Here is a 56083-nt window from a genome sequence, read left to right as displayed (position 1 = left end):
CCCAGAAGGATCAGAACGACGATGACCGCTGCCGCCTCGAAATAGACGGTGCGCAGCGTGTCAGGCAGGACCGACGGTACGAATGTCGCAACCACGGAATAAAGGTAAGCCGCCCCGGTGCCGACCGCGACGAGGCTGTTCATGTCGGGGGCACCCCGGAACAAGGCCGGGAAACCCTTGGTGTAAAACGTCCGGCCCGGGCCGAAGAGAACGATTGTCGTCAGCACGAACTGAAGAAGCCAACTCGTCTGCTGGCCAATCGTGGTCTCGATCAGCATATGAACGGCCGGAATGACGTGGCCACCCATTTCGATCAGGAAGACCGGCAAGGCGAGGATGGCCGCAAAGGTGACCCGTTTGGCAAGCGCCTGAGCCTCTTCCTCCTTGCGCGCAACTCTGTCGTCACCGGCCTGGGCCGTTGCCACGGTTGCTGGATACCCTGCCGCGCCGCTTGATTCGATCAGATCGGATGTCGTGACAAGACCTTCGACGTAAATGACCGTCGCCGTCTCTGAGGCGAGGTTGACGTTCACCTCGACCACCCCGGGCACCGCGGCAAGCGCCTTATCGACCCGCCCGACGCAAGAGGCACAGGACATCGCTGCAATCGTGAGTTCGGCCCTGGCCTTCCGCGCGGGGTAGCCCAGCTCGCGAAGGGATTCGATGATGTCGGGAATGCGCTTGAGCGCGTCCACGCTCATGCGAGCAGTTTCCGAGGCAAGGTTCACCGACACATCCTCTACGCCGTCGATTGCATTCAATGCGCGATCGACCCTGCCAACGCAGGACGCGCATGACATGCCTTCGATCGGCAGGCTGATCTGTTTGGGTTCGGGCATATGTGTCACCTGTTTTTCCATTCGAAGTGGAATATGAGGCTTCCAGTTACTGGAGGGTCAATGGGAGGGCGCCAAATAAATTTCTTCACTTGACCTTCCAGCGGGGGGAAGCCCCATGTCACCGATAGAAATCAGATCAAGGAGTGGTTCCGATGAAGTTCAGCGTTCCGGACATGAGCTGTGGGCATTGCACCGCAGCAATCGAAAGCGCGGTGAAGAGCGCAGATCCGAATGCAGGCGTAGAATGTGACCTTTCTGCCCGACAGGTGCATGTCGACAGCGTGTTACCAGCCGATCAGGTCCAAGCGATCATTCGGGATGCGGGCTACAACGTGGAACCTGCGGCCGCTTGATGCAGTGCCTGGACCACCCAAGGGTGGTCCGGGCACAGAATTTCAGTCTTCGACTTTGCGGGCTTCCTCGACCAAGTCGGCAAGCTGCGCCTTTTCGACGAAGCCCGGGACCAGCGCATCCCCGATCACGAAAGACGGCGTGCCGTTAAAGCCCAGAGCTTGGGTCAGTTGCATGGAGGTCGCAATGTGCTCTTCGACCTCGGGGGCCTCCATGTCCTTGCGCAACTGCGCGATATCCAGGCCGATCTCCTCGGCCACGCGCAGCACGGAGGCCTCTTCCGCGCGGCCTTCCAGCCCCATCATTGCCCAGTGAAACTCTTCGTATTTGTCCTGCTTGCGCGCTGCCAAGGCCGCTTTCGCGGCAAACACCGATCCGTCTCCGAGAATGGGCCATTCACGATAGACGAGGCGAATGTTGGGATCGTCTTCGATCAAAGCCCGCACCTCGGGTTTGACCCGCCGACAATAGGGACAGTTGTAGTCGAAAAATTCCACAACAGTGACGTCCCCTTCCAGGTTGCCGAGAACCGGCGCATTCGGATCGTTCTCGATCAGATCGCGCTGGTCATTCAGAACTTGGGCCTGACTGAGCTCCTGCGCTTGCGCCTGCCTTTGTTCGAGGATCGCCACGGCCTCCATGACAATCTCCGGGTTCTCGCGGATTGCCTCGAGCACAAGTTCCTTGACCCGGGACTCTGACAGTTCGTCCGCGAGTGCCGGTATCGGAAGCAAGGCAGCTATCGCGACCGTCGTGAAGGCTTGTCTGAAACGCATTTTAGTTCTCTCCCCGTTGTTCGTCGGCTTCTGTCCGCGCGGCCTGGACTTCGCGGATGCGGTCTGGCCAGGTGGACCGGATGAAGGCCAGGATGTTGTGAATTTGCTGGTCGGTCAGCACGTCTGCGAAACCGGGCATGCCACTGTCGAATTCGACGCCCTGACGCGCCAGAAGCGCCGCACCCCCCAGTTTTGTGTAATCGAAGAGCAGGCTGTCAGGATGATGCCAGGTGTGACCCGTCTCATCATGTGGTGGTGCTGGCAGGCGCCCATCCGCGCCGGGCGTTCGCCATTCCGGCTGGCCTTCCAGACCCGCGCCATGACAAGACGCACAGTTTTCTGCGTAGAGCAACGCGCCTTCTTCGATGTCGTAGCTCTCCGCCCTGGACGCGCTGCCGACATCCGAGGATGCACTGGTCGAGAGCCAATACGTGAAGGCGGCTGCTGCGACAGTGATCGGAAGGGACCAAACGAGATATCTCATGTGACCCGTATCCAGGTTGTCATGCCAGATGCGGCGTGGCTGAGCATGTGGCAATGGAACAGCCACTTGCCGGGATTGTCTGCCGTAAAGGCGATCTCCCGGGACTCGTTGCCGGCCAACAGGATCGTGTCCCGCATCGGCCCGAACGCGCCGTCGGGGCGCAGCTCGCGGAAATGCATCCCGTGCAGGTGCATCGCATGTGGGAAAACGGTCTGGTTCTCGATCTTCAGGCGCACCGGCTCGTTCAGGGATAGATCGGCCAGTGGCGTGTAGGTCATTTCGGCGACATCATTCAGGGCCCAGAATTTGCCCGCTTGGGCAAGCTGACGGAATCCAAGACGTTCCCCGCCAAGCAATGCGGACTGCATTCGCCCCATTGCCCCGCCGGACATGACCAGTCGCAAATCACGCGCATCGGCAAGGTCCGGGGCGTGTGCCGCGGGGTTCGGCGGCAACGGCAGTGGCTTGCCTCTTGGTACTGAACTGGCTGTGCCGTTGACCAGAAAACTCACCAACGGGGTCAGTTGATCATCATCGCCGATGCGAAGCAATTGGGCGGTGCCGCCTTCGTCTTCGGTCACATCCACAATTAAGTCGACGCGCTGTGCCGGGCCGAGGATCAACTCGCCGTCAACCGACTGGGGTTGGCCGGTTGGCATTCCATCCACGGCCACCGTCCAGCCACTGAATCCAGAGAGCCTCAGCGGGAAAATTCGAGCGCTTGCTGCGTTGATGATCCGCAAGCGAATGCGCTCGTTGCGCTGCGCGGGCAAGGTCAGGTCATAGCGCCCGTTGGTCGTGATAAAGTTGCCGGTACGTCCACCGTGGCTCATCATCATGGGCTGTTCGAAATTGTCGAACAGCTGCCCGCTCTCAGGGTCGAGCAACCAGTCCTCCAGAACGATGACTTCCTCGCGGTCGATGTCCGGTCCATCGACCTCTTCGACGATCAAGGCACCGCGCAGACCACGCGCGACTTGCTCGTATGAGCGATTATGCGCGTGATACCAATAGGTGCCCGCGTCCGGTACGACGAAGTCGTAGTCAAAGGTTCCACCCGGCGCTACGGCCTCTTGGGTCAGCCCTGAAACGCCATCCATCGCGTTGTCGATCCGGATTCCGTGCCAGTGAACCGAACTGGGATCGGGTACCTCGTTGCGAAACCTGCGACGCACCCGATCGCCTTGTGTGACCCTGATTTCCGGGGCCGGAACGAGGCCGTCATAGCCCCAGATCTCTGTTTCCGGGTAGGTGTCCGGAAGAAGCTGTCGACGTGCAACCTTGGCAATCAGGTCCTCGAACGGGGTCGCGGCAAAAGCCGACTGCGGGATGGCCGCCGCGCAGGCCGCCAGTGTTGCATGGCGCAAGAAATCCCGACGTGTTTGTCTCATTTCGATCCTCGAGAAAGCGGGGGCGTGTTGCCCCCGCGTGGTGTTAGTTCGACGCGGGGTTCTCCGCCTCGACCGTGTCCTTGTTCAGCAGGAAAAGCGCCATCGCTTCGCGATCGGCAGGTGTCAGAAACCGAGTTCCCTCGCGAACCACTTCCGCCATGCTGCCGCCGAAAGCATCGCCCGAAGGGGTGATGCCGGTCTGGAGCGCATAAGCGAGGTTTGAAACCGTCCAGTCATTTTTGACCAGGTCTTTTGGCCGTATCGCGGGGGCCTTGCTGCCACCGGGAAGCTGGGCGTTGCCTGCAAAGGAAGCACCGATATCGCGGCCTCCCGCAAGATTGCGCGGCGTATGGCAGGCTCCGCAATGTGCCGCACCGCGCACCAATTCCCGTCCTCGATTCCATGCGTCGCTTCGCCCTTCAATCGGTTCGGTATCCGGATCGTAGAAGAACGCCGCTCGCCAGAGCTTCAGCCCCCATCGTTGGTCGAATGGGAAGCTGACATCATTTTCTGGTGCAGGCTCGTCCACGGGCGGCACGGTTTGAAACGCCGCCCAGAGGTCAGCGATATCCTGATCAGAAAAATCCGCATAGAAGGTGTACGGGAAAGACGGATAGTACGGCGTTCCATCGGGGCCGATGCCTTGCCGCACGGCTTTTGCGAACTGTTCTGCCGTCCATTCGCCCATGCCATGTTCCGGGTCTGTCGTCAGGTTGGGCGGGTAGAACGTTCCGAACGGGGTTTCGAGCGGCGCCCCTCCGGCAAGTGGTGCGCCGCCCGCTTCAAAATTGGTATGACAGGCAATGCACCCACTGGCGCGCGCCAGATATGCGCCCCGGTCGACATTGCCCTCTATTGCAATCGGAGTCACTGCACTGCCGACAGGCCATGCAATCACGACGCCGAGGCTGGCCGCGCCCAGCACGGCGGCCCCGCTGACGAGTGTCAAGAACCGGCGCATGGTCAGTCTTCTTCCGCCCGGAAGCGTTCATGGCATGCGGAACAGACCTGGGTCGTCATCGCGAATGCTGCGTCGGCGGGCATTTCGGCAATGGCGGCCGCATCCATCATGTCGCCTCGGCCCATCATCGTGCTCCCGCCCATCATGGTTGTATCGCCTCCCATCATTGACCCGCCGCCCATCATCGAGGCGCCATCCATGGAGGTATTGCCGCTCATGCCGCCCAATCCATTGTCGGCTGCGCGTTCCAGGCCCTCAGAGTATTCTTCCAGCTGACTTGCCAATGCCGCGAAGCGCTCCCAGTCGGTCCACACCTCGTCCTTGGCTTCCGAGGGCATGCCCCCTGTGCCCTCTGGGAACAGCTTTGTCATGCTCTCACCGGCGTGCTGCTGGAACAGGCGCGCGGCATCGCGCACTGTTTCTGCGTCATAGGCCGTTTCGCCCCGCATCATCGGGGCCACGGTCTTGACCGCCTTCCCCATTGCAAGCATGGCATCCATGCGCTCTTTCACGATGCCGGTGGCACCGCTATGCGCGAATGCCGTGACCGCAGTACCTGCAATCAACACTGCCGCTACGATAGTCGTCTTTTTCATGTCTTCGATCCTTCTTTGGGTCTGCTTTTCGAGCGACGTGAAATCAGACCCACCGTCGGGGCGGTGGAGGATCGCTGATCGGGCGCAATTCGGTTCGTTGGATCGCGCCGTCTTGCATGACGGCTTTCAGAAAAGAAGGCTCGTACGCCATGTTCGGCTGAAGCAATAACGCTGCCGGGACAGAACAATCGAGGCCTGGATGGCAGTGGCCAGAGGCCTCGGTCGATGGCCCTGCGTCTTCGTGACCATGGTATTCCTGCCCCAACGACGTTTCACCATGATATACCGGCGCCTCTGGCACCCCGAGTACTACAAGGAAAAGGCCGAAAACGGCCGACAGAATCCATCGGTTCGTCTTCGACCAACGCATCAGTTGATCCCGTTGGCCCGCTGCAATTCGCGGACATAGGCGGCCACCATCTTGACGTCTCCTTGGGTCAATCCCTCGATCTTAGGCATATTACCGAAATTCCAGTGATGTGCACGGACGCCGTTTTGAGCTGCCAGAACAAAAGCCATGTCCGAATGGTGGCTCGGTTCGTAGATCTTGTGCACGAGAGGCGGCGCAACACCGTTGCGACCGGCGGCATTTTCGCCGTGACACTCGGAACATTTTGCCTCGAATATGTTCTTCCCAAGCGCCGCCTGCTGCGAGAGTGCGTCAGGCAGCTGGACCTGGACGATCGGATCGCCTTCGGCAATCTCGCTTGTGTCAGGTGGCGTCATGGAGTGGCCAACCGCTAAATCTTCGGCTCCAACGAACTGCCAAACGGCAAAACCCCCGCCGATAACAAAAACGGCACCAATCAGCGCAGTTAATTTGTCCATGCCTGTATCTTCCGCCTTGCCCGTTGGGTCAGATGAGTTTGACTTGAGTGCCGACAGGCGCTCGCTCGTAGACTTCCTCGATCTGTTCGTTGAACAAACCGATGCAGCCGTTTGACGACCGGCGGCCGATCTTGCGCGTGTCCTGTGTCCCGTGAATACGGTAGTACTGCCACGACAGGTACAGTGCGCGAGTACCCAAGGGGTTGTCCGGATCACCCCCCTCGATACGTGCCGGCCATTCCGGATTGCGTTCCCGCATGGAGGGCGTCGGCGCCCAACTGGGGTTTTTGCGTTTTTCCACCACTTCAGTGTAACCGCGTTTGGTGAGTTCGTCGGTCAGCGGAACGGATGTCGGGTAAATCCGCATCTCGCCGTCCGCTGTCCAGTGCTGTAGCGCCATCGTCACGGTGTCTGAGATGATGATCCCTTTGCCGAGCGTGTCGAAATGGTCTTGCCAGTCATGAACTCGGAAAGAAGAAATGTTGCGGCGAATGGTTTCGGCTCGAACCACGCTTGGTGCAACCAAAGCGACAGCCGCATACCCCAACAGGCTTCGTCGATTGATCTTGTTGTTTCGCGATGTCGTCATGACACACTCCTAGCCTACGGTTTGTACATGTCTTTTACGGGAGACCCGGCATCAGGCAACCTGACAAGGCCGCGAGAAGTGTATCCATTTGTATCCTTGACCTTACCCTGCTGGAGGGTCGCAAATGACGCCAGGAACGAGACAAAGAGGGTGTCATGGACGACGAAAATCCCAAGAATAAGCCGATTACAGACAAGCTCATGCATTACGGAATGATGGCGTGTTGCATTGTGATGCTGTTGCCCGTGATCGGTTTTTTTCTCGCTGGCGGAACGCTTGCGGGTATGTGGGGCAATGCATCGGCTTTCGCCCCGCTCCTGTTGTGCGTTGGAGCGCATCTTGTGATGCATAGATTCATGGGGAAATCGTGCCATTCCGACAAGGCAAACGATACTATCGAGGAAGCGCCCGAGCCCATAAGTTCCGTGATTCCTAGCGTCGCCCGCAACAGGCAGTGATGTGCGAGGGAAAGCAAAGGTATTCGTATTGCTGTTGATGGTTACATTACTTGGAGGTTGCGCGGGAAGCCTTGCAGACTGCCTAGATCTGAAGGCTATCGTGTCCACGAAGCAAGCGTCAGACCTTCTGCCGGATGGGTGTCGAACCCTTTCATCTTCTGCGACTGGCGTTGCGCGAATTGTCTGTGCGGACGGTCGTCAGGGTTTTGCCACAGGTGGACTTTGACGCAATTTCCGCCGTCCTGGCGAAATCTGCGGAAAATATGGGAAGGAAGCAGGTATCTTGATCGATTGCCTTTTGATCCTGCGACGGGTTTTGCTTATTCCCTTCGTGCTCCTGGCCGTTGTCTCTGGAAGTGTCGCGGCAGCAACCTCTGCTGAATACCAGAGCGCGCCACTCACCGCGCATCTCATTAGTGTACAGGACGGCGTTCCCGAGAACACACAGACTCTGTCAGCCGGGCTTCACCTTCAACTGAACGAAAACTGGAAGACCTATTGGCGGTCGGCGGGCGAGGTGGGAATACCGCCTTCGGTCGAATGGAGCGGTTCCGAAAACGTCGCAGATGTCGAATTCATGTGGCCCGCCCCGACGCGCTTCACCGCCTTCGGCATCGAAAATTTTGGTTATGCGGGTGAAGTCGTCTTTCCGCTGCGCATAACGCTCAAAGATCCCGGCGCACCTGTGACTCTTTCCGCGCAGGTCAAACTGCTGGTGTGCTCCAATGTCTGTGTCCCGGAAGAGTTTGACCTGTCACTTCGCCTCGGACGGGGCAACGTCATCGACAGCACTTCGGCTGGGCTGATCGGTACGTTTTCCGAGCGCGTCCCCGAAGGGGCCAAGACGAGCGGCGTCAGCGAGGCAAATGCCTTCATCGACGAAGACCTCACGGAGTTGATCGTCAGCCTTCGCGTCGATGAACCACTCCAGTCGCCGGATGTGTTTCCCGAACTGGGTATGGGTGTTGCGCTTGGCAAACCCGATATCCGTTTGGGAGAAGAGGATCGTTTGCTTTGGGCGCGCTTGCCGATCCTCTCGTCGAATACGGATGTGACAGTGGCTCCGTCGATTACCGTCACCGACGGCGAGAACCGGGCCTTCACGATCATCGCGGATCGCGTGGCGCAAGGAATAGCACCACCCTTTGAACTGGCCGCCACGACACCGGACATGATGGAACTGATCTGGATTGCCGCGATCGCGCTGCTGGGCGGATTGATCCTGAATGTGATGCCCTGCGTGCTGCCGGTGCTGTCCATCAAGGTGTCGTCTGTGCTCAAACACACCGATCACGACACAACCCGTGTCCGGTTCGGTTTCGTCGCTGCCAGCGCCGGCATCATGACGTTCATGTGGGGTCTGGCGCTCGTCCTCTGGGCGCTCCAGACGGCAGGCCTCAGCGTCGGGTGGGGTTTGCAGTTTCAAAGCCCGCTGTTTCTTGCGGCGATGATCGCTGTCCTGCTCGTCTTTTCGGCAAATCTGTTCGGAGCGTTCGAGTTCGCCCTTCCACACGGCATGCAGACGCGGCTTGCAGGGGCCGGAGGACGCAACGGGTATTCCGCCGACTTTTTCACTGGCATGTTCGGTGCCGTCATGGCGACGCCTTGTTCGGCACCGTTCCTCGGCACCGCGGTGGCCTTTGCTTTGGCCGGGCGTGGCGTGGACATCCTCATCGTCTTTACGAGCCTCGGGCTCGGCCTCGCCCTGCCCTATCTCGTCATCGCCGCGTTCCCGCGTCTGGTCGCATTCATGCCCAAGCCTGGTCGATGGATGCTGATCATCAAAAGCGTCATGGGGGTTTTGTTGCTTGCAACCGCCGTGTGGCTGTTCTGGGTGCTCGACGGTGTCGCCGGGCTTGCGTCTGTCATCGCGGTCGCGGCGTTGTCCGGTCTCGCCGTTCTGATACTATCTCTCCCGAATGTGCAGTCCCAATTCAGGTGGTCTATTGCCATAGCCAGCCTTGTCCTGGCCATTGCCGCAGGTCCTCTCTTGCAGCAATCAGCACCTGCGCGTTCGACGCCGCAGTTGGCAATGGCTTGGATCGCATTTGATCGTTCGGAAATAGCGAAACGCGTGTCCGCAGGAGAGGTCGTTTTTGTCGATGTGACCGCTGACTGGTGTCTGACTTGCAAAGCGAACAAGACACTTATCATCGATCGGGAGCCAGTCCGGAGCGCGCTTGAAGCGCCTGGAGTCACGGCGATGCAGGCAGATTGGACACGCCCGGACACGCGCATTTCCCGCTACCTTGAGAGTTTCGGCAGATACGGCATCCCCTTCAATGCCGTCTACGGACCATCGGCACCGAACGGCATTGTGCTGTCCGAATTGCTAAAAACCGAGGACGTGATGAACGCCTTGGCGCAAGCCAGTGGTCGGGATGTTTCCGCAAAGGTTGCCGGACAGGAGTGACCTGCTCGACCGGGACACCGAGCAGTAGTCAGCCGCCGAGCCGCTCAAGCGCGGCACGGACCGCCGCACGCCGAGGATCACTGGCGGGCTGCTGCTCCAACAGCGCTTCAGCCTTGCGGTAGGCCTCAACGGCGCGATCGGGCTCCTGAAGGACGGTATAGGCATTTGCCAGCCGCATCCAACCATCCAGATCGTCCGGTTCATCCTCAAGACGCTCGGCCAGCCGCGAGACCATCGATCGGATGAACTCCGCGCGATCCGCGTCATTCATCTCCGACGCCGCCGCGACATCTGCGGCACTCGGGCCTGGTTGCGACGTCGGCCCGCTGGGTAGATTGACGACCGGAAGGTCAGCTGCCGCTGCAATCCGGTTGATCTGCGCTGCATAGGTCTCCATCCAGGGAACGTAAGCCTCTTCCTGATTCAGTCGTGAAACAAGCAGATCGTAGGCCTTACGCGTCTCTTCTTGCTGAAAGTAATACAGAGACTCGAAGTAGGTTGCCGCAGGATTGGATGGGTCAAGGTCCAAAGCGCGATCAATGGCCAATTTCGCCCGTGGAATAACAACGCCGTCATTGGCAACCGCGACAGCCTCTGCCAGCATGGAGAATGTCGCGGAGGTGGCATCCTCCCGTTCGGCAACGACTTCGAAGGCTTCGACGGCATCGGCTGCTCTGCCCATGCGCTGATAGGTCTGGCCCAACAGCATCCACCCTTCGCTAGGGCCGCCGGTCGGATCGGATACAAGCCTTTCGCGAAGTTGTATTGCCAGCGCCGTCACTTCATCAGTCTGTGCCCGCTCCTCTGCACGGGCAGCGAAGGCCATTGAAGGAACCTCCGGCGATCCCATCGTCAGATAGTAGCCCGCGGCAATAACCGGCGCGAGGACCGCCGCGACAACGAGAGTGACTCTGCCACCATTACGGGATGATCCGGCTTTTTCTTCCGAATTGCGGGTCGTCGCGAGGATCCGTTTCTTGATCTCGAGTCTGGCCGCTTGAGCTTCCTGTTCAGAAATCAAACCGCGGTCCATGTCTCGTTGGATTTCCCGCATCTGATCGGCGAGGATCGCCGGTACCGCATCCCCTCTGGTGAGAGTGTTCGATTTGGACAGCAGCAGCGGGTAGAGGACAATTCCGATTGCGACCAGCGTCAAAAGAACGAAAATACCCCAGATCATGACGCATCCCCCGCTTCGTTTTGCCTGAGAATTTCGGACACGGTGTTCTCATCCTCCGAGCCCAAGTCTTCAAATGCCTCTTGCTTTCGCCGACTCATCAGTAGCCCGCCACCAACGAAAACCCCGATCAGAACGAAAGCGATCGGAGCGAACCAAAGCGCGTAGGTCGCAGGCTCCAGAGGCGGTTTCAGCAGCACGTAATCCCCGTACCGCGCCCGTATGTATTCGATCACCTCCGCGTCGCTGTCTCCAACGACCAGGCGCTCGCGTACGAGCAGACGCAAGTCCCGCGCCACACCCGCGTTCGAACTGTCGATGTCCTGGTTCTGACAGACGACGCATCGTAGATCCTTGGAAATCTCCCGCGCACGCTGTTCCAATACCGGGTCGGTCAGCATTTCGTCCGGTTCCACCGCATTGGCGGCAAAGGGAAGGAGCCCGATGCAAAACGCGAAAATCAACTGTCTCATGAACCTGCTCCATTTGGCAGTGCGCCTGCCTGCTTCAGGGCTTGCGTGAACCGTTCGACGGCGTCCGGACCCACGACCGGCCCGACATAGCGAAACAAAACGGTGCCATCGCTATCGACGATGAAGGTTTCCGGCACGCCCGACAGGCCCCATTCGATCCCGGTCCGGCCCGACAGGTCGGACCCGATCCGCTCGTAGGGATTGCCGAGGTCATTGAGCCACTTCACGGCATCCTCAGGTTTGTCTTTGTAGTTTATTCCGAACAACCGCATGCCGTCTCGTTCGACAAATCTTGTCAACACGGCATGTTCCGCGCGGCAGGGCACGCACCAGGACGCAAAGACATTGACCACGACCGGTCGTTCGTTGCCGACAAGATCGCTTCGGGCCAGGCCGGGTGTCTCCAACCCCGGCACGGGATCGAGGTCGAACGCCGGGGCCGGTTGCGAGATCAGGACGGAAGGGATCTCGTTGGGATCCCGGTCGGGATTGAGCCCCCAGAGAAAAAACCCACCGAATATGACCGCCGCAATAAACGGCAGCCCGGCAATGAGACGTTTCATCTTCTCTCCTACTCGGCAGGAACGGCATCGGTGGCTGGCTGTTTGGCACGGCGCGGCGCCCCGACCCTCAAACGGCGATCCGACAAGGACAAACAGCCACCGATCACCAGCAGGATCGAGCCGATCCAGATCAGGTTGACGAGCGGTTCATAGAGGATCCGAAGGGTCCATGCTCCGGCGTTGTTCACTTGATCGGAGGCTGGCGTTGCAATCGACGTATAGAGATCACCCGCCAATGTGGAGCGGATGGCCGACTCCGTCGTCTGGCTTTCCGCGACCGGGTAATACCGCCGTTCCGGGAAAAGTGTCGTGACCAATTCGCCATCCCGACGCACCACAAGGGTGCCGCGATCCGCGATGTAGTTCGGCCCTTGAACCTTTGCGGCCCCTTCGAAGGTGATGTCGAACCCGGCGATCGTGACTTCGGTCCCGGGGGCGGCAAAGACGATCTCCTCACTCTTCCATCCGGTCGAGCCGATCATCCCCATCATCAACACAGCGACGCCGGCATGGGCAAGCGTCATACCGTGAGAGGCGCGTGGCAGGTTGCGCACGCGTCTCGCGCTCTCTGCAAGGGAAACCTCGAACAGACGGATGCGTAGCGCCCATTCCCGCAGGGTCGCAAAAAGCAGCCACGCTGCGCCGAGGATGGCAAGATAGGCCATGATCGGCCCACCGTTCAGAAGATACCATGCGGCCAAGGCTGCAATGACCGCCAGCACGGCCACGAATTGGATGCGATCGAGCAAACCGGCGATATCAGCCCGCTTCCACGACAGGAATGGACCAAGACCCATGAACACGACCAGTGCCAGCATCATCGGAATGAAGGCCGCGTTGAAGAAAGGTGGACCGACCGAGATCTTGTCCCCGGTGACAGCCTCCAGGATCAGTGGATAAAGCGTCCCGAACAGGACCGTTCCCGTAGCGGCGGCCAGAATGAGGTTGTTCACGAGCAGCCCGGCCTCGCGGCTGATCGGGCGAAACAGACCACCCGGCTCCATTTCGGGCGCCCGCCAGGCGTAGAGCGCCAGCGACCCACCGATGGACACGGCCAGCAGACCCAGAATGTAAAGCCCGCGCTCTGGATCGACGGCGAAGGCATGCACGGATGTAAGCAGGCCTGACCGGACGATGAACGTCCCGAGCAGCGAAAGCGAGAAAGTCAGGATGGCAAGTAGGATGGTCCAGCTTTTGAACGCGTCGCGCTTTTCGGTGACGATGGCGGAATGCAGCAGCGCCGTGCCCAGAAGCCAGGGCATGAAGCTCACGTTCTCGACCGGGTCCCAGAACCACCAGCCGCCCCAGCCCAGTTCATAATAGGCCCACCACGATCCAAGAGCGATACCTGCCGTAAGGCTGACCCACGCGGCCAATGTCCACGGGCGGACCCATCTGGCCCAGGCCGGATCGACGCGCCCTTCCAGAAGAGCCGCAACGGCAAAGGAAAACACGATGGAGAAGCCGACATACCCGAAATACAAGAGCGGCGGGTGCATGGCGAGACCCATGTCCTGAAGCAACGGGTTGAGGTCATTGCCGTCGAGCGGCGGCGGAAACACCCGCTCGAAGGGGTTCGACGTCAGCAGCAGGAAGGACAGGAAGCCGACGCTGATCCACGCCTGCACCGACAAGGTGCGCGCCTTGGTCTCGGCGGGGATGTTCGATCCGAACCAGGCGACGCCCGCGCCGAACACCGCGAGTATCAGGATCCAGAGCAGCAGCGAACCCTCATGGCTGCCCCAGGTCCCGGCCACCTTGTAGAGCATTGGCTTGAGCGAATGGGAGTTCTCGACGACGTTCCTGACGGTAAAATCGCTGACGATGAAAGCCTGCATCAGCGCTGCGAAGGCGATGGCCACAAACAGCACTTGTCCTATTGCCGTCGCCTGGGCGGATTTCATCCAGACGGCATTTCTACGCGACGCACCTGCAATCGGTAGAACACTCTGAACAAGCGCAAGCGCCAGTGCGAGGGCCAGTGCGAAGTGACCAATTTCCGGGACCATGGCGTTCTTTCCTATTCAGCGTCGGTGGGCGTCGCGTCGGACGGCTTTGGCGTCCGCGGCGGGGTCTATTCGTCGAGCGTTGCTTTGCGGCGACGGAACTCTTCTTCGTCGATTTCCCCATTTGCAAAGCGGCGCCTGAGCGCTTCCTGCGCGTCCGAGTCCGGGGGACGGGTGCCATTGTCCCGCAGCCTGAACACCAGAAACACCACCAATGCGATCAGCGCACCCCAGAAGGCGAGCATCATGAAGCCGCCCATAAAGCCATAGCCACTGCCCCACATGTGCCCCGTCCAGGAGCCTGGTCCATCAGCCTGCGCCATGCTGGCGGGCAAGCTGGCCAGCAACGGCAGGATCAACGCGTTCAGTTTCATCTGTTTCTCCTTCGATCAGTTCGGTTTCATCCAACGGGATGGTGACAACAGCGCGCAAACCCGCGCTGTTCTGATTGACCAGCTGGATATCGCCGCCATGGGATTGGACGATTGTCCTCGCGATTGAGAGCCCAAGCCCATAACCGCCCGTTTCCAGAGACCTCGATTGCTCGAGGCGATAGAACGGATCGAAGACCTTTTCCAACTGGTCGACGGGAATGCCGGGCCCATTGTCATCGATGTTGAGTACGAGGTTCGAACCGTGGGTCGCCCAGCTGACTTTTGCGGCACCACCGTAGCGAACGGCGTTCTCAAGCAAGTTCCTCAGTGCCCTTCGGAACGCGTTGGGTCGAAGCCGCACGGCAACATCATCACTCGGGGCAAAGGTGCAGTGTGCCGCCATATCGCTGCACAAGCTGTCCAGAAAATTGCGCAGATCGACCACTTCGGCACCTTCGGATCCGGTAAGGCCGCGTGCAAAGGTGAGCGTCGCTTCGACCATACTCTGCATCTCTTCGACCGATGCGATGAGGCTGTCCCGCGTCTCTTCTTCGTCAACCAGCTCCGCGCGGACACGCATGGCAGTCAACGGCGAGCGTAAATCGTGGCCAAGGGCTGCGAGCATACGTGTACGATCACTGACAAACCGGGTCAGCCGTCGTTGCATGCGGTTGAATGCGACGGTCAGATCTCTGACCTCGGTCGGCCCTGTGACCGCCAATTCGCCCACATCTTCGCCCCGGCCAAGATGGTCCGCGGCCTTCGACAGGTGCCGCAAAGGACGCGTCAGGCGCGTCATTACAAACCAGAAGATCGCCACCAGAAGCAGTCCGGCGGAAATCCCGAAGGTCAGCATCGAATAGAAAGGCCATTGGATCGGCGGTCGCTCGAACCGCGTTCCGACATTCAGCCAACGCGCTCCCTTGATGGCGATGGACAGGTTCATTTCAACCGCTGTCAACTCTCCGCGCATCATCGCGAGATGCATTTCTGTCATCTCGTCCGAGAGATTGGGAAGAGGCCGCAACTCGCCCTCGACCTCGTGCAATTCAACGCGAATATCCCGGCTGTAGCTGTCATCCATCAGGGCGCGTATGCGCGCTTCCACGATGCCGCCGTCCGAATGACCGGTGTGATCCACGATCGGAGCGTCCGACAGATCGAACCGGATCAGAGGCGAATTTGCCGCGCGAAGGATCGAGTCCTGCAGATCCAGCGGGGCCTCTTCGATCAACCGCGCGACATTCGCTGCGCGACCCGCGGCCTCGAATCCTAAAGCTGCACGGATCGCAAGGCTGCGCTCGTCGGCGAACAGGAACAGGCTGATCACCTGGGCCACGACAAGTGCCGCGACCACAAGCAGGATCAATTGGCCGCTCAGAGATCTCATCGCACGGCGCATCACGGCGCATCCTCGACATCGGCAGCCAGACAGTATCCGCCGTTCCGCACCGTTTTGATGACACTGGGCCTAAGTACATCCGGCTCGATTTTGCGGCGGAGACGGCTGATCTGATTGTCGATGGTGCGATCCATCGGGCCTGCCGTCCGACCAGCGGTCAGGTCAAGCAACTGGTCACGGCTGAGCACCATCCTCGCGCGTTCCAGCAGGACCGCCAGCAATTTGAACTCGGAGGTCGTCAATGGGGTCTCGGTGGTGGACTCGTCAATCAGCACCTGCCGGTCGGTATCCAGTATCCAGTGCGCAAAAGAGACTTTCCTCCCAGCGAGGCTTCCGGCCACAGGTTCGTCGCGGTTGCTTCTCCGAAGAACCGACTTGATGCGGGCGAGCAGTTCTCGTGGATTGAACGGCTTGGCGAGATAATCGTCCGCACCGATTTCCAGACCCACGATCCGATCCGTTTCCTCACCAAGCGCCGTCAGCATGATGATCGGAAGATCACCCTCTGGCGCAAGTCTGCGGCAAACCGACAAACCGTCCTCGCCCGGCATCATGACATCGAGCACGAGGAGGTCGAAGTGACCAGTGGCCAGCTTGGCATCCATCTCCACGGCATCCCTGGCGACGGTCGTGCGCATTCCGTTCTTCTCCAGGAAGCGCGCGACGCTTTCGCGTATCTGAGCGTGGTCGTCCACGATAAGGATATGAGGTGGCGGTCCCATGGCGTCCTTCCTAGATCATCGTTGCATTCTGTTTCATGGGCAGAATTGTAGCCGTTTGTATCAGGTCAGTCCCTTGCTACAGATGGATACAAATCTGTGCCTGCACCGTGTCGTGCTCCCGGGTAGCGTCGCGCGTATGTTATGTGACCTTTGGGATCGCAACCGATCAAAGGATGAGGTTTTCGAATATGGCTCTTGATTTGAACCGGCGCCGTTTCGTTCTGGGTGCTCATATGACGGTGCTGACCGTCGCGGCGTCACCGCTGTTGGCGCAGAGCCGATCTGTCTGGTCGGCAGAGAATGCCTTTGACGCGCTTCTATCGGATACGGCGCGGATCATCGATGTCAGAACGCACAAAGAGTGGCAAGAAACCGGCGTAGGTGCTGGTGTATGGCCGATAAGCATGCACGCGTCCGGTTTTCCGGACCGATTGTTCAGGGCCAAGGAACTGAGCGGTGATCGCACTGTTGGACTGATCTGCGCCACTGGCGGACGCTCCGCATCGCTGCTTCGAGCGTTGAGACAAGCTGGTTATTCGGGCTACGCCGATATCTCGGAAGGGATGTTGGGATCAGGCGAAGGGCCTGGCTGGATCGCATCGAACTTGCCGACCGTTCCGGTGGATGTCGCCCTGAACGGGTTGCCCCCCGCGTTGGCCTGACCAGTGAAGAATCAATTGGTCCCGTTGTGCTAAAAGCCTGATGTATGGTCAAATTGACCTGTTTGAACAGGAAGACGGGTTTGGGTGTATGACCGAGTTGATGGCTATGTTTGTCGGAATATGCGCGGCGATCGTGATGGGAATTGTCCATCATTATGCGTTGTCGGGCATTCTGAAGTTTTCCCCGCAGCGGTCGGATGGCTCCGGCTTTCGGATCATCCTGACGTTTTCCACGTTGCTGTTGCTGCATGTCTTGGAACTTGTGACGCTCGCCGTGTTCAACACGATGGTGGTGGCAAGCGTTCTGCCGCAATCGTTCAGCAACAGCCCTCCGATGTTTCAGGATGTTCTCTATGTTACGGGCATCTCGTTCTCGACCCTTGGCTATTCGTCCATAGAGGTGGTCGGGCCCTTTCGACTATTGCTGATGCTGCAATCGCTTTTGGGCTTCATGTTGCTGACCTGGTCAGCGACGTTTCTTTACTCAGCCTGCCAGCAAGTCTGGCAGAAGGCGAAAGATGACTGAAAATCGCCACGCGCGTCGGACATGAGCTTGGCGTCAGCGTCAAATACGTCCTGATATCGGTCCTTTGACCTCACCGTGGAACGGTTGAGTGAGCGCTGCGTTGCGCGCGTGGATGAATAGCCCTTGACCTTCCAGTTGCTGGAATCCCTAGGTACAAAGCCATGGCACAGATTTTCGAAAAGACAGGCGATCACGTATCGCACCATCGACACGGGGATATCTTGAAATCTCCCGTATGGGTTGGCGTGTTGCTTGTCGTTCTCACATTGCCGGCTCACCTTTTTTTGGATGAGCAAAGCTCGATAGCTCTTGCTTCGATCACGCTTGCTTTGATTGGCGGTGCCTATATCGGCTTTGGCGCTGCGGACGGCAGAGCGCGCGTGTTCTGGGCAGAGCTCGCGGTCGCCCTTTTGTTCGGCTTAGCAGCGTTCCTGGGGCTGATATGGCAGTGGGCCTTCCTCCCCTTGGGCTTGGCCCTTCACGCCCTTTGGGACATGTCACACCACAATTCTTATCGTCTCGCCCGGATTCCGAACTGGTATATTCCATTCTGCGTGGCCTTTGACCTTTTGGCAGCGACGTTCTTCGTTCTGCTCTATGCCGTGTTTTGATCCATGATGATGCGCATCCTTCTTATGGCGGTGTTCCTGATGGGAGTCGTCGCATTGGCCTTCCCGGACGTCCTTGGCGTTGACATTCGCCTGCCGGATCGCGCGGAAATTGACCGCTGGATCGAGGCGGCAGGTCTTGCCGGACCAATTGTCATCGTGGCGCTCATGACAATCGCTATTGTCGCAAGCCCCCTGCCCTCGACGCCAATCGCACTCGCCGCCGGAGCGGCTTATGGACACACGTACGGGACGCTCTTCGTCGTTCTAGGTGCGGAACTCGGTGCGCTTGCCGCCTTTGGTCTGGCCCGCGGCTTGGGTCGTCCCTTCGTTGAGCGTCATCTCGGTCAGAAGATTAACGCAGGCCTGTTCGGGTCCCAGAACACTCTGACCTTCCTGGTCTTCGGCAGTCGCCTGCTGCCGTTTCTGTCCTTCGATATGATCAGTTACGCCGCAGGTCTGAGCAAGCTGCATCTTTGGAGGTTCGCGCTGGCCACGATGGCCGGGATTATTCCAGCGAGTTTCTTGCTCGCTCACATGGGCAGCCAGGCGATGAACGGCGATGCCCGCACTGCCACATGGACCGCACTTGCGCTGGGTGGCTTTACCGGCCTGTCGGTTCTCTTCGCCGCGACGCGAAAGACCGGTACGAAACGGAAGGAGAGCTGATATGGCCAGTCATTCCCACGCCGGGCATATGCCGAGTTCCGGCAAGGCCCTTGTGATTTCGGCCTGGCTCACCGGCGTCTACTTCGTGATTGAACTGGCCGTCGGGCTCTGGACTGGCTCGATTGCCGTCCTGTCGGATGCGTTTCACACCCTGTCGGCGGTTGGCGGCGTTCTGGTGGCCATCATCGCGCAGCGCATTGCGCGCCGCCCGGCGGATTCGGCGCGGAGTTTCGGCTGGTACCGCGCCGAGATCATCGGGGCACTGGTGAATGGCGGCTTTCTTCTCGGTATGGCGCTTCTGGTGATCTGGATGGGCGCGATGCGGCTCGGGAATCCGATTCACCTGGCCACGGGTCCCATGCTCTGGGTCGCCTTCGGAGGCCTGGTCACCGAAGTGATCTCGCTGGGGCTGATGTGGCAATCGAGCAAGGACGATCTGAATGCCCGTGGTGCGCTCTGGCACATCATCCAGACCTTTGTCGGCAGCCTCCTGATCATCGTCACCGCTCTAGTGATCGAGTTCACCGGCTTTCTGGCGATTGACCCGATCCTCGGCATGGCGTTCGGGGTGGTTCTCCTCTGGGCCTCCGTCGGCGTCATCAAGGAAGCGGTCCACATCCTCATGGAAGGCACGCCAGAGGGAACGGATCTCGAGGCTGTGACGACGGACCTGCGCGGCCAGGACGGGGTTCTGGACGTTCACCATGTGCATGCCTGGACGCTGACCAGCGGCAAACACGCATTTTCTGCCCATATCCGCCATGGTGAGCCCGCAGAGGCCGCGGACCTGCTGAACCGGGCCTATCGGCGGCTGACGGAACAGCATGGGTTTCACATGGTCACGCTGCAGCTCGAAACAGAGTGTCTCGACGAGCGCCACGCGCGGGATCTTGATATAGTCCAGATAGCGGCTGCAAAGGCTGCTGTCGCGTTGCCCTTTAATCTGAGACGCGACGCGTTTGGCGACAATTTTTGCCCTTAATTGTGAGATACGGCTGTCATGGGGCCCCTGTTTCTCGCGCACCTTTGCGCGATGTGATCAACCGCGGCAAGCAATCGAGGCTCCTTCTCGAAGGCGCGCAAGAGAGCAACCCTTGCATAGTCGTCGATGCTTTTGCTGACGATGGCTGCCTTAGCCAAGGGATGAGATCGAGCGGCGGCGATTGCGGCGAGGCAGAACAGCCTAACTTCCGATCTGGGGTTCTGGACAGCGAACGACGGATCCCCGCGGAAGGTTTTGAGTGACATGGCAAAGGTGACTGCGCGCATTGCGCGCCGAAGTTGCTTGGGGCCGCGCGAGCGCGCGGCGCACTCAAGCATCTCTGCCCCGCGGCGCGCTCGGTATATCAGTTTTCCAGATATTTGTTCCTCACGGAGTTTGCCAAGGGTCTGCACAAGTCTCGTCCCGCAAACTTGGCAGTCAAATGCCCAGGCCCGCCTCCAATGCCTGAGCAAAAGACCCTCTCTGGAGCATCGCAGGCAATGCTGGAATGGCATCTGAGCCGTCAGTGAGGCTTCTCGTGGCGTCATTGCCGGAAAGGTCAAAGATCGAACAACATCTGGGTTAACCCGTGCGGCGTTGGCAATCTTCGCCGCCGCAGCCGCGTCGACGTTGAAGTCCAAGGCGGTGCCATGCGCGGTATCGATTCTGAGATGAGCCAGTAGTTCCGCATCATCACAGTAGTTGGCCGCCGCCAGCCGAGACAACCAACCTGACAACAACTCGTCTGGCAGCGGCGCGACAGTCTTGGGCAGCGGGTGCGGCTTCACACCCGGGACTTCTGGAGCCGCCGATGGGGGTTCGCATGGCGCGACCAAACCGGCGTCCATTTTGCGATTGCGTCATCGGTGATGCATTCCTCGCCTGTGATAATGGCGTCGATGGAAAGATCCTTGACCAGAGCGAAGATGCGCGAGGTCACCCCACCGGTCAGTGCCAAGACCTGCTTGAGAGATTTGACCTTCAGGTTGGACTTCTTTTCCAGTGGCATGGCAGCAATAAGGGTCTGGATCATGTCCGAGAACTCGGCATCGTCGCGCCAGTTTGGCAGATGATGTTCGTCCAGCCGTCGGGCAAGCTGGATATCACCGCGAATAGCATCGACGGCCTCGCTGACCCCAAGGCAGACCAGTGACACCTCGAGTTCATTGCTGAGATACCGCAGGACATTGAGAAATCGGCGCTGTTCGCGGTGGGTCCCGGCCAAGAGATTGTGGACCTCGTCGATCATGATCATCCGCAGGCCAAGGTCGCGTAAGAGCGCGATGACACGGACTTCGAGGGAAGCCACATTTTGAGCGCGGGCGCTAAGAGCCGTCGCCGGGGCGCCGACGGCGGCCAGGATGTGCAGGTAAAACCGCCGTTCATCAGGTGCGGGCGGCGCTTGCAACAGCAGAAGCGGTGTGCGGGTGATGCCCGACGCCGGATCGTATTCTGGTGCGTACTTGCGCGACAGGTTTCGGGCAATCATCGTCTTTCCGATCCCGGAGGCGCCATGCACAAGAAGCCCAGGCATACGGGTTTGTCGTGGCGCTTCGATCATGCCCTGCAAGCGGTCCAACACCTGTTCCGCCCGAGGAAAGCCGATCCAGATATCCGATTGAATGAGGGCGATCCGGCCGTCTTCTTCAGTTGTCCCTGCCCTCAATTCACCATCTCTCCACCTTGAACAATGGGCGCGATGTATCACCCGTATCGATCGGGCGCAGCCCTTCGGTTGTCGAGACGGCCGAGTTCGTGCCCTTCAATGTCCCTTTTCTTTCACGGGTTCTGCGTTCGGCCTTCGTCAGGCCCCGGCTTTCAGCTTCGATCTGGCGTTGCTGTCGGATCAGCTCAGCCAGCACCAGCTCATTAGACCCGGACTTGCCAAGGGCACGGGCCTTCCTCATCGCTTCGCGATATTCCCAGAGCGAGACGGGCGGAATTTCCAGGTTTCTGTACCGCGCCTCAACATACCGGCCATCGTCCAGTTCGACCCAGATCATTGAGATATCGCGAGGATCGTAGCGAACGACCACCTTTCCATCCCCGCGCCCAATGTGGCCTGCAAGGGCATCGGACCAGTACCTTATCTGGAACAGATGGATGCCGTCACGCCTGATCTTGCGCAGTTCACTCGGCAGGAAGCTCACCTGAAAGGCTTCCATCTCGAAGGGGATGTCGCCTGTCATTTGCTCTGAGAGCGCCTCCCATTTGGCAACGGGCGTGCAGCCAAGACTTGAATGAATGCTGTTGTTGTAACGGCAGATTTCCAGAGCAAACCAGCGATCGAATTCGCTCAACGTCATCGTGGCCTTGCTTTCGGCGTCATAGTCGCCCTTTGCCGCGATCGAGGATTGCGTTGTTCCCGGCAACAGGTGAACGGCCCCCATCATGGTGCCGATCAACCGTTCGATGTGACCACCGAAGTGAGGACTTGCTGGCGGTCGATAGACCAGATCGATCCCCCAATCCGCACAGGCCGACCGAAAGGCGCGCGACCGGAAATCGCGACCGTTATCGACGTGGATGCTGTGCGGTTTGCCCTGTGCCGGCCAAGGAACATCGCACGCCAATTCCGCAAGAAGTTCCTCCTTGAGGGTCACCGCCTGTGTCAGGCAAAGCGCCACTGACAGACGCGAAGGTGCCTCGAGAGAGGTGTAATATCCGGTCACCATCCGCGTTGCGACGTCGATCGCCAGCGTGACCCAAGGCCGCCCAATTGGTTTGCGTTCAAAGCCGTCGACAAGAATGATGTCCGCCGGTGTATGATCAATTTGGACGATCTCCAGTGGCATACTGGCCTTGTTCTCACCTGTGACCGGCGCAAATTTCTGGCGGGCCGCCTTTGCGCCCTCTCGTGCCTTCGCAACTTCGCGGGCATCCATCGCATCCAGACGACGCTGAACCGTTCGCCGTGTCGGCGGTTGCAAGCCCTCCTGCCAGCAAGCGCTGCGGATTTCTGTCACGACGCGCGACAAGCTCGAACGCTCCCGGCGCAAGAAATAGCGGCGAAGGTGCTCCTCGATTACCGCTTCGACTTTGCTGGATATTAACATCGTCCCGGTCGGGCGGCCCCGTTTCCGCGGAGCCAGAGCGCTGGTGCGCCCACCCTCTTCCGCCAACCGTTTTATCCAACGCCAGACCGTCGCCCTGCTGACACCAAGCTCCCAAACGGCGTCATTGATGCCACGTTCCAGGCTGCCAGTCCCATTGAGATATGCCTGAACAAGAGGGCGCAGCACCGCGGCCCTGCGCGCCTCTTCAGCACCAACGGCAACGGAGTCTTCGCCATCATCATTCATCGATATTTGCCGCAAATGTCTGTGAACCCTGTCTCAGGTTTAAGGGCAAAAATATCAGAATTAAAGGCAAAATCTCATATTTAAGGGCAAAACTCAGCCGTTGATTTCGTTGGATTTCCCATCTCACAATTAAGGGCTACGCGACACCAGGTCTTGATCGGATGCGGGATACCGATCGCCAAGATCATCGCTGCAATGGGCAGACCCCAAGCGATCAACGCACCGGGAAGTGTCGACAGAAGATCGGTCCTTTCCTTCAGCACCATGGCATTACCCCGCGCAGCAGCTGAGTTTGGCCACATCCTTGTCGAAAGTCTGGGCCGCAAGTTTCAGCCCTTCAACCGTGGTCAGATATGGGAAAATCGTTTCGCCGAGGGCCTTGGAGGTCATGCCGAACTTGAGCGCCATTGCCAGCGTCTGGATCGTGTCCGAGCCTTCGGGCGCCACGATCTGGCCGCCCAGCAGGCGGTCGGTCTTGGCGTCGGCCACCAGCTTGATCACGCCGCGGGTGTTGCGGGCCGCGGCGGCGCGCGGGACGTTGTCGAGCGTGATCACGCTGATCTTGACCTCGTGCCCCGCCGCCTTGGCCCCAGCCTCTGAAACGCCGACACCGGCCACTTGCGGGTCGGTGAACACGACCCATGGCATCGCCGCATTCTCATAGCGCATTGGCTCCAGTCCAAGGGCATTGTTGATTGCCACCTTGGCACCGTAGGCGGCCATGTAGACGAACTGGTCACGGTCGGTGACATCGCCCGCCGCCCAGACGCCGGCCCGCGTCGTGGCCATGTCAGGACCGACCTTGATCGAGCCGCGCGCGTCGGTCTCTATCCCGAGGTCTTCCAACCCGAGGTTCTCGGAATTGGCCACCCGTCCGGTGGTCACAACCAGCCGTTCGGCGGACAAAACCTCGGTCTTTCCATCGCGTTCGACAGTCAGAATGACGCCGCCCGCAGCTTTCGCGGCCGAGACGTAAGCAAGACCGGTCTCGACCGCGATGCCTTCGGTCTTCAGCGCTTGCGTCAGCGCCTGGGCCACCTCCGGCTCGGCGCCGGGCAGAAGGCGCGAGCGGGTCACAAGCGTGACTTTCACCCCCAGCCTTGAGGCCATCTGCGCCAACTCGCAGCCGATATAGCCGCCGCCCAGCACAATGATGCTTTCGGGCCGGTCGGGCAGGGTCAGCAGACCGGTGGAATCGAGGGTCTCCACGGTGTCGATGCCTTTGATGGCAGGTTGATGGGGGCGCGAGCCGGTGGCGATCAGGATGCGCGGGGCGGATATCACCCGCCCGCCGACAGCGACGCCACCCTCGACCAATCGCGCCGGGCCGTCCTCGATATAGGTGACGTTCTCATAGGCGGGCAGCAGGTCGATATATTTCTTGTGCCGCATCTCCGCGACCAGATCGGTCGTGCCTTTCACAACGGCTGGCCAATCCACCGCATGTTCGCAGGACGCAATGCCCGGGAACCGGGCAGCGGACGCGCCACCATGGGCCGCCTCTGCGGCGCGGATCATCGCCTTGGACGGAACGCAGCCGACGTTCACGCAGGTGCCGCCGATGGTGCCGTGCCCGACAAGCGCCACCCGCTTTCCGGCTTCAGCTGCAGTGATCGAAGCCGAGAACCCGGCAGAGCCCGCACCGACGACGATCAGGTCATAACTGTCGGCGCCGACATCCTTCGAAGAGCAGCAATCATGTTCCTTGACGGTTTGATCCATTTTCATTTCCTTTACTTGAACCGGGCGCCACCATCTTGGCGGCGGTCAAATTTCAATTCACACCATCGACCCGATGTCGGAGGCGTAACTGGGATAAGCGAAAATCATCGCCTTGATCTGATTTGCGGTCTGCCCGGCACCCATGGCCATGGCGAAAAGATTGATCTGCTCCTCGGCTCCTGGTCCGATCAGGTGCGCGCCGAGTATTTGCCCGCTGCCCCGTTCGACAAGAACCTTGAATCCGGTGTGTTTCGCGCCGACGCGCAGCGACGAATACCAGCCCTCCGTCTTCTCGAAATGCACATCGAACTTCAGCCCCTGCTCCCTGGCCGCCGCTTCCGACAAGCCCACGGTAGCAACCATGGGCAGGGTGAAGACCACTGACGGGATCGGCGGATACTTGATCTCCCGCGCGTCCTTGCCGCCCAGAATGTTCTTCCCCGCGATGCGTCCCTCTGCCGCCGAGACCGGGGTCAGATTCAACCCGCTATCAGCGCAGTCGCCGGCCGCGAAAATGGCCGGGTTGGTGGCGCGCATCGCGTCGCTCACCTTGATGCCACGGCGTGAGTATTCGACTCCAGCGGCCTCGAGGTTCAGCCCGTCTATGTTGGGCACGCGGCCGGTGCCATGCACCACCAGATCGCAAGTGATCGTTTCGGTGCCGTCGTGACGTTCCACGGTGACCACGACTTCGTCGCCCTGTTTCTCGATCTTCGCCACCTTCGCTTTGGTGCGCAGATCGACGCCCAGCTCTGCGGTCGCCTCGACCAGCATCGCGACCAGATCGGGATCAAAGTTGCCCAGGGGGCGGTCCATCATCTCCAGCACGGTCACCTCGCGCGCGCCCGCGCGCTTGGCCACATGGGCGAATTCCATCGCGATGAACCCGCCGCCGACAAAGGCGATGCGGTCGGGACGCTCGGGCAGTTCCAGGAAATCGGTCGAGGTGGCGAGATACTCCTCGCCCGGGATGTTCAGCGTCATCGGTCGGGCACCGGTGGCGATGTGGAAATGCTTCGCCCTCAGGGTCTCGCCGTTCAACTCGATCGCATCGGGGCCGGTAAACCGTACCTCTCCGTGCAAGACGTCGATCCCGGCCTTTTCCAGCCCGGCCTCGATGCGCGGTGGCATCGCGTCGGTGAAGCTGCGCTTGAAGGCGATCATGTCGGACCAGTTGACCGAAGGCTGCGCCTCCAGCCCCTTGCCCTTCATGTTTTCCGCCCACTCGACGCCCTCGGTGACGGCGATCAGCATCTTCTTGGGATCGCAACCGCGCAGGGCGCAGGTGCCGCCATGGGGCTCGCTGTCGATGCTGGCGACGCTCCAGCCGGCATTCGCCGCCATCCGGGCGACGCCATTGCCACCGGTTCCACCGCCGATCACGATAAGGTCGTAGCTCTTCGTCATAAGGTTTTTCTCTTCAATGCTTTGTCTGAGGCGCTATTTGGATGGATGTCAGCCCAGTTTCCCTCAGGACGCCGAGCCGCGCGCGTTCTTGCGCCAGAGCGCGTAAATGGTCAGCAGGATAAAGATGCCCAGTGCCGGAAACAGCACGAGGTCGAGATATCCGACGACGGCGGCCAGGCCGACCGCGCCGAAGAGGATCACCAAAATGGGCGTAAAGCAGCAGAGCGCCACAATGATGGTGCCGATGATGCCCACTTTCAAAAGGCCGTTCGAAGATGTGTCGTCTGAAGGCATCGTAATTTGTTTCCTCATGTCTGGTGCATCAATTGCGTGGTGCCACCGGATCCGGGATCGACCCGAACAGCCCAAAGACCTGTGCCGGTGCGTTGCTCTACTCGGCCGCGAAATCGGCCGGGCGGTGGATACTCTCACCGGCGGCCCGGGTTTTGGTGCAAGTCTCATCCGGTGCGCCATCGACACCTGCTGATCCCCTGCGCCTGATCTCGCGAACAACCAGCGCCGCGCCAATTGCCGCGACGACAGCGGCTATTCCGCCGAGCCCCATCAACCACCCGCCAATCCCGCCGAGAATGGTGGCTAGGATGACGCCACCGCCGCCGCAGCAGATCACCATGATCGGCGCGGCAATGATGAAGGCCAGAAGCCCGCCCAAATGTTTGTCATCCATGGCCATACCCGTCCTTCCGTGCTCAGGACTCCCCCGCCTGGAGCACCTCGGCCGGATAGCCATTGGCCAGAACCGCCTCGATGATCATGTCTGGGTTGGCCGCCTGATCGTCGAAGGCCACGACGTAAGTGCCCGTGCCAAACTCCTCGCCTTCCTGGAAGTCGACGATTTCGACCGTGGGCACGCCGCGCATCGCCGCCGCGACGGTGAACGAGCAGGTCGGGCATGTCAGTTCGGCGACACCGACATTGATGCGCTGTTCTTCGGCACTGGCGGGCATTGCGGCCAGAATGCCGAGAGTTGCGAGTGCGAGAGAGAGATGTTTCATCGGTTACGCCTTTCAGTAGGACAGGATGTAGGGGGTCAGGTAGGGGAAGATCATCGCCACGGCGACGATCCCGCTGGCAATCCAGAGAATGGACCGCATGAGTGTTCGGTTCATCGGTCGCGCGCAGGTGCCATCAACGCAGGCTTCGGCCGGGATCGGGCTATACGCCTTGTAAAAGCCGTATCCGATGAAAGCGGCACTCAGTGCGAAGGTGATCCACTTATATTGATAGAACGCGCCCAACTGGGCGATGAACACGCCGGTGACGCCGAAGCTCACCAGCACCAGCGGCAGGATGCAACAGGAGGTCATGGCCAGCGCGCCGAGTACGCCGAGCCCGGTTGTCGCCCATGCCTTTTTGTCAGCTGCCGGGGTTTCGCCCATTGCCGACTGGCGGCCGGCGGATGTGGTTTCAGTCATGGTTCGAATCATCCTTGCCTCAGTGATGATCTCAATCTAGGGTCTGTAGCTGGTACAGGCTCAAGGGGGTTTGGTGTGAATAATCATCACAGATCGGTGAAGGTCCTCAGGCGCGGAGATCTGGCCAAGCTGACCGGCTGCAATCTCGAAACTATTCGCTACTACGAGAACATCGGCGTCATGCCCGAGCCGCCGCGCTCCAGCAAAAATTATCGCGTCTACGATGACAGACATGTCGCGCGTCTGCGCTTCATCATGCGCGCGCGCGAGTTGGGGTTCACGCTCGACGAGGTTCGCGATCTGCTCGCATTGGTCGATGGCGGGGCCCAGACCTGCGGCGAGGTGCAGGGTCTGGCAAATGCGCATCTCGCTTCAGTCCGCGCCAAGATCGCGGATCTCAAGCGCATTGAGCACGTCCTGTCGTCCACCGTGGCGCAATGTAGCGGAGACGATGTGCCCGAATGCCCCGTCATAGATGCGCTGAGGGAGGAGGCCTAAAAGGTTTCTTGAGGAAATCCGCGGCAATCAAACCGGACAGTCCTTGGCTTCCGCGCTAGGAACACCGTGACCAATATCGCGGGCAGCGAAGAAACCGCGCTCTGAGGTGCCCCTAGTTTCCTAGACATCCGCTTCCACGAATCAGGCCGTAGCCGGCCAAGCTGATCAACTCGGACAGGTGCAGGCACAGAGTTACCGCAAGATTTATCGCTCGATCCGGCACCGCGGCTTCGAGGTGCTCGCGCCTCTCCTGAAGGTCGCGTATTTTACTGGAAACTGAATGGCTGAAATCCCGCTTGGGCATGTTCTTGTTCGCATTTAGGCAAATTCTAATTTGCTGTCCGCCACATTCGAAACTTTCCCTGCCCTGTTACCTCACGGACCAATCCCCTTTCTTCCATCCAGGTCAGGTTCCGCTGGACCGCCGCTCGGCTAGTGCCGGTCAGGGCCTCGGCCATCGGTGCGGAGAGGAGCGGCCATTCGGTCAGCACGGCACGCAAAGCCGGTGGAGTTTTGCCTGAGAGCGAGCTCATCTCTGCTTCTGTCCTCGCTGACCATGTCTCGATATAGTCCAAGTGCCGCATCGCGGTCAGGCAGGCAGTCTCCATCCCATCCAGCCAGCGAGCAAGACGCTCCGGTGGTAAGCCCGACGCGCGCAACCCCCCTGCCCCACCCATAGCTAGTGGTGCAAAGTTCGCTCCCTTTCCGTCGCTGGCCGTGATCCTTGCCGCGGTAACGGCTGCTTCGATCTGGTCGCCTTGTTGCCCGAGACCCGCCAAGCTCCAGAGGTGAAACCCCATGCAAGCCCGCGTGATCGGGTGTAGATGAACAGCTGATTTCATCACCTCCAGCCATCCGCCCGCGCGCTCCTCTAGCCGCTCGGTGGCATCCTCGATGTTCTCGGGATCGCGGCGGTCCAGAAAGGCCGCCAGATCGACCATTGGACCCGGACCACCCATCAGGCGGCGAACAGCCCAGCCAACTCTTGCCAAGGCATTCGGGTCATCCTGTGCGCCAGACAATCGCATTGATATCCAAAGAGCGAGGCGGTCAGAACTCACCCGATCCCCTGCAAGCCAGCTGAGGTCTGCCGCCTCGATCAGTGCCAGTCTGTGTCGCCAGCCATCCGGGCCACGCAGCAAGCGGTCATCCAGCGCACCCAGGCGTCCAGCCACCTTTGCCAGCCGCGCAGCCTGAGCCGCTTCCGCCTTTGCCCAGTCGTCGATGACAGCAATGTCGGACGGTTCTGCCCGTGGCCCGGGCGGCAAATCATCCGGTTCTTCTTCGAGCGGCCCCGGCAGGAACCAGAGGTCGTCCTCGTGAGCCCCCACATCCCCCTCGGTGGTGATGAGGGGGTCGTCAAAATCATCAGGAAAAGTAGATGCTTGCGGCTTCATATGTGCAAAATATCTATATTATGCACATTACCCAAGCGATTTTGTGGCAGTTGCCCGCGCTCTTTGTATAGTACGGACGCGCGACTGTCGGCGGAACCTCTCAGATCGCGCTCAGTGCAAGAAAACCAAGGGGATTGTGCACCAGCACGACAAGAGATCACTTGCTTGCATTCGTTTTCAAACGGTCGTTTATTGATGATACATAAAATTGCAAACGGCCCGTTTTCATGCCCCTGATAGGCTACGCCCGTGTTTCCACAGAGGATCAGACCCCCCTGCCCCAGTCTGAGGCCCTGCAGTCTGCGGGATGCGCCGAGATCTTTGAAGAGCACGCCTCGGGCGGCAATCGCGCGCGACCGGTGCTGGCACGCGTGTTCGAACGCGTCCAGAGCGGCGATACGCTGGTCGTTGTGCGGATCGACCGGCTTGCGCGATCTCTGTCGCACTTGCTGGAGGTGATCGAAAGACTGGAGGGAAAGGGGGCGTTCTTCCGCTCGCTCCAGGACCCGATCGACACTGCCTCGCCCCAGGGCAAGTTCACGTTGCAGGTTCTGGGCGCTGCGGCTGAGTTCGAACGCGCTCTGATCCGCGAGCGCACAAAGGCCGGGCTTGCCTCTGCGCGCGCCAAAGGGCGCGTAGGCGGCAACCCAGGGCTACGCGCCAAGGATCCCGCCGCGCTGCGCAAGGTGCGGCTGGCACGGCAGGACGGCTATATGGAACGCCTGAACGAGACCGCGCAGGATTGGGTGCCTCATGTGCGCCGCCTGCGCCCCGATATGGCTTGGGAAGACGTGCTGCGAATTATCAATGCCCCCCTGCCCCCAGATCACCATTGGACACAAGGCCGACTGCTCCGCGCTGTGAAGGCATATGTGCGCGACGGGTTCCTTCCTGCCGAGGTGCTTGGCCGCGCCGGACGCCGCGAAACCGATGACCGCCTGCCGGCCATCGTCGCAGCGATCAAAGGCGCGGACCCCGAAATCACGCTGCAGGCGATCTGCGATCGGCTAGAGTCGATGCGCGAACGGACCCCTCGAGGTCGTGCCAGCTGGCAGCCGTCTTCGGTCAAAATGTTGCTCGAACGAGCGGAGCGGCTTGGCCTAATTTCATCAGAATCGGCTCACTCCCAACTGTAACTAGCAGAGGCTCAAACAGCTGAATCTATCGCTCTAAACACCGTCAGAAGGTCAATTGTGCCATTGGTTGCATGGGTTTAGCCAATACCATCCAAACAATCCCCATGAATGGCTTGAAGCACGGTCTTTTGGATTTATCACCATAAAATCAACAACTTGCAGTTATCTTGATGTGACTGTACGTATTGGCGCTGTGGATAACTTTCACACTACATCTAGATTCTTCTTGCCGGACTCACTTGATCGTGGCATTCCCATTCTGACGGTAAAACGCGTCAGTCGCGCTGTACACCGTCAGAATGACCAAGAGCCTCAACAGAGGCCGAGAGTGGGCGGCAGGACATGGATGATCGTAACGTTGGATACGCGCAAGGCATAGGCTCTTCCGACATCGGAGCATTTGCCGACAATCTGGCTGAATCTTTGGATCGCCAGATGAAGATCGCTTTCGAGCCCGAAGAACGAAAGTCCCTGCGCCGATTCAGTTCTACCGAAGTTGCCAGCCTCCTGCGCGTTAGCACATCTAACCTGCGCAACCGGCACAAGGACGGCAGCTTCCCGGAAGTTCATACAGACAACCGCGGACACCGGTTCTACACAGCCCAAGAGATCGATAAGCTGCGCGACATTCTGGGGCGCACCGGAAAGAACGCAGAAAGCTACCGCCCCGGTCGACGTGAAGGCGATCGTCTCCAGGTGATATCTGTCGTCAATTTCAAAGGCGGATCGTCAAAAACAACAGCAACGATCCATCTTGCACAACGGTATGCTTTGCGAGGTTACCGAGTGTTGGTCTTGGATCTCGATCCGCAGGCAAGTTTGACCACCTTTTTCGGCTTTCGGCCAGAGCTCGAGTTCGCCGAAGGCGGCACAATCTATGATGCCCTGAGATATGAGGAACAAGTTCCGCTCTCAGCCGTCATCCAAAAAACCTACTTCCATAAGCTCGATATGGTCCCAGCGGGCCTGATGCTCTCGGAATACGAAACTGAGACGGCAAACGCCCTCGCCCGCCGGGTGCAACCCATATTTGCGGAGCGTCTTGCCTTAGCGCTTGAGGAAGTAGAGGCGAATTACGACATCGTTCTGATCGACTGCCCACCTCAACTTGGCTTTCTGACCCTAACGGCGTTGGCAGCCTCGACGGGACTCCTAGTAACGGTCGTGCCTGGCATGCTCGACATTGCTTCAATGAGCCAGTTCCTGAAACTTGCTTCGGAAACGGTAAAGGCTGTCGAAGAAGCCATTGGCAGGCGCGTTACATGGGACTTCGTAAAGTTCTTGATCACGAGATACGAGCCGTCGGACGGGCCTCAGACCCAGATGGCGGGCTACCTGAGATCGATCTTGGCCGGACAGGTCATGACTGAGCCAATGCTGAAATCTACAGCAATCTCGGACGCCGGTATGACCCAGCAAACCGTCTACGAAGTTGATCCGAGCCAATTCATTAGAAAAACGATTGATCGCGCTCTGACCAGCGTGAATGGCGTTGGAGATGAGTTGGAACAGACAATCCAAATGGCATGGGGGCGTCGCTGATGGCCCGAAATATCTTCAATCAGCCTCCAAAGGACGAGAAGGAGAGCGCGGCCCCCTCCCCTACCCCGCCAAAAGCAGCAAAACTGCCAGGATCTGTTGGCGGATTGCGCGACTCTTTGCGCGAGATTACCGCGAATTCGATCCGTGACATCGAGCCCGATCAGATTGACATGGATGGTCTGCGCGATCGGTTGGTGCTGGAGGATTCCAGTATTGATGAGTTGGCCGAAAGCATTCGCAAGCATGGGCAACAAGTACCAATTATGGTCCGTCCATCAGCGCAACCGGACAGATACCGTATCATCTACGGACGACGCAGGCTCGCAGCGATCCGCATGGTCGGCGGAACGGTCAAGGCGATCGTTCGAAGCCTGGATGACGACGCATCTCTGATCGCACAGGGCCAAGAGAACAACCTCCGACTAGACCCGTCTTTCATTGAGAAATCTCTTTTTATCAAAGAGATGCAGGAATCAGGTTACAAGCCAAACGTCATTCAGGATGCTCTCGGCTTGACACGGCAGGGCGTGTCCAATCATCGCGTCGTCATAGAGCAACTGCCAGAAGGGCTTGTACAGCTGATCGGGCCGGCACATGGCATCGGACGACGGCAATGGGGTGACCTGGCCGCTTTGTCGAAAAAGATAGATCTGGTGAACACAGCCAAAGAGGTGATCGCCGCCCTGCCCGACGACACTCCAAGCGCGGATAAGTTTCAGGCAGTCTACTCGGCTTGCTCGAACAAGGCGCGTAGCGACAAGAAGCAAGCCAACCGCAGCCTAACGTCCGTTGTCAAAGATGGGGACGGTAGCTCTGTGGGAACGCTGACAGTCGACCAGAAAACGATCGCTATCAAGATCACCAAGAAGGACAACCCAGAATTCGGCCAATGGATCGAAGAGCGCGCGGAGGCAGCGCTTTTGAAGCTCTTCGAACAGTGGCGGAATGAGAGCGGCTCTGGGTCCTAAGCCCCGAGCCACACAGAGTAACTCGAGCAGAGGAGAAAAGCGAAGACCAGAAAGAAAAGAGCCCCCCAAAGTTTCCCCTGGAGAGCCCTCATCATTCGATTAGCACTCATGATGTAGCAACCTCCAGCAAACCGGTCAAGAGTCACCGATTCGGTGGACGGGTTTTTATTGCCTTTTTCTGAGCGAAATCTCGGGAAGAGACTGGGAAGTTGTGGGCCGAACGGTCGTCGTGAAGAAACCATGGCATTTACAAAACTATCGATCAGAACCGCTGATGCTGATGCATCACGCGGCTCAATTTCTGCGGCTGAAACCGACATCTGGACCATCTTCAGGGCACTAAGAGATGCACGTAGCGTATTCGGTCTGCGTCCTGGCCATATCCAAACACTTCAAGCCATGCTCAGTTTCTTGAAGCCCGGCCATGGCGAAACGGTTTTCGCGTCCAACGACTCGATTTGCCAGCGCGTCGGCGGAATCGACGAACGGACACTCCGCAGGCACATCAACCGCTTCGTCGAACTCGGGTTCATCAAACGCAATGACAGCTCGAACAGAAAGCGCTACCGCGTTCGCTCATCCAGCGGGGAATGCATCAGCTATGGACTGTCTCTAACCCCCCTCCTCCAACGTGCGAGCGAGCTTATCGCCATCGCACATGAGATGGAAAATAACCGGCGGGATCGGATATTTGTCCGCAAACAGATCCTGACAAAGCTCGCCCATTTGGAAGAGCATGATCCCAGCAACACATTCATCAACCACGCACGGAGAGCTCTACGCAGGAAGCTGAGCCTTACCGAATACCACGCGCTGCTCGCCGACACGGACAAAGAATGCCAGACTTTGTATACCCCAGATAACCCACCAGAAACTGTGGAGTTGCCCGCCAATGACGGACAAACTGTCCGGCACCAATCTATGTCTGAAGAAGAAAAAAAAGATTTAGATAGCAACACAGGCAATGAAGCTCTGAAACCAGACTTGCTAACCTCAGTCTGCGATCAAGCGACATCGTTCTCCACAGAGAGACTTAGAGACTGGTTGGACATTGAAAACCATGCTCGAACTCTTGCACCCATGATGGGGATTCACCCAGAAACATTTGAGAAAGCCAAGAATGCAGTAGGAGCTCAGAAAGCGTCATGCGCGATCTTCATCATGCTACAACTTGGACAACGCATCAGGGATTTTGGAGCGTACTTTCACAGTATCACCTTGGGCCAACGTCAAGACCAGTTTGATCCAGTGGCTTTGATCAAGCGTCTATCCAAAACTGCTATGCAAACCGCCTAGTGTCCACCGCGGTGGACGTCTGGCCATCAACTAGTCCAATGACGCGCGGTCTCGCCACATGCATCAAAGCGACAGAGCCAAATTCCACTAGGGCGATACTACACAGTCAATCCATGTACCTCCGACCCGCCGATGTCCACCGCGGTGGACAGATCCGGCACCAAGTCTCACAACTCACATGCGCGACAGCCGCTTTTCGTCATCCACCACTTCCAAAGAACCCTTGTTGGCAGTCCAGGCCCACAGGACGATGTTGAAGTCCGTTGATGACGCACCCTTCGCAAAGCTTTGGATCAGAAGCCCCGCAAACCGATCTGCTATAAGGGCGCGTGCTAGCTCCTGTGTCGGTACCAATTGGCCATCGAGCATCTTCATGCGCCATGCAGAGTCGGCAAGCATCGCCTCGGTCACACCATACCGTTCGAGCTTGTCCTGATCGCGGTTATCGAAAATAGGCCCAAGGTCGGCTTTGTAGGACACCAGGATCGTGGGTTGCAGGCTGCCTACCTGGTTGGCTTCTCTAAGAGCGGTCGCGGGATCCAGCGAGGTGTAGAGGGCAGGGGTGCCCTTGGCGTTAAAGCGCCCTCCATAGAGTTCAGCGCCTCGTCCGGACAGAGGTTCACGCGCATAGACCGGGTTCAGGGCGCGATAGAGTGACCCTGTGTAGCGTCCATCTTTCAGCGGCATCAGGCAAAGACGCCCGCATCGACCGCATCGATGTATTCCAGAACTTGCTGAGCTTTGCCTTCCTGCACCAGCTGCATGGCTGTCCGGCCATCAAAGCCGGGCAGGGGCTCTGACCGGTACCATGCATAGGCCATCAGTTCCGAGCCGAAGCGGGGCTCAACTTTGTTCAGCACCTCTACCAATTCGCGCAGGCGGCGCTGCGTCTTGTCCGAACCGATGCGGGCTCGCCTCTGCAACGCGTCTTTGCCCAAGCCGACGGTCAATGCGATCTCTTCTGCTGATGTGCGTAGCACCGCGGCGATCTTGCGCGGTTCGAATTGCCCAGCTTCAGCAAAGTTCGTGATGTGCATGATCTATGCTCCTACGGTGATACTGACGGTATATAGCGGCAACATCGCTGAAATTCAAGCTGACAGGAGGCGCTGCGCCTTCGTTTCCCGTGCTTATCCGTAACGCTGCAGTGCTCTGAACGAAGCAAATCCTGATCTTTGGGCCTGAGAGGTCACCGTTGGAGCGCTTTTGCCGATCGAGAACGTCAGATAAGCTATTGATAATATGAGAAAGACTGCAGCAGTCGGGCCGGAGTTGCCGATATGGCTTGCCGATCTTGGATCGAAACCGCCACTTACTGCATGCCGTCACTGGGGTCCGCGGTGGTGTCGGACCCTCGGCCGTTACCCCGGACCAGTTGGCTGCTGAAAAGTAAAAGTGTCCTTCGGGTTTTGTGACTGACGGATGAGGGCCTTTGGGGTCCCTCGGATGGGTCCGGACCGGATTCCGGTCTGTCTTTCCTAATGAAGGGCATTCTAATGGAAACAGGTGTCTTGCGCGTGCTCCGCACAACCGCCGCCTCCTGGTGGCGGCATAGAGAGCTGCGCAGAACTGGCCAGACGGCGCTATCGCGGCAACTCGAGCGCGAGACCGTCCTGCGCGATCTTGGCTACCTCAGGCAGGCGGCATTATTGCCAAACGCGCATGTGATCTGCGGGGAGGGTGGGACGTTCCTTCATCTCGGCTGGACCACAATGTCGACTTTCGCGCCGATCGAACGCTTTCCCTTGGCCGCTCTTGCGGTCGCACGAGGGACCCCGTTCATCGATATCCGACCCGTCACCGATGTTATCGCATTCGCGAACTTGCCGCGGGTGGCGCGGGACAGATCTGTCGATCCTGACCTTTCAGGTGCCGGCAGGTGCGTCTCGCTGACCACCTACATCGACACGGTCGAGCGGCTCGGCGCGAGGATCGTCAACGATCCGCGGCCCCGTCAGTCAATCTGATCACCACTCCCTCTCACAAACATTCGAAAGGAGGCCAGCCATGGCCCGATCCCCCACGCCCAAATTCGATGCCTCCGAGGTCATCACAAACGAAATCATCCGCATCATCGAGCGCGGCGTCCTGCCGTGGCGCAAGCCCTGGACCGCAGGCGGCAGCTCACGCCCCCTGCGCGTGGGCGGCGAACCCTACCAGGGGGTGAACAACTTCCTGCTGACGATGCGGACCGTGATGGCGGGCCACAGCTCTCCCTTCTGGATGACTCTGCCTCAGGCCAATGCGTTGGACGCAAAGGTCCGCAAGGGCGAGAAATCCTCTGTCGTCGTCTATTACGGCCAAAGCCGGAAAGACGCGGGCGGCGAGGACGACCGCAGCGATGGCGATGATCGCTCCGAGGAAGCCCGCATCTTCCGCTTCCAGAAATCCTACCGCGTGTTCAATGCCTGCCAGATCGATGGCCTGCCCGACAGCTTCTTCCCAGACCCGGAGCCCGCGCCCGAGCATCCGCCGTCCGAGCCCATCCCGCACATGCAGGCGTTTTTCGATGCCATCGACATCACGACCGTCTTCACGGGCACGGAGGCGTACTATTTGCCCCCCGTGGACAAGGTCTACATGCCATCCATCACGCGGTTCCAGGACCCGCGCAATTTCTACGGGGTCTGGGCGCATGAGCTGGCCCATGCCACGAAGGCCCGGCATCGACTGAACCGTGATTTCGGGTTCTCGAAGTTTGGCAACACCTCTTACGCGCGCGAGGAGATCGTCGCGGAATTGACCTCGGTGTTCCTGGGTCAGACGCTCGGCTTTACGGCGCATACGCTCGAGATGAATGCTGCCTACCTCCATAACTGGTTGCGCGTTCTTCGGTCGGACAAGGGTGCGATCTTCAAGCACGCCGCGGATGCGCAGCGCGCCTGTGATTACCTGATCGCCAGATCGGAGGCGGGCAGGGCAGGGGGCCGAGCCAAGGCCGCCTGACCACAGGGAGAACGGAGACGCCCATGTCACGTAAGGAACCCAAGACGCTGCGGGTGGCCTGCTTCAACGACGGCCGCCGCAAGATCATCACCTTCAAGCACGGCGCCTATTGGTGGAGCCCGTCCGAGGGCGCTTATCCGCTCTCGGCGGCACTTGAGACCATCAAGCACCAAGGCGGCTGGATCGAAACCATCCCCAACCCGAATTACAGACCCAAGCGATTGTTCGGGTAGGGCCCCTTCTGCTTCTGTCCTGCCGCCAGGGGGAAAAAGAAAAAGCTGGCTTTTGGAAGGGTGTTTCAACTTCTCAAAGGAGCACCCCATGTCCATGACAGGACAACCCCAGACAGACCGCCCTGATCCGAGTGTGATCGCAGCGCAGAACGACGCGTTTCGCAAGCTCGCGTGCCTCGGTGTGCCAACCGCCCAGTCTATTCAGGGCCGCATGCATGTCACCCGCTCAATTATGAATGCCGGTGACGGCTTCATGGCCGAGGCGGTGAAGGCCACGGGCATGTTCGAGACCTTCGAGCCCGAGAACGATCCCGAAGGATGGCATGATTTCGGGGCGGTCGAGGTCCGCGGCGAGACCGTGTTCTGGAAACTGGATTTGTACGAAGCGGATTCCGACTTCCGCTATGGCGCCGAGGCCCCGGACAATCCCGCCACCACCATGCGCGTGCTGACCATCATGCTGGCGCGCGACTGGTAGGGGAGGGGACACCCCTCCTGACAGCCCAGGCGATGAAGGCCCGCTGACCCCTCAAAGGGAGAGTGGGCCTTTTGTTGTGGTGATCCCTGAAGACGGGGATTGGCCGCGCATCTGAATGCGCGGGCCGCTCCAAACCCACCGAAAAGGAAACGCCATGACCACAAGCTTCAAACCCGTCTCCGTCGCCATCGGCGATCTGGTCTCACATCCCGCCAATGTGCGCAGCAACTCGCCGGAAACCTATGATCCTGAGAACATCGCCCATCTGAAGGCAAGCATCGCCGTTCTGGGTCTCCTGCAGCCGCTCATGGTCCAGAAGCTCGACGGCAAATATGCTGTCCTCGCCGGTGGCCGTCGGCATGCCGCGCTGAAGGAGCTGGTCGCGGACAGGGCCGCGAAAGGCTTCACGGCGAAGGCCAAGATCGACTGCCGTCTTGTGCCAGAGGATTGCGATGTCACCACGGCCCTGTCGCTCGCTGAGAACATCACCCAGGCGCCGATGAATGCCATCGACGAGTTCGAGGCTTTCGCGCGGATGATGGAGGTCGACGACCAGACGCCCGAGACGATCGCAAAGACCTTCGGCACCACGGTGGCGGCCGTGAAAGGCCGGTTGCGCTATGGCCTAATCCACCCCGACATCCGCGCCGCGGCCCGGGCCAAGACGATCACGCTCGACACGATGAAGGCCTTTGCGGAGCATCCGAGCCAGGAGGTGCAGCGCGAAGTCTTCGAGGCGCTCACCAAGGAAGATAGCTACCTGCAGGCCTATACGGTCCGCCAGGCGCTCAAATCCCGCGGCGTGCAGGTCAGTGACGATATCGGGGCCTTCGTGCGCGCGGACTACGAGGCGCGGGGCGGCGCTGTCGCCGCTGACCTTCTGGAAGAGCATTCCGTGCTCGAAGACGCCGCGCTGGTCGAGACCATCCTGCTCGAGAAGCTCGGTGCCGCCGCCGAAGAGGCCCGCATAAAGCTGGGCTTTGCCTGGGCCGATGCCATGGTCCGCTATGATTACGCGACCATGGCCGACTACGGCCGCGTTTATCCCGGCCCGATCGAGCCTGATGAGGCTGCGCAAAAGCGCATCGATGAGATCACCGCCGAGCTTGAGAAACTGCAGCTCGAGATGGAGGATGAGGGGCTCGAGGACGGTGCCTACAACGCGCTTTACGAGCGCGTGGACGCCTTGGAAGAGGAAGCCCGCGACCTGCAGGAGGCCTACAGCGCCGAGGACCTCGCGCGGTCTGGGGTAATCGCGTCCTGGTCGGGCGGGCAGGTGACCCTCCATGTTGGCCTCGTCCGCCCGGAAGACACCGTCAAAAAGGAGGGCGCGCGCGGCTCCTCGGCTAGCCCGACCGGGGAGGAGGCCCCAGACGCCGGCGAAATCACCTATCCGGCCTCACTGGCTGAGGACCTCAAGACCGAGCGAGCCATGGCGCTTGGGGCCGCGATGGCGCTGCATCCGGAAGCTACGCTCGATCTGACGCTCTTCAAGCTGGTGAGCGACGTTCTGGCCAGCGGCATGAGTGTCACGCAGGCGATCAAGATCGATGCCCGCAAGGAATACCGCAGCCATGCCAAGATGGACGAGATCGACGCAACCTCGCTCGAGCAGGTGGCGGCGGCGCATGAGGCGCTGGACCTCTCCTGGCTCGATGACACCCGCGCGCCCGCCGATCAGTTCGCGGCGTTTCGCGCGCTGGAGGCAGGCGAAAAGGCCAAGCTCGTGGCCTATGCCACGGCCAGCACCACGCAGTCCTGCTTCGCGCGGGACCGCCAGCGCGACAGCCTGATGCATGCGTTCGAGATCGAGATCATGCCCGACATCCGCTCCCACTGGACGCCGAATGCGGCGCTCTTCAACCGCTTCAAGAAGGCTTGGCTCCTGAAGATCCTCGGCGAGGATCTGGGTCTCGCCCAGGAGGCGGTGACGCTGGCCTCGTCGAGCAAGAAGGAGATCGTCGCCTTTTGTGACAAGCTCTTCGCCGAGCCCTTCGCCACGCTCACGGACGCGCAGCGCGCTGCCGTGGCCGCCTGGTGCCCGCCCATGATGCAGACAGCCGGTGTCGCCTGTGATGAGGCGGAGCCCGCGGCGGAAACCCCGGAGCCTGACGGCGACATCGCGCAAGCGGCCTGAGTCCTCACGCGACCCGCGCGTGGACCATGCCGCCCGCGCGGGTCGACCCTTCCAAACCGAACAGAAAGACATCCCCATGGCTATTCTCAAGTTCTCTGCCTCCGCTGTTGCGGCGCAAATCGCACATGCGCGTGCCTGCAAGACCTTCCTGCCCAACTGGAACGGGCCCGTGGACAGGCCGGCCCTGATCCTCATCGTCGGCAATGGTGTGCATCTGCGCTCAAACGGCATCGATGGCACGACCACCCGTATCGTTACCACCGAGCAGGCCGATCCCTCCTTCGCCTTCGCCGACGGCATGAACCCGTTTCGGGACACCGACTGGATGGCGCAGCGCCGCATGGCGTTTCGCGATCTGACCGGCCAGTTTTACACCGACATCCTGGATGACGTGCAGGTGCTCATCGACCGGGGGCGAGGGGCCATCCGGCTCACCACCGATGGCCACAGCATCCGCGTCTTCGTGCGCCGGGCCTCGGACTATCTCATCGGCGGGACCTACGAAGTGCCCTCGGGCCTCGGTGGCACCTTCAGGGTCATCCTCAAGGATGCCTGCGACACCTTTGCGATCGTGCAGAACTGTGGCAATTGCGAGGATTTTGACGCCATGCAGCCCTACCGCGTGCCGCTCGATGCGCTGATGGAAATCGATGACCGGAGGGCGGCGTAACGCGCCCTTTCTCAAACATGCATCGCCAATACCCTGCCGGGCCGGCGGCCCTCTCGGGACATTGGCGACAACAATTCCCCAATGAGAGAAAGGACTCTGAGATGGGATGGCTGTTCTACACCGACGGCCGCGTCAAATCCTACGCGGATGAGAAAGCGGAAATTGCCCGGCTCTGCACCTTTGAGGGCGACACGCGCAAAACTGAACTGGTCAAGGCCTGCAAGGTTGGCTCCACCTGGTATGCAGCGGCTAGGGTTACCAATCGCGACGGCACCCCTGTCGAGGACGCGACCTATGTCACCGATCCTGACGGCTCGATCACTTTCGCCGCCGTATTCCTTACCCGATATGATGACGGCTGCTGGGGCTACAAGGACATGGAGGAAAGCGCGGGACCGGTCGAATCCCGCGCGCCACTGAGCCTATTGGCCCTGCTGTCCGAGCTGAAAGACCCAGACAGCTATGCTCATGCCTGGCGCCAGCGCTGCCAGGACTGGGCTGCGATCCCGGACTACGAGGAAGGCGACAAGATCAAGCTCGCCACCCCTGTGACGCTCACCGATGGCAGTACCTGCCAGATTGTCACCGCGACCCACTACAGGCGTGGGCGGCAAAAGCGCCGCTGCTACCGCATCGAGGAAACTGGTGGGCTCGTACGCCTGTCGAAGGCCTCGCTTGCGGGCTCGGAGCTGCTCAGCTCCACGAAAGGTGCGGCTAGCCCGGTGCTGGCGGAGTTCCTGGCGGGGCGAAATTAGGTCCTGCGCCGGACGGTTCATCGACCTGCCCGGCGACAGCAGATGCTGCGGCTTGTCTTGACAAGGCAATGCAAATGCATTACCTATCGCGGGCAGCAAAGCCCCTTTTCTTCAGGAGACTGCCATGACAGCCCTCGCACAAGATGTCTCGAAACTCACGGATCGGTATCAGACGACCGTGCCGGCGGGTGTGCGCAAACAGCTCAAGCTGGGCAAGGGCGACCAGATTCGTTACTGCACCGAGCCGAGTGGCAGGGTCTATATCGAGCCCGTGCGCAGCGACGAGGAAGATCCCGTGCTCGGAGCCTTTCTCGATTTTGTCGAGGCCGATATCAAGGCGCATCCGGACCGCATTCGGGCTTTCGATGGGGCTTTGCATGACCGTCTTGCAGCACTGGTCGGAGACGTTGATGTCGATCTCGATGCGCCGCTATCGCTCGAGGATGAATGAGCGGCGATAGCGTGCCCGCCCAAGCGCCCCTTGTCGTGAATGGATGGTCGATTTATGCGCACCCACTCTTTCTGGACCAGCTCGAAGGGCTGGTCGAGGAGGTAGAGGCGCGTAAGGCTCGCGATCCCAAGACCTGGCACAAGAAAAACCCGACGAAACGGCTGGCCGCCATCTTCAAGCTGGTCACCGAGGCCATACCTGCAGATCCGGGTGCCGCCGCCTTCCGGCAAGGCGGCACACTCGGCGATCACCGCAAGCACTGGTTCCGGGCGAAATTCTTCCAGCAGTATCGGCTGTTCTACCGGTTCAACAGCGATGCGAAGGTCATCGTGGTGGCATGGGTGAACGACGACAAGACCCTGCGCGCCTATGGCAGCAAGACGGATGCCTATGCGACGTTCAAAGGGATGCTGGAAGATGGCAACCCACCTGACAATTTCGACGCGCTCTTGAAAGAAGCTGCAGCGGCAGGCAAGCGGTTCGAGAAATCCCTTGAAGCGGTGCCCGATCGGTAAGTGGGCCAGCTTGCTATGACCCTTTGGCATTATCATTTACGACGCCACGCTCGAAGATGTAGCATCGGCTGATAATGCGGTCGGAGAAAGCACAATGAATGAGACGGAAAAGGATAGGCAGCACCTCGGTCTAGAGGAGCAATGCGCGCCTGACCTGACGGGGCACCGTTTCCCAATTGCTGTGCGCGTTGCAGACATGCCCGATGACCTCGGCAAGCTGCTGGATATCGGGCTCGAGGAGCATTTCCGTGGCCGCTGAAGCGAATTCTTATGACACGTGGTTTTGCGCGCAGGTGCAGGCCGCGCTGGAGGATGCACGCTCGGGAACATCTCAGGTTCAGGTGATGCAGGCCGCACAGGCATTGATTGATGCGAAGCGGCAGGTCGAACCCAAGTCCTGACCAAGCCTTTGAGGTCGGCGCGGTCTGACTACGTCACCCTGAAAAGCGAAAGCGGGCTTTTTGTCCTTTGGAACTCAGACCCTGATCCAAAGGAAAATCCCCATGTCCAAACCCAGAACGGCCAACCCGGCTCTCGCAATCTCCGAAGCCGATCTCGCCTCTGCCCTCGCGCAAATCGGCACGGAGGTCGATGACCAGCCCCTGCGCAGTTCAGCGCTCGCGCGTATCATGCGCGAGACGTTTCATGGCAGCGATGCCGGTGGCGCCTGGGACTGGCGCATGGCCTATGACATGATGCAGGCAGCGGCTGTCCAGGTGCTGCTGCGTGGGAACGGCGCGGCAGGTGACACCGCCGCTGCAAGGCTACTTGCCTCACGGCTCCTGACGGAAACCCGCCGGTCAGAGCAGCAGATCCGGCTACAGCAGTTTTCCACGCCGCTGCCATTCGCGGCGCTGGTTTTGCGGGCCGCGGCGATCCGCAAGGGCGAGACCGTTCTGGAGCCCTCGGCTGGCACCGGTGCCCTGGCTGCTTTCGCCGCCCGGGCCGGTGCCACGCTTCTGCTCAACGAGATCGACCCCTTTCGCCAGCGCCTCCTGCGCGCGGTTTTCGGCGGCGAGGTCACAGGCCATGACGGCGAGCATATCGATGATCTGCTGCAGACGCCGGTTCTACCCGAGGTCGTGGTGATGAACCCGCCCTTCGCCTCCTCGGTCGATCGCTCCCGAGACAAGCACATCGCCGCCAAGCATCTCATCGCGGCTGCAAAGCGCCTGGCACCCGGCGGGCGGCTGGTGGCGATCATGCCGCCGGGATTCACGCCCGAACGCGATGCCGCGCATTGGTCCCGCGCCTGCGGTCTCCTGACGCCGCGATTGGCGCTGACGATGCCGGGACAGGTCTATCGCAAGCTCGGCACCTCTGTCGAAACCCAGCTGATGGTCTTCGACAAGGTGCAGGAGGACGGCGAAATGATCCGCGCCAGTGTCCGGGACTTGGATGAAGCCCTTCCTTTTGTCGACGCAGTTGCCGCGACCCGGCCCGAGATGCGCCCCGTCCAACGGGCTGAAGCGATCCCTCATGCGCGACCGATCGTTCCATCATCTGCCCCGCGCAAGACCGCTGCTGCGCCTGTCGCCGCCTCCAAATCTCGGGCCAATGCCGTTGTCCCGCTCACTTTCAAGAGCCTCGATATCCCGCGCGACAACACGCCCATCTCGGACATCTATGCGCGCTACCGTCCGCAGCGGATCGAGATCGCGGGTGCGCAAGAACATCCCACGCCGCTCGTCGAGAGCATCGCCATGGCCTCGGTTGCCCCGCCCATGCCCTCAAACACGGGCAGTGATGACTTGCGCCTGCCCGCACGGTTGATCGAGGAGGGACATCTCTCCGAGGCGCAGCTGGAAACCATCATCATGGCGCATGACGCCCATGGGCGCGACCTGCCGGGTCGGTTCGCGATCGATGACGACCAGACCAAGCTGACGCGCGCCGATGATGATCCAGACGCACGTGCCTATCGCCTTGGCTATTTCCTCGGCGACGGCACCGGTTGCGGCAAGGGGCGCGAATGCGCGGGGCTCATTCTCGTGAACTGGCTGGCCGGGCGCAGAAAGGCGATCTGGGTTTCCAAATCCGCCACGCTCATCGAGGACGCCATCCGCGACTGGACCGATCTCGGCGGCTCGCCAGCCGACATCCAGCCGCTCTCAAAATGGAAACCGGATCAGCCCGTCCCGATGGGCGACGGTATCCTCTTCGTCACCTACGCCACGCTGCGGTCCGCGGGCAAATGTGGCACCACGCGACTGAGCCAGACCCTCGACTGGATGGGCGAAGACTTCGACGGCGTACTGGCCTTTGATGAGGCCCATGCCATGCAGAACGCGGCCGGGTCCGAGCAGGGCAGGGGGGTCAAACCCTCCCAGCAGGGCCTTGCAGGCCTGCGGCTGCAACTGGCAGCACCCCGCGCTCGCGTCTTCTACATTTCGGCCACGGGTGCCACGAGCGTGCACAACCTGGCCTATGCCGCGCGTCTTGGTCTCTGGGGGCAGGGGCCGGAATACCCCTTCCCAAGCCGCGAGAGCTTCGTTTCTGCGATGGAAGCTGGCGGTGTCGCCGCCATGGAGGTGGTCGCGCGCGATCTCAAGACGCTCGGCCTCTACACGGCCCGCGCCCTCAGCTTCGATGGCGTGGAGTATGACGTGCTCGAACACGCGCTCACCCCGGCCCAGATCGAGATCTACGACGCCTATGCGGGAGCCTTTCGCACAATCCACCACAATCTCGAAGCCGCTTTGACAGCCACCGGCGTCAACGATGCCTCGGGAGAGACCAATGCCTCGGCAGCACGCGCCTCGGCCAAGTCCCGCTTCGAGAGCACAAAGCAGCGTTTCTTCAATCATCTGCTGATGGGCATGAAGGCCCCGACCATCATCCACGCCATCGCGGACGATCTGGCGGCAGGCAAGGCTTGCGTCATCCAGGTGGTCTCGACGGGTGAGAGCCTGTTGAAGCGTCGGCTTGAGACGATGGACCCGGAGGATGAACTCGTCGAGGGTGCCTTGACGCCACGCGACTATGTTCTCGCCTACCTCGAACAGGCTTTTCCGATCCATGCCCAAAAGCTCGTGGAGATCGACGGCAACATGGTGGCTGAGCCGCTTCGGGATGAAACTGGCGCGCTGGTCGTCTCGCGCGAGGCGCTCGCTCTGCGTGACGCGGCCATGATGGAGTTGATGACGCTGGCGCCGATCCCCTCGGCGCTGGATCAGATCCTCTGGGCCTTTGGCGACGAGGCCGTGGCAGAAGTCACGGGGCGGTCCATCCGACCCCTCAAGGCCGAGGATGGTCATCTCTTCATCGAAAAGCGCGCCGCCAGCAGCAATTCATCCGAAACCCAAGCCTTCATGGACGGTGATAAGGATATCCTTATCTTCTCCGATGCGGGCGGTACGGGCCGGTCGTATCATGCGGCGCAAACGGCGAAGAACCAGAAACGGCGGCGGCACTACCTGCTGGAGCCCGGCTGGCGCGCCGATGCGGCCATCCAGGGGCTCGGCCGCACGCATCGCTCTGCCCAAGTCAGCGCGCCCTTCTTCCGGGTCTGCACCTCGGATGTGCATGGCGAAAAGCGTTTCACCTCGACTATAGCCAAGCGCCTCGACCAGCTGGGGGCCTTGACCAAGGGTCAGCGCGAGACCGGCTCGCAAGGCATGTTCCGCGAGGAGGACAATCTCGAAAGCCCGATCGCGCGAGCGGCGCTGCGTGGGTATTTCGCCGATCTTGCCGCCGGGCGCGCTGAGGCGATGAGCTACGAGAGCTTCACCGACTGGACCGCCCTGCGGCTGATCGACAAGGACGGGGTGCTCCTTGAGGAGCTTCCCCCGATCCAGCGGTTTCTCAACCGGGTGCTTGCCCTTCCCATCCACATGCAGAACGCACTCTTTGCCGAGTTCATGCGCCGGATTGCCGATCAGACGGAACGGGCGCGCGCGGCGGGCACGCTCGATCTCGGCGTGGAAACCCTACGCGGCGACAAGATAGAACAGGTCTCCACCGAGGATCTCTGGACCTGCCCGAAATCCGGCGCCGTGACGCGGATTATCGGGCTGGAGGTCACCGACCCAGTGTATGTGCTGGACGCCGAAGAGGCCATGTCGCGCAATCCCGACAAGTTACCGATGGTCAATCGCGCCTCCGGTCGCGCGGCGCTCATCTCGGCGCGCCCCATGCAGATGTATGACGAGGATATTGTCACACTGATGCGCAAGGCGGTGCGGCCAAACGGGTCTAGCTATCTCGAAGAGGCTCGGTTCACGTCTTCGGCCTGGGAAGACATCGACAGGCCCGAGTTTGCAAAGCTTTGGGATGCCGAGGCAGCGTCCCTGCCAAAAACCACCACAACCAAGCTCTACCTGCTGACCGGGCTGCTGTTGCCGATCTGGAAGGACATCCCGACCACGAATGAACGCATCTACCGCGTCACGCCGGACGGGGCGACCGCCATGATCGGGCGCACGCTGAGCGAGGAAGGGGCGGCCGCGCTGCGCGCCAGCTTCCTCGTTTCTAACCCGCAAACGCCACAGGAGATGCTGACTGCGGCTCTTGGCACCACCACGCCGGTCGATCTGGGCCGGGGTCTGACGCTGACCCGTCGCCGGGTCGCAGGCGAGATGCGCCTTGAGCTGGGCGGTGCGGACAAGGGCATGATCGAAGGCCTCAAGGCCATGGGGTGTTTCACCGAGATCATTGCCTTCCAGCTGCGGGTGTTCCTGCCGCATGGGGACGGGATCGACACGGTCAGCATTCTGGCCCGGATTGTGGGGCAGGGAACCAGCAACGCGGCAGACCAAGCCGCCTGAAAAGCCAAAGCGGGCTTTGGGTCGGGCGTCGCGGATCGGGATTTGGCCGGTCTGCGCTTTCCGGGCGCGCGCTGACCAATGCGACGCCTGGCCCCCCAACTTCTGATAAGAGGACAGACCCATGACCAATCCCCAGATCGACTATGCCGCAATGGCGGCTCAGTGGCGCGCCGAGCACGAAACCACCCTGAAAGCAACCCGAGCGGAACTGATCGTGCAATTGCGCGCGCTTGGCATCAACGAGGTCACCGCCGAATACGAAGGCTATGGCGACTCCGGCAATGTCGAGGACGTGAATGTGCAGCCTGCGGAGGTCCAACTGCCGGAAGCGCTTGTCACCGCCGTGGGCGATTTCGCCTGGTCACTCGCCTATCACCATCATCCGGGGTTCGAGAACAACGAGGGCGGCTACGGCACGCTGACCTGGGACATTGCAGCAGACAGCATCACCCTCGATCACGCCGACCGCTACGTTGAATGCTCGCACAGCTATGACGACGGGCTTTGAGATGGCCCATCCGCTTCATCATGCTGAAAGCTCTGCCCGGAAATTCGGTGGGGTGCCATCTGACTATCAGGACATCCACGACTGGTTCGACGCCTCGAAAGAACACCTCGCCCTCTTCACGCACCGCGCCTTGCGTCATCATGCTCAAGGCCTGTTCGAGGCCGAACGTGTCTTCGGTCTGACCCTGACCAATAGCGCGGGTCGGGACATCCCCGTGCGCTGGATCGGCGAGCAGCATGTCCGCGAAGACTGCCAGGGCCGCATTCCGAGCATGGCGGACTGGCTGCGACGGATACAGCCTGAGCCATGGATGGCCAATGGCCATATCGAGCAGCACCTCAGCGGGGAGCCCTGCGGCGATCCAAGGGTTGCTTGGGCATTCGAGGTGGCCGCCGGAAGAACGGTTCTCGGCCTGAAAGATTGGATGGCGGCGCGCGCGACGCAAGCCACGCAAAGCGCCTGACAGCTCTCGGTCGTTTGCCAAACGAATGCTGCATAGAAGCCCGGTCGGAAGATCAGGCTTCTTGCGTCGTTTCCCCAGCAATCTTTTTGAGGAGGATCACATGACATTCGAAGACATCAAGGCGGCCGTCGATGCCGGTCAGACCGTGCACTGGGCCAATACCGGCTACGTTGTCCACAAGGACCGGCTCGGTCAGTACCTCATCACCTTTGTGCCGAACGGTAGCTGCATCGGCCTGACCGACCGGAGCGGGCACCGGTTGAACGGAAAAGAGGCGGAGTTCTTCATCGCGCAATCGAAGGACAGCGCGGAAAATCCGGGTAGCCAATCAAGACCAGACGGGCAGGGGAGGGGCGCAGCACCCGAACGCGCGGGGGCATGCCCACTCGGACGGCAGCTCTGACCCGTGGGCGGGGCTGAAAGGAAAGCAAGCTTTCTGGTTTGTGATCCCAGGAGGGGTCGAGAAAGCAATCCCGGATGCGCTGGCAAGAACGTCAGGCACCGGCCAATCCAAAAGGAACCATCCCATGTTCGCAGGAACCCTCACCCGCAATGTCGAGACCGCCGCCGCCGAATACACCGGCATGATCCACTCGACGCGATTTGACATCGCCATCCAGCTTGAGGCACGGGCCAAGATGTCCGCGCGCAGCCCGGATTATGACGTGACGGCGATCAACAAGTCGGGCCGCAAGGTGCGCATCGGCACGGCCTGGAACGAAACCGGCAATACCAGCGGCAACCCCTACATCTCGATGCAGATCGATGTCGGCCTCGGCCCTTTCCGGGTCAACGCGGTACAGACGAAAGAAGCGCGCGCGACCCAAAGCGGCGCATTCGAGATCATCGCGCTGGTCTCTAACGGCCTGATGAAATCCGGCTCGATCTCGGGCGAGCTCACCGCCATGGACGCCGACAACGCCTTCGCCGGCTACATCGCCAACATGATGTTCGATCTGGAGTTCATCCTGATCGAGAACAGCTACAAAACCGAGGAGACCCACCCCGATTACCGGATCGAGGTCAGCTCGCCCCGGGGCACACCGATCCGCGTCGGCTCGGCGTGGATGGCCAAAAGCAGCCGCACGGGCAATGACTACCTGACGCTGCTGATCAACACGCCTTACGGTGACCTGCGCGTCAACGCCGTGCAGAACGAAGAGCAGCGCGGCGGGCAGACCTTCTCGATCATCCCGTTCATCGACAGCGGTGAGCAGCCACAGGACGCAGGCGCAGGGCTGTCGCTGGTCGCGTGACCAACGCGCGAGATTAGACGATCCGCACCGAAAGGGGAGCCGTGGGATCACGGTTCCCCTCTTACAATGTCCATTTGCATGAAAGTAAGGTCAGTTAGTGATTTGCCAGGCGCGTTCAGGTTGCGAACGGCCCCAAAACATAAGATGGCGGCAGCCCTTAGAACGGCCTGCCCCGCGTCCGAACACACACCCGAAAACAGCCCGGTCAAATATAGTACTTGAATGGCTGCGGTCCGCCCTCCCGCGCCGAACCCATCACAAGGATGTCTCCGACCATCTTTGCGAAGCGGACTGTTACCGGCAACCCATCGTTGAAGTTGCACGAGTTGTAGTTGATCTTTGTCAGTCCCATGATGTCAGCAAGTACCGTCCGCATCTCTGGCTTATGATGCTTTGAGCGCAGGATCGTCACCATAAGCGGGTTGGGTGTTTCAGGCCCGATATACGTATCCAGCTGCGGGACGTAGCCGCTCGTCCAAAGATAGGCGTTCTTCTCGTCTAAACTTAGAGCCGTTCCTCTGATCACGGGGTAGTCGCCTGCACGGAAGAGCTTTGCGTCACCACCCGTAGGTCTGATCCGTACACCGACGACGTTCGTCCCCTTCGGAGCCGCCTGACAGAAGGCCTGCCACTCCTCGTCGTTGAATGACGCCTGCCCATGGATGAAGAGTTCCTTGGGCGGCTCGGAGTGCAGATCCCGGTACGCTTCTATCACAGTCTCTAGAAGTTCTTTCGCGGCGTCAGCGTTTAGATGGTATTCGTACTTGCCGGTCTTCCAAGGGCCATTCGCGCCGCGGAACACCACGCCATCGCCTTCACTCAAAAACATCTGCGCCGCGCAGCAGACGTGATTATCGCGGTTGTTTGGGAGGTTCTTGTAGACCATCCCGATGTAGCATACTCCTTCGCGCACGTTCGACAGCCGCCAGGGTGGACGGTCCTGTGTCTTATAGTAAAGCCCCGTCGCGATGTTCCACGCCACTGTCGCAGGGTCTTGGGTGGTTCGCTTCGGATAGCCCGCACTGTTGAGGAACGCTGTCGGCTCAAGGGTCGACTCGCGCAGGATCTGAGAGGGCGCGATCGAGAGCAAAGTCGCCTTGATGTGCCTACGGAAGTCGGGAATGTCGTCAAACACGTCCTCAATGCGCGGATCGAACCGTTCGTCCATGAAAAGGAACGACTGGGGTGACCTTGCGCGCTGCTTCTTGGGCGTTTTTCCAGCGACCAGGGTCAAACCGGTCCGCCTCGATTCCGGACGGCAGCGCTCGTAGACTATCTCGGGCACGACGAACATCCATACATCAATCGAACCCTCCTCGTTGCGCCTGAACTTGTGGACGCGCTCAGTGTAGATACGGGCGACCGCATCGACGGCCTCGTGCATGTTCTGCACCCTGGTCGCCCGCTCGATGGCGTCAAACTCGACCGTCAGGGACCTGAGCCGATCTGGATCGAAAGTAATGCCGAATGTCTCTTCGAGCCCGGCGAAATCCGCGAGATGAAGACGGTCCTTCTTCTCCGTCGGCCCCGGAGGCGGCACCGGTATCCCGGAAAGCAGCCGGCGGCTCCAAGATCGGAAGTGTCCGATCCCGTCCGACGTTCCCACAACCCCAATTCGGACTTCTCGAAGCTTCCGAGGGCCGTCATGAGGTCCATAGAGAAACAGGCCGTCCTTTGGGTGGTGGCTCCTCTGGTCATGGCGGAAGTCGAGTTCTGGCTCATCGAAGTGATCTACGATCAAGCTTGCTTCGGGAAACCTCATTTACCGTCTCCTTCGGGCTCAGCATCGTCGTCGTCAGCCTCTGGCCGCCCGAGCGTGCTTTCGTCCTGCTCCTCGGCATCCGGGTCGCCCACGTCAGGAAGAGCTGTACTGACCGGCGACGTGAAGAGAAGGGGCTCAGAGGAAAGAAGCATGTCCTGGCCTGGAGCCAGCGGAACCCGAATGTAGGCTGAGTCACCCGACATGATCTGAAGGAATGCCAGAAGCCGTCCGTGCCATTGCTTGTTGCGCCAACCCTTGCAGCCCGATCTGCGAAGGCGATGCATATTCTTCGGATCATCTATGCGTTCGCCCTGCTCCGTATTGTTATCCATCGCGAAAAGGACGCGCGCTTTCAGACGGAAGTGCCAGAAAGGCCAGTTTCGGGGAATCGCCGTCACCCCATAGGACCAAACATGCTTTCGGGCGATGTTGCGCAGCATCGACGACCGGCGCTCACCTTGTCGCCCCCAGGGCACCCGCTCACCAATCGCGACCTGGTTAGGGGACACATGGAAACCATCGCCGTTGGAATACGCATAGGCGACCATGCCAATATTCCTGCAGTGCCGTTCCCATCCATCGCGCAACAGGCCCGTGAGCATGTTCGACAGATCACGTCCCGCGACGCCTATCTCAGGCATACCCTTTTCTACCGCATCGACAACCGGCACAGAAGTCCGTAGGCGCAACTTCGCTACGCCTTCGAGGCTTTCCCCAACATCAGGGGGCGCAGCGAAGGTGATCACGCCTCGCTCATGCGCGACGGCGGGAAACGACAGCCCTCGCACCCGCCTCTTGAGGACGTCGGTCTGGACCGCTCCTGCCGCCTCGTAGAAGTGGAGTTCATCGGGCATTTCCAAGATCTGAATCCAATTCGAGACCAAGGACTCTGGCTCGCGCACTAGCGGAACAGCACCACGCTTGCGGAAGCTGTCCCATTGAGCTGCGACCGCGATGTGCTCGCGTCGGCGCGTTACGCCTTGGCGACGCAGCGTCTCCAGAAGCTTCGAAAGCCCTTCTGCCCAACCCCGCGCGAAATCGGCAGGCGTCGCATCGCGGAGGCCATCAATCTTGGCCCCCTCCTCGATCCGTAACGGGATAATCAGGCGAGTGTCGCCAAAACTTGCAGCAAGCGTTTTCGCCCTGTCGATCAGGTCCATCGCGTCGTCGTTGGCGCGGGTGGCCGCGCCCGCCACTGCCAGAACCTTCGCAGCGCGGTGCTCCAACGCCACTCCAATCTCCTTGTGCCATCTGTCTCCAGGCTCGAGAGTCAGGATCTCGGAAAAAACGCGATATCCGTGCGCTTCGAGCTTTGGACCGAGCCAAAGGATGAAGTGATCGTGGTCGGGGCGCGCTCCGACAAGGAACAGGGTATCCCGTTGCGTTTCCGCCTCTGACTCCACCTTTCCGCCGATCCCTGGCTTTGGAAGCAACGCTCGAAGGACCGAAGGAGGCTTCAGGTGGCCCTCGCGCTCATCCAGCGTCTCATGAAGCATTCGCTTCAGCGTACGCCCGCTCGCGGGGATCCATAACTTGGGATGAGCTTCCTCGATGTCAGGATGCGCGCGCAGCAATGCCTCAAGATCCTCGCGCCCGAAGATGTTTCCCGGAGATCGAATGGCGGGGCCGCAAATCTCCACGAGGTCCTGCTTCCTTTGTGGGGTCATCGCTACGGACGTTGACAGGATGTAGCGATCGGGCGCCAACTGATCGATCTTCGCGCGCTCCTTCGACATTTCACGCTTCAAAGCTGAGATAGCAGATCTCTCGTATCTCTTAGCTTGTAGGATCGTCAGGCTTTGCGCCTCCGGCGCGTGGCGTCCATCTATTCCACCATCAGCTCCTTCGCCGAATTGCTCGAAGCGGATACCAAGAGCGCGCCCGATAAGGTCGGCTGAAAGCGCCTCGAACTCGGAGGGCGATAAGGCAGAGAAATCGGCAGGCATAATATCTATATATCGCCGTCCAGTCCGGATTACACCCAAGACTTACCTCACAGACATGCCGATTTGGTATTTTACAGAGAATCTAGAGCACAGGTACGATGTGTCGCCGCGAAGGTCGGCTTTCTGTCCATGTCGCATGCTCTGATAGGAACTTAGTATAGTTGGCAGGGGAGTTTCCTGTACATCAACCTTGGTTTAACGCTTCTAGCCTCCCCATCTTGGCTTCGCGTGTCGCAGGGGAGAACGGCCCTTCGGTCCGTCGCGCATTCGGCCATGCGGCCTCACCGCGGCGTTGCGCCTGGCATCCCGGTTTGCCCGCCTCGCGAGCACGTCCCTCCCCGGCCGCTCCGCCGGATTGCGCTCTGGTCTGTTTTGCGGGGCAAAACGATCCCGCCGCTTCATCCGTCTCCCGCGTCCGGTCGGGCCGTTTGCCTGCTCGGGTCGGGCAAACCTACCGTCAAAACACACACACATGAGTGCGGAAGCATATCCTCCGGATGGCCCCCAAATCAGCCCGCGTCAAGGATCGCAAAACTTTTCGGCGAAGGCCGGGCCTGTGACGCGGGGCGGTCCCGTGGGTGAGGGCGCGCATGTGTCGTGTGTTGCGCACGGAAAACTTTTGCGCCCGGCAAGCCGGCGGCTGCGCCGTCCCTGACCCGGGCAGATTCGGAAACCAGGCATTCGGCCATGCCACCACACTCAAGTGGTGGTCGAACAACCGAAATCTGGAGAACAGACATGGCATACGATCAAGCGAACACCTACGAAACCATCGAGCTTTTCGGACTGACCGAGAAGGACGCACAGCTGCCGATCCCGGAAGATCACATCCTGACCGACCGCATCATCCGCGAGAGCTTCGAGGCATTGCTCGGTCCGCTGCGCGGGACCGGCCTTGAGGCAGAAATCGAACCGCTGGCCCATGGGCTCGCCACGATCCTGCAGCGGCGCAAGGTGGCGCTCGGCAAGGAGGTCGACCGCACCGCCGACAAGATCGGCGCACTGGCAAAATCCCACGATGGATCGGAGATCGCCGAGACCGCGCTCGAAGAGGCGCAGGCCCGCTTCCTGCAACTGCGCGAGATCGTCAGCGCCATCGAGGTGATGAGCGAGGCGGCGGCGGAATGCTACGAGATCGAGACGGGTCACGCCTTCATCCCGGCAGTTGGGTCGCGCGCAAGCGTCCGGGCGCAAGAGACCGGGGCGGTCTTCGAGGCGCGGCAGCTCCTCGAGCAGCACGACCGCGAGACTGCCGAGAAGTCGAAAGTCGAGGGGGTTCCCCTGATTGTCTCGGGCGCCACCGACTGGACCGATGTCGATGTGATCTTCAACACGCTCGACAAGGTTCGCGAACGGATCAGGCAGAACCGCAATCAGGAGATCTTCCTCTGCCACAAGGGTGGCAAGCACGGGGCGGAGATGATCGCGGCTCGGTGGGCCCGAGCACGCGGGATAGCACAGGCGCGCTTCGATCCGCGCTGGTCCGCGCATGGGCGGGCGGCACCGTTCAAGTGCAACGACGAAATGCTGGACGATAAGTTCGCGGCGACGGGGGTTGTTCTCTTCGGCGGCAACGGGGTGGCGCTGAACCTCGGGCAGAAGGCGGAAGCGAAAGGCCTGACGGTCATGCGGGTTGCGGACCCGGCGAAGAAGACCGCGGAGACGTGAGTTTAGAGGGTCGCCTTCGGGCGGCCCTTTCGTCGTTTTCCCAGATGTGTGCGAACATCGGCGGTGTCGCAGTTAACTCCAACAATGGGCATCGACAGGCTTGGTGTTTGTAGTCCGGCCAATCTGGTTTCGGGAATGGCTGGATGGTATCTCTATGCAATTACAGCTTAGTGTGGCCGTGTGGCAGAAGACATTTGTTCCACAGATCAACACTCGCCCAGGTTTTTCCTAGATGCCTTTTTCTCCGGAACGCACCAAAGAGATTCAATCGCGTATTGATGCGCGTTTGCGGTCCGGTCAGGCAAACGATTGGGAAGTGTCCTTCCTTACAAATATGGCTGAACGGTTTCAGCGGTATGGAACGAAGACGCGCCTGAGCAAAGCTCAGTATGCCAGCCTGTACAAAGTCCTGAAACTGGAACGGGAGAATCCGGCACAGAAAAGGGCAGCGGCCGACGACAGGACTTCTCAACCAGCACCGAAGCATAGTACCAGAAGCGTTCAGGCGAGACCCCGTCCGGTCTCCGTGACCCGCGCGATCAATGCACCTCGGCGTGCCGTGCGCAAGGCTCAACGCCAAATCATGGTGCCGTTGGTGATCGCTGTCGGATTCTTCGCATTGGTTGGATCATTGTTTGAATCATCGAACTCGCGATCCACACCCTACAGTCCGTCAGCGGTTCCCTCATCGCAAACTGCCGACGCCGCTTACGTCTATGTGACAGGGACGCGTGTCAATCAACGTGCTGGACCGTCTACTTCGAATGCCGTGATGGGTGTCTTGAGCGAGGGGGGCCGCGTTGAAAAGCTTCGAGAAGAAGGGCAGTGGACACAAATTCGATCCAACTTTGGTACGGGCTGGATGGCTACCCGTTTCCTGTCTGAACCGCCCCGGGTTTACCGGAGAGTTTCTGGTTCAATGATTAGGCTGCTTTTTCGTTGGCTTTCAAGCGTGCGTAGAATGCCTCCTCTGCT

60 protein-coding genes (1 of these 60 cut by a window edge) are annotated in these 56083 nt (G+C 60.1%); 31 read left to right on the top strand and 29 right to left on the bottom strand.

Going from position 1 to position 56083, the window contains the following annotated elements:
* On the bottom strand, positions 1 to 839 hold the start of the coding sequence (locus EV656_RS15155) for a heavy metal translocating P-type ATPase (protein WP_007803414.1). It extends 1672 nt beyond the left edge of the window; the window shows 839 of its 2511 coding nt (coding positions 1-839); its start codon is at positions 837 to 839; the stop codon falls past the left edge of the window.
* 152 nt (positions 840 to 991) lie between these two features.
* On the opposite strand from EV656_RS15155, the gene EV656_RS15150 reads away from it, so the two are divergent.
* Positions 992 to 1192, top strand: coding sequence for a heavy-metal-associated domain-containing protein (locus EV656_RS15150; RefSeq protein WP_007803412.1), 201 nt, complete (start codon positions 992 to 994; stop codon positions 1190 to 1192).
* A gap of 42 nt (positions 1193 to 1234) precedes the next feature.
* On the opposite strand, the gene EV656_RS15145 is transcribed toward EV656_RS15150, so the two are convergent.
* The 7 genes from EV656_RS15145 to EV656_RS15115 all read right to left on the bottom strand — a co-directional run bounded on the left by EV656_RS15145 (position 1235) and on the right by EV656_RS15115 (position 6815).
* Positions 1235 to 1966 (bottom strand): DsbA family protein, encoded by a 732-nt coding sequence (locus EV656_RS15145; protein ID WP_009807488.1) that lies wholly within the window; start codon positions 1964 to 1966, stop codon positions 1235 to 1237.
* Between the two features lies 1 nt (position 1967).
* Positions 1968 to 2450 carry a c-type cytochrome gene (locus tag EV656_RS15140; protein ID WP_007803408.1) on the bottom strand — a complete coding sequence of 161 codons (483 nt, stop codon included), beginning with the start codon at positions 2448 to 2450 and terminating at the stop codon, positions 1968 to 1970.
* Positions 2447 to 3841, bottom strand: coding sequence for a multicopper oxidase family protein (locus EV656_RS15135; RefSeq protein WP_007803406.1), 1395 nt, complete (start codon positions 3839 to 3841; stop codon positions 2447 to 2449). Before EV656_RS15135 ends, EV656_RS15140 begins: the two co-directional genes overlap by 4 nt.
* 43 nt (positions 3842 to 3884) lie before the next feature.
* Positions 3885 to 4802 (bottom strand): c-type cytochrome, encoded by a 918-nt coding sequence (locus EV656_RS15130; protein ID WP_007803405.1) that lies wholly within the window; start codon positions 4800 to 4802, stop codon positions 3885 to 3887.
* Between the two features lie 2 nt (positions 4803 to 4804).
* A complete protein-coding gene (locus EV656_RS15125) occupies positions 4805 to 5398 on the bottom strand; it encodes a c-type cytochrome (RefSeq protein WP_007803403.1) in 594 nt (197 codons plus the stop codon).
* A gap of 369 nt (positions 5399 to 5767) precedes the next feature.
* Positions 5768 to 6226 (bottom strand): c-type cytochrome, encoded by a 459-nt coding sequence (locus EV656_RS15120; RefSeq protein WP_007803401.1) that lies wholly within the window; start codon positions 6224 to 6226, stop codon positions 5768 to 5770.
* Positions 6227 to 6254: 28 nt separating this feature from the next.
* Complete coding sequence (locus EV656_RS15115; protein WP_009807486.1) at positions 6255 to 6815, bottom strand: L,D-transpeptidase; 561 nt, start codon at positions 6813 to 6815, stop codon at positions 6255 to 6257.
* Positions 6816 to 6970: 155 nt separating this feature from the next.
* On the opposite strand from EV656_RS15115, the gene EV656_RS15110 reads away from it, so the two are divergent.
* Both EV656_RS15110 and EV656_RS15105 read left to right on the top strand, forming a co-directional pair.
* Entirely contained in the window at positions 6971 to 7273 is a 303-nt protein-coding gene (locus tag EV656_RS15110) for a DUF2933 domain-containing protein (protein ID WP_007803398.1), read from the top strand.
* A gap of 283 nt (positions 7274 to 7556) precedes the next feature.
* Positions 7557 to 9686, top strand: coding sequence for a protein-disulfide reductase DsbD family protein (locus tag EV656_RS15105; protein WP_009807485.1), 2130 nt, complete (start codon positions 7557 to 7559; stop codon positions 9684 to 9686).
* A gap of 28 nt (positions 9687 to 9714) precedes the next feature.
* Here EV656_RS15105 and ccmI read toward each other — a convergent pair whose 3' ends face one another.
* From ccmI to EV656_RS15070, 7 genes are all read right to left on the bottom strand, one after another.
* Positions 9715 to 10866, bottom strand: a complete 1152-nt coding sequence (gene ccmI / locus EV656_RS15100; RefSeq protein ID WP_008327282.1) for a c-type cytochrome biogenesis protein CcmI — start codon at positions 10864 to 10866, stop codon at positions 9715 to 9717.
* Complete coding sequence (locus EV656_RS15095) at positions 10863 to 11336, bottom strand: cytochrome c-type biogenesis protein (protein WP_009807484.1); 474 nt, start codon at positions 11334 to 11336, stop codon at positions 10863 to 10865. The genes ccmI and EV656_RS15095 overlap by 4 nt, the downstream gene beginning before the upstream one ends.
* Positions 11333 to 11899: a DsbE family thiol:disulfide interchange protein gene (locus EV656_RS15090; RefSeq protein WP_009807483.1), complete on the bottom strand. Its 567-nt coding sequence runs from the start codon at positions 11897 to 11899 to the stop codon at positions 11333 to 11335. Before EV656_RS15090 ends, EV656_RS15095 begins: the two co-directional genes overlap by 4 nt.
* Positions 11900 to 11907: 8 nt before the next feature.
* A complete protein-coding gene (locus EV656_RS15085) occupies positions 11908 to 13908 on the bottom strand; it encodes a heme lyase CcmF/NrfE family subunit (RefSeq protein WP_012187039.1) in 2001 nt (666 codons plus the stop codon).
* A 65-nt stretch (positions 13909 to 13973) separates the two neighbouring features.
* Positions 13974 to 14279, bottom strand: coding sequence for an SHOCT domain-containing protein (locus tag EV656_RS16830; protein ID WP_222481198.1), 306 nt, complete (start codon positions 14277 to 14279; stop codon positions 13974 to 13976).
* Positions 14215 to 15681, bottom strand: a complete 1467-nt coding sequence (locus EV656_RS15075) for an ATP-binding protein (RefSeq protein ID WP_009807480.1) — start codon at positions 15679 to 15681, stop codon at positions 14215 to 14217. Before EV656_RS15075 ends, EV656_RS16830 begins: the two co-directional genes overlap by 65 nt.
* The gene (locus tag EV656_RS15070; RefSeq protein ID WP_007803380.1) at positions 15681 to 16403 is read right to left on the bottom strand and encodes a response regulator; all 723 of its coding nucleotides are present in this window, start codon (positions 16401 to 16403) and stop codon (positions 15681 to 15683) included. The genes EV656_RS15075 and EV656_RS15070 overlap by 1 nt, the downstream gene beginning before the upstream one ends.
* A gap of 188 nt (positions 16404 to 16591) precedes the next feature.
* Between EV656_RS15070 and EV656_RS15065 the strand changes: the two genes are divergently transcribed.
* The 5 genes from EV656_RS15065 (at position 16592) to EV656_RS15045 (ending at position 19850) form a co-directional block, all read left to right on the top strand.
* The gene (locus EV656_RS15065; RefSeq protein ID WP_008327269.1) at positions 16592 to 17065 is read left to right on the top strand and encodes a rhodanese-like domain-containing protein; all 474 of its coding nucleotides are present in this window, start codon (positions 16592 to 16594) and stop codon (positions 17063 to 17065) included.
* Positions 17066 to 17153: 88 nt separating this feature from the next.
* Positions 17154 to 17591 carry an ion channel gene (locus tag EV656_RS15060; protein ID WP_222481193.1) on the top strand — a complete coding sequence of 146 codons (438 nt, stop codon included), beginning with the start codon at positions 17154 to 17156 and terminating at the stop codon, positions 17589 to 17591.
* A gap of 161 nt (positions 17592 to 17752) precedes the next feature.
* Positions 17753 to 18202, top strand: a complete 450-nt coding sequence (locus EV656_RS15055) for a DUF6010 family protein (RefSeq protein ID WP_008327267.1) — start codon at positions 17753 to 17755, stop codon at positions 18200 to 18202.
* Positions 18203 to 18205: 3 nt separating this feature from the next.
* Positions 18206 to 18868, top strand: a complete 663-nt coding sequence (locus EV656_RS15050) for a TVP38/TMEM64 family protein (RefSeq protein ID WP_132605540.1) — start codon at positions 18206 to 18208, stop codon at positions 18866 to 18868.
* 1 nt (position 18869) lies between these two features.
* Positions 18870 to 19850: a cation diffusion facilitator family transporter gene (locus EV656_RS15045; protein ID WP_009807478.1), complete on the top strand. Its 981-nt coding sequence runs from the start codon at positions 18870 to 18872 to the stop codon at positions 19848 to 19850.
* On the opposite strand, the gene EV656_RS15040 is transcribed toward EV656_RS15045, so the two are convergent.
* The 9 genes from EV656_RS15040 to EV656_RS14995 form a co-directional block, all read right to left on the bottom strand.
* On the bottom strand, positions 19847 to 20698 hold the full coding sequence (locus tag EV656_RS15040) for a TniQ family protein (RefSeq protein ID WP_207287098.1): 852 nt from the start codon (positions 20696 to 20698) through the stop codon (positions 19847 to 19849). The two genes, EV656_RS15045 and EV656_RS15040, sit on opposite strands and share 4 nt — an antisense overlap.
* Positions 20635 to 21516, bottom strand: a complete 882-nt coding sequence (locus EV656_RS15035; protein WP_038147410.1) for a TniB family NTP-binding protein — start codon at positions 21514 to 21516, stop codon at positions 20635 to 20637. Before EV656_RS15035 ends, EV656_RS15040 begins: the two co-directional genes overlap by 64 nt.
* Position 21517: 1 nt before the next feature.
* A complete protein-coding gene (locus tag EV656_RS15030) occupies positions 21518 to 23152 on the bottom strand; it encodes a Mu transposase C-terminal domain-containing protein (RefSeq protein ID WP_009807475.1) in 1635 nt (544 codons plus the stop codon).
* Positions 23153 to 23422: 270 nt separating this feature from the next.
* Positions 23423 to 24874, bottom strand: a complete 1452-nt coding sequence (merA, locus tag EV656_RS15020) for a mercury(II) reductase (protein WP_009807474.1) — start codon at positions 24872 to 24874, stop codon at positions 23423 to 23425.
* A gap of 57 nt (positions 24875 to 24931) precedes the next feature.
* Positions 24932 to 26281, bottom strand: coding sequence for a dihydrolipoyl dehydrogenase family protein (locus EV656_RS15015; RefSeq protein WP_008335974.1), 1350 nt, complete (start codon positions 26279 to 26281; stop codon positions 24932 to 24934).
* Between the two features lie 63 nt (positions 26282 to 26344).
* Positions 26345 to 26593, bottom strand: a complete 249-nt coding sequence (gene merF / locus EV656_RS15010; protein WP_243695714.1) for a mercury resistance system transport protein MerF — start codon at positions 26591 to 26593, stop codon at positions 26345 to 26347.
* 79 nt (positions 26594 to 26672) lie between these two features.
* Complete coding sequence (locus EV656_RS15005; RefSeq protein ID WP_222481190.1) at positions 26673 to 26969, bottom strand: hypothetical protein; 297 nt, start codon at positions 26967 to 26969, stop codon at positions 26673 to 26675.
* A 22-nt stretch (positions 26970 to 26991) separates the two neighbouring features.
* The gene (locus EV656_RS15000) at positions 26992 to 27297 is read right to left on the bottom strand and encodes a heavy-metal-associated domain-containing protein (RefSeq protein WP_009807473.1); all 306 of its coding nucleotides are present in this window, start codon (positions 27295 to 27297) and stop codon (positions 26992 to 26994) included.
* 12 nt (positions 27298 to 27309) lie between these two features.
* Positions 27310 to 27717, bottom strand: coding sequence for a mercuric transporter MerT family protein (locus EV656_RS14995; protein ID WP_176244179.1), 408 nt, complete (start codon positions 27715 to 27717; stop codon positions 27310 to 27312).
* A gap of 96 nt (positions 27718 to 27813) precedes the next feature.
* Between EV656_RS14995 and EV656_RS14990 the strand changes: the two genes are divergently transcribed.
* Positions 27814 to 28215, top strand: a complete 402-nt coding sequence (locus tag EV656_RS14990; protein ID WP_008335980.1) for a MerR family transcriptional regulator — start codon at positions 27814 to 27816, stop codon at positions 28213 to 28215.
* 329 nt (positions 28216 to 28544) lie between these two features.
* On the opposite strand, the gene EV656_RS14985 is transcribed toward EV656_RS14990, so the two are convergent.
* The gene (locus EV656_RS14985; protein ID WP_008335981.1) at positions 28545 to 29612 is read right to left on the bottom strand and encodes a hypothetical protein; all 1068 of its coding nucleotides are present in this window, start codon (positions 29610 to 29612) and stop codon (positions 28545 to 28547) included.
* A 227-nt stretch (positions 29613 to 29839) separates the two neighbouring features.
* Between EV656_RS14985 and EV656_RS14980 the strand changes: the two genes are divergently transcribed.
* The 4 genes from EV656_RS14980 (at position 29840) to repC (ending at position 34554) form a co-directional block, all read left to right on the top strand.
* Entirely contained in the window at positions 29840 to 30748 is a 909-nt protein-coding gene (locus EV656_RS14980; protein WP_050532598.1) for a recombinase family protein, read from the top strand.
* A 342-nt stretch (positions 30749 to 31090) separates the two neighbouring features.
* Positions 31091 to 32290, top strand: a complete 1200-nt coding sequence (gene repA, locus EV656_RS14975) for a plasmid partitioning protein RepA (RefSeq protein ID WP_043754158.1) — start codon at positions 31091 to 31093, stop codon at positions 32288 to 32290.
* Positions 32290 to 33258 carry a plasmid partitioning protein RepB gene (gene repB, locus EV656_RS14970; protein ID WP_223229246.1) on the top strand — a complete coding sequence of 323 codons (969 nt, stop codon included), beginning with the start codon at positions 32290 to 32292 and terminating at the stop codon, positions 33256 to 33258. Before repA ends, repB begins: the two co-directional genes overlap by 1 nt.
* A gap of 240 nt (positions 33259 to 33498) precedes the next feature.
* Entirely contained in the window at positions 33499 to 34554 is a 1056-nt protein-coding gene (repC, locus tag EV656_RS14965; RefSeq protein WP_085870099.1) for a plasmid replication protein RepC, read from the top strand.
* Positions 34555 to 34728: 174 nt separating this feature from the next.
* Here the strand turns inward: repC and EV656_RS14960 are convergent, their stop codons facing one another.
* Both EV656_RS14960 and EV656_RS14955 read right to left on the bottom strand, forming a co-directional pair.
* On the bottom strand, positions 34729 to 35241 hold the full coding sequence (locus EV656_RS14960; protein WP_132605538.1) for an RES family NAD+ phosphorylase: 513 nt from the start codon (positions 35239 to 35241) through the stop codon (positions 34729 to 34731).
* The gene (locus EV656_RS14955) at positions 35241 to 35591 is read right to left on the bottom strand and encodes an MbcA/ParS/Xre antitoxin family protein (RefSeq protein ID WP_027264271.1); all 351 of its coding nucleotides are present in this window, start codon (positions 35589 to 35591) and stop codon (positions 35241 to 35243) included. Before EV656_RS14955 ends, EV656_RS14960 begins: the two co-directional genes overlap by 1 nt.
* A gap of 444 nt (positions 35592 to 36035) precedes the next feature.
* Between EV656_RS14955 and EV656_RS14950 the strand changes: the two genes are divergently transcribed.
* The 16 genes from EV656_RS14950 to EV656_RS14880 all read left to right on the top strand — a co-directional run bounded on the left by EV656_RS14950 (position 36036) and on the right by EV656_RS14880 (position 49732).
* Complete coding sequence (locus EV656_RS14950) at positions 36036 to 36521, top strand: hypothetical protein (RefSeq protein ID WP_132605536.1); 486 nt, start codon at positions 36036 to 36038, stop codon at positions 36519 to 36521.
* 40 nt (positions 36522 to 36561) lie between these two features.
* Positions 36562 to 37500, top strand: coding sequence for an ArdC family protein (locus EV656_RS14945; protein ID WP_043754134.1), 939 nt, complete (start codon positions 36562 to 36564; stop codon positions 37498 to 37500).
* 23 nt (positions 37501 to 37523) lie between these two features.
* Positions 37524 to 37733 carry a DUF6330 family protein gene (locus tag EV656_RS14940; protein ID WP_043754132.1) on the top strand — a complete coding sequence of 70 codons (210 nt, stop codon included), beginning with the start codon at positions 37524 to 37526 and terminating at the stop codon, positions 37731 to 37733.
* Between the two features lie 88 nt (positions 37734 to 37821).
* On the top strand, positions 37822 to 38211 hold the full coding sequence (locus EV656_RS14935; RefSeq protein ID WP_043754131.1) for a DUF3768 domain-containing protein: 390 nt from the start codon (positions 37822 to 37824) through the stop codon (positions 38209 to 38211).
* A gap of 154 nt (positions 38212 to 38365) precedes the next feature.
* Entirely contained in the window at positions 38366 to 40348 is a 1983-nt protein-coding gene (locus EV656_RS14930; RefSeq protein WP_043754129.1) for a ParB/RepB/Spo0J family partition protein, read from the top strand.
* Between the two features lie 76 nt (positions 40349 to 40424).
* Positions 40425 to 41018 carry a regulator gene (locus EV656_RS14925; RefSeq protein WP_132605534.1) on the top strand — a complete coding sequence of 198 codons (594 nt, stop codon included), beginning with the start codon at positions 40425 to 40427 and terminating at the stop codon, positions 41016 to 41018.
* A 101-nt stretch (positions 41019 to 41119) separates the two neighbouring features.
* On the top strand, positions 41120 to 41773 hold the full coding sequence (locus EV656_RS14920; RefSeq protein WP_028288610.1) for a DUF6927 domain-containing protein: 654 nt from the start codon (positions 41120 to 41122) through the stop codon (positions 41771 to 41773).
* A 124-nt stretch (positions 41774 to 41897) separates the two neighbouring features.
* Positions 41898 to 42224 (top strand): type II toxin-antitoxin system PrlF family antitoxin, encoded by a 327-nt coding sequence (locus EV656_RS14915; RefSeq protein ID WP_005668772.1) that lies wholly within the window; start codon positions 41898 to 41900, stop codon positions 42222 to 42224.
* Entirely contained in the window at positions 42221 to 42739 is a 519-nt protein-coding gene (locus EV656_RS14910; protein WP_024099306.1) for a type II toxin-antitoxin system YhaV family toxin, read from the top strand. Before EV656_RS14915 ends, EV656_RS14910 begins: the two co-directional genes overlap by 4 nt.
* Positions 42740 to 42833: 94 nt before the next feature.
* On the top strand, positions 42834 to 42998 hold the full coding sequence (locus tag EV656_RS16630) for a hypothetical protein (RefSeq protein WP_009819683.1): 165 nt from the start codon (positions 42834 to 42836) through the stop codon (positions 42996 to 42998).
* Positions 42988 to 43140, top strand: coding sequence for an antitoxin PaaA2 family protein (locus tag EV656_RS14905; protein WP_043754116.1), 153 nt, complete (start codon positions 42988 to 42990; stop codon positions 43138 to 43140). The genes EV656_RS16630 and EV656_RS14905 overlap by 11 nt, the downstream gene beginning before the upstream one ends.
* 102 nt (positions 43141 to 43242) lie before the next feature.
* A complete protein-coding gene (locus tag EV656_RS14900) occupies positions 43243 to 47505 on the top strand; it encodes a strawberry notch family protein (RefSeq protein ID WP_028288609.1) in 4263 nt (1420 codons plus the stop codon).
* Between the two features lie 121 nt (positions 47506 to 47626).
* Complete coding sequence (locus EV656_RS14895) at positions 47627 to 48013, top strand: DUF6878 family protein (protein ID WP_028288608.1); 387 nt, start codon at positions 47627 to 47629, stop codon at positions 48011 to 48013.
* Position 48014: 1 nt separating this feature from the next.
* Positions 48015 to 48476 (top strand): DUF6915 family protein, encoded by a 462-nt coding sequence (locus tag EV656_RS14890; RefSeq protein ID WP_028288607.1) that lies wholly within the window; start codon positions 48015 to 48017, stop codon positions 48474 to 48476.
* A gap of 100 nt (positions 48477 to 48576) precedes the next feature.
* Complete coding sequence (locus EV656_RS14885; protein WP_028288606.1) at positions 48577 to 48879, top strand: hypothetical protein; 303 nt, start codon at positions 48577 to 48579, stop codon at positions 48877 to 48879.
* Between the two features lie 124 nt (positions 48880 to 49003).
* A complete protein-coding gene (locus EV656_RS14880) occupies positions 49004 to 49732 on the top strand; it encodes a DUF736 family protein (protein WP_043754112.1) in 729 nt (242 codons plus the stop codon).
* Positions 49733 to 49937: 205 nt separating this feature from the next.
* Here the strand turns inward: EV656_RS14880 and EV656_RS14875 are convergent, their stop codons facing one another.
* Positions 49938 to 51494, bottom strand: a complete 1557-nt coding sequence (locus EV656_RS14875) for an argonaute/piwi family protein (RefSeq protein ID WP_043754109.1) — start codon at positions 51492 to 51494, stop codon at positions 49938 to 49940.
* The gene (locus tag EV656_RS14870; protein WP_132605532.1) at positions 51491 to 53440 is read right to left on the bottom strand and encodes a TIR domain-containing protein; all 1950 of its coding nucleotides are present in this window, start codon (positions 53438 to 53440) and stop codon (positions 51491 to 51493) included. The genes EV656_RS14875 and EV656_RS14870 overlap by 4 nt, the downstream gene beginning before the upstream one ends.
* A gap of 738 nt (positions 53441 to 54178) precedes the next feature.
* Between EV656_RS14870 and EV656_RS14865 the strand changes: the two genes are divergently transcribed.
* Together EV656_RS14865 and EV656_RS14860 are read left to right on the top strand one after the other, a co-directional pair.
* Complete coding sequence (locus EV656_RS14865) at positions 54179 to 55108, top strand: DUF2493 domain-containing protein (protein ID WP_043754100.1); 930 nt, start codon at positions 54179 to 54181, stop codon at positions 55106 to 55108.
* A gap of 232 nt (positions 55109 to 55340) precedes the next feature.
* On the top strand, positions 55341 to 56083 hold a 743-nt coding region (locus EV656_RS14860; RefSeq protein WP_132605530.1), incomplete at its 3' end, for an SH3 domain-containing protein.

The organism is Rhodovulum adriaticum (assembly GCF_004345735.1).
Classification (GTDB): domain Bacteria; phylum Pseudomonadota; class Alphaproteobacteria; order Rhodobacterales; family Rhodobacteraceae; genus Rhodovulum; species Rhodovulum adriaticum.
This window is presented reverse-complemented; position numbering and strand designations above follow the sequence as displayed.

Bases quoted from the DNA above. Each gene is read 5' to 3' on its own strand.
- EV656_RS15150 (WP_007803412.1), top strand. From the start codon at position 992: ATGAAGTTCAGCGTTCCGGACATGAGCTGTGGGCATTGCACCGCAGCA.
- EV656_RS15145 (WP_009807488.1), bottom strand. From the start codon at position 1,966: ATGCGTTTCAGACAAGCCTTCACGACGGTCGCGATAGCTGCCTTGCTT.
- EV656_RS15140 (WP_007803408.1), bottom strand. From the start codon at position 2,450: ATGAGATATCTCGTTTGGTCCCTTCCGATCACTGTCGCAGCAGCCGCC.
- EV656_RS15135 (WP_007803406.1), bottom strand. From the start codon at position 3,841: ATGAGACAAACACGTCGGGATTTCTTGCGCCATGCAACACTGGCGGCC.
- EV656_RS15130 (WP_007803405.1), bottom strand. From the start codon at position 4,802: ATGCGCCGGTTCTTGACACTCGTCAGCGGGGCCGCCGTGCTGGGCGCG.
- EV656_RS15125 (WP_007803403.1), bottom strand. From the start codon at position 5,398: ATGAAAAAGACGACTATCGTAGCGGCAGTGTTGATTGCAGGTACTGCG.
- EV656_RS15120 (WP_007803401.1), bottom strand. From the start codon at position 6,226: ATGGACAAATTAACTGCGCTGATTGGTGCCGTTTTTGTTATCGGCGGG.
- EV656_RS15115 (WP_009807486.1), bottom strand. From the start codon at position 6,815: ATGACGACATCGCGAAACAACAAGATCAATCGACGAAGCCTGTTGGGG.
- EV656_RS15110 (WP_007803398.1), top strand. From the start codon at position 6,971: ATGGACGACGAAAATCCCAAGAATAAGCCGATTACAGACAAGCTCATG.
- ccmI (WP_008327282.1), bottom strand. From the start codon at position 10,866: ATGATCTGGGGTATTTTCGTTCTTTTGACGCTGGTCGCAATCGGAATT.
- EV656_RS15095 (WP_009807484.1), bottom strand. From the start codon at position 11,336: ATGAGACAGTTGATTTTCGCGTTTTGCATCGGGCTCCTTCCCTTTGCC.
- EV656_RS15090 (WP_009807483.1), bottom strand. From the start codon at position 11,899: ATGAAACGTCTCATTGCCGGGCTGCCGTTTATTGCGGCGGTCATATTC.
- EV656_RS15085 (WP_012187039.1), bottom strand. From the start codon at position 13,908: ATGGTCCCGGAAATTGGTCACTTCGCACTGGCCCTCGCACTGGCGCTT.
- EV656_RS16830 (WP_222481198.1), bottom strand. From the start codon at position 14,279: ATGAAACTGAACGCGTTGATCCTGCCGTTGCTGGCCAGCTTGCCCGCC.
- EV656_RS15075 (WP_009807480.1), bottom strand. From the start codon at position 15,681: ATGCGCCGTGCGATGAGATCTCTGAGCGGCCAATTGATCCTGCTTGTG.
- EV656_RS15070 (WP_007803380.1), bottom strand. From the start codon at position 16,403: ATGGGACCGCCACCTCATATCCTTATCGTGGACGACCACGCTCAGATA.
- EV656_RS15065 (WP_008327269.1), top strand. From the start codon at position 16,592: ATGGCTCTTGATTTGAACCGGCGCCGTTTCGTTCTGGGTGCTCATATG.
- EV656_RS15060 (WP_222481193.1), top strand. From the start codon at position 17,154: ATGACCGAGTTGATGGCTATGTTTGTCGGAATATGCGCGGCGATCGTG.
- EV656_RS15055 (WP_008327267.1), top strand. From the start codon at position 17,753: ATGGCACAGATTTTCGAAAAGACAGGCGATCACGTATCGCACCATCGA.
- EV656_RS15050 (WP_132605540.1), top strand. From the start codon at position 18,206: ATGATGATGCGCATCCTTCTTATGGCGGTGTTCCTGATGGGAGTCGTC.
- EV656_RS15045 (WP_009807478.1), top strand. From the start codon at position 18,870: ATGGCCAGTCATTCCCACGCCGGGCATATGCCGAGTTCCGGCAAGGCC.
- EV656_RS15040 (WP_207287098.1), bottom strand. From the start codon at position 20,698: ATGGACGCCGGTTTGGTCGCGCCATGCGAACCCCCATCGGCGGCTCCA.
- EV656_RS15030 (WP_009807475.1), bottom strand. From the start codon at position 23,152: ATGAATGATGATGGCGAAGACTCCGTTGCCGTTGGTGCTGAAGAGGCG.
- merA (WP_009807474.1), bottom strand. From the start codon at position 24,874: ATGGATCAAACCGTCAAGGAACATGATTGCTGCTCTTCGAAGGATGTC.
- EV656_RS15015 (WP_008335974.1), bottom strand. From the start codon at position 26,281: ATGACGAAGAGCTACGACCTTATCGTGATCGGCGGTGGAACCGGTGGC.
- merF (WP_243695714.1), bottom strand. From the start codon at position 26,593: ATGAGGAAACAAATTACGATGCCTTCAGACGACACATCTTCGAACGGC.
- EV656_RS15005 (WP_222481190.1), bottom strand. From the start codon at position 26,969: ATGGATGACAAACATTTGGGCGGGCTTCTGGCCTTCATCATTGCCGCG.
- EV656_RS15000 (WP_009807473.1), bottom strand. From the start codon at position 27,297: ATGAAACATCTCTCTCTCGCACTCGCAACTCTCGGCATTCTGGCCGCA.
- EV656_RS14995 (WP_176244179.1), bottom strand. From the start codon at position 27,717: ATGACTGAAACCACATCCGCCGGCCGCCAGTCGGCAATGGGCGAAACC.
- EV656_RS14985 (WP_008335981.1), bottom strand. From the start codon at position 29,612: ATGAAGCCGCAAGCATCTACTTTTCCTGATGATTTTGACGACCCCCTC.
- EV656_RS14980 (WP_050532598.1), top strand. From the start codon at position 29,840: ATGCCCCTGATAGGCTACGCCCGTGTTTCCACAGAGGATCAGACCCCC.
- repA (WP_043754158.1), top strand. From the start codon at position 31,091: ATGGATGATCGTAACGTTGGATACGCGCAAGGCATAGGCTCTTCCGAC.
- repB (WP_223229246.1), top strand. From the start codon at position 32,290: ATGGCCCGAAATATCTTCAATCAGCCTCCAAAGGACGAGAAGGAGAGC.
- repC (WP_085870099.1), top strand. From the start codon at position 33,499: ATGGCATTTACAAAACTATCGATCAGAACCGCTGATGCTGATGCATCA.
- EV656_RS14960 (WP_132605538.1), bottom strand. From the start codon at position 35,241: ATGCCGCTGAAAGATGGACGCTACACAGGGTCACTCTATCGCGCCCTG.
- EV656_RS14955 (WP_027264271.1), bottom strand. From the start codon at position 35,591: ATGCACATCACGAACTTTGCTGAAGCTGGGCAATTCGAACCGCGCAAG.
- EV656_RS14950 (WP_132605536.1), top strand. From the start codon at position 36,036: ATGAAGGGCATTCTAATGGAAACAGGTGTCTTGCGCGTGCTCCGCACA.
- EV656_RS14945 (WP_043754134.1), top strand. From the start codon at position 36,562: ATGGCCCGATCCCCCACGCCCAAATTCGATGCCTCCGAGGTCATCACA.
- EV656_RS14940 (WP_043754132.1), top strand. From the start codon at position 37,524: ATGTCACGTAAGGAACCCAAGACGCTGCGGGTGGCCTGCTTCAACGAC.
- EV656_RS14935 (WP_043754131.1), top strand. From the start codon at position 37,822: ATGTCCATGACAGGACAACCCCAGACAGACCGCCCTGATCCGAGTGTG.
- EV656_RS14930 (WP_043754129.1), top strand. From the start codon at position 38,366: ATGACCACAAGCTTCAAACCCGTCTCCGTCGCCATCGGCGATCTGGTC.
- EV656_RS14925 (WP_132605534.1), top strand. From the start codon at position 40,425: ATGGCTATTCTCAAGTTCTCTGCCTCCGCTGTTGCGGCGCAAATCGCA.
- EV656_RS14920 (WP_028288610.1), top strand. From the start codon at position 41,120: ATGGGATGGCTGTTCTACACCGACGGCCGCGTCAAATCCTACGCGGAT.
- EV656_RS14915 (WP_005668772.1), top strand. From the start codon at position 41,898: ATGACAGCCCTCGCACAAGATGTCTCGAAACTCACGGATCGGTATCAG.
- EV656_RS14910 (WP_024099306.1), top strand. From the start codon at position 42,221: ATGAGCGGCGATAGCGTGCCCGCCCAAGCGCCCCTTGTCGTGAATGGA.
- EV656_RS16630 (WP_009819683.1), top strand. From the start codon at position 42,834: ATGAATGAGACGGAAAAGGATAGGCAGCACCTCGGTCTAGAGGAGCAA.
- EV656_RS14900 (WP_028288609.1), top strand. From the start codon at position 43,243: ATGTCCAAACCCAGAACGGCCAACCCGGCTCTCGCAATCTCCGAAGCC.
- EV656_RS14895 (WP_028288608.1), top strand. From the start codon at position 47,627: ATGACCAATCCCCAGATCGACTATGCCGCAATGGCGGCTCAGTGGCGC.
- EV656_RS14890 (WP_028288607.1), top strand. From the start codon at position 48,015: ATGGCCCATCCGCTTCATCATGCTGAAAGCTCTGCCCGGAAATTCGGT.
- EV656_RS14885 (WP_028288606.1), top strand. From the start codon at position 48,577: ATGACATTCGAAGACATCAAGGCGGCCGTCGATGCCGGTCAGACCGTG.
- EV656_RS14880 (WP_043754112.1), top strand. From the start codon at position 49,004: ATGTTCGCAGGAACCCTCACCCGCAATGTCGAGACCGCCGCCGCCGAA.
- EV656_RS14875 (WP_043754109.1), bottom strand. From the start codon at position 51,494: ATGAGGTTTCCCGAAGCAAGCTTGATCGTAGATCACTTCGATGAGCCA.
- EV656_RS14870 (WP_132605532.1), bottom strand. From the start codon at position 53,440: ATGCCTGCCGATTTCTCTGCCTTATCGCCCTCCGAGTTCGAGGCGCTT.
- EV656_RS14865 (WP_043754100.1), top strand. From the start codon at position 54,179: ATGGCATACGATCAAGCGAACACCTACGAAACCATCGAGCTTTTCGGA.